48 protein-coding genes and 3 pseudogenes are annotated in these 57,671 nt (G+C 44.9%); 22 read left to right on the top strand and 29 right to left on the bottom strand.

Going from position 1 to position 57,671, the window contains the following annotated elements:
* Positions 1-477 precede the first annotated feature (477 nt).
* The gene (locus DFO57_RS22810; protein ID WP_233255842.1) at positions 478-759 is read left to right on the top strand and encodes a hypothetical protein; all 282 of its coding nucleotides are present in this window, start codon (positions 478-480) and stop codon (positions 757-759) included.
* A gap of 55 nt (positions 760-814) precedes the next feature.
* Here DFO57_RS22810 and DFO57_RS00230 read toward each other — a convergent pair whose 3' ends face one another.
* Positions 815-2,047 (bottom strand): glycoside hydrolase family 28 protein, encoded by a 1,233-nt coding sequence (locus DFO57_RS00230; protein ID WP_199226567.1) that lies wholly within the window; start codon positions 2,045-2,047, stop codon positions 815-817.
* 275 nt (positions 2,048-2,322) lie between these two features.
* Between DFO57_RS00230 and DFO57_RS00225 the strand changes: the two genes are divergently transcribed.
* The gene (locus tag DFO57_RS00225; protein ID WP_014606333.1) at positions 2,323-3,021 is read left to right on the top strand and encodes a bifunctional 2-polyprenyl-6-hydroxyphenol methylase/3-demethylubiquinol 3-O-methyltransferase UbiG; all 699 of its coding nucleotides are present in this window, start codon (positions 2,323-2,325) and stop codon (positions 3,019-3,021) included.
* Between the two features lie 146 nt (positions 3,022-3,167).
* Here DFO57_RS00225 and DFO57_RS00220 read toward each other — a convergent pair whose 3' ends face one another.
* The 12 genes from DFO57_RS00220 to DFO57_RS00165 form a co-directional block, all read right to left on the bottom strand.
* On the bottom strand, positions 3,168-3,503 hold the full coding sequence (locus DFO57_RS00220) for a DUF6694 family lipoprotein (RefSeq protein ID WP_014606334.1): 336 nt from the start codon (positions 3,501-3,503) through the stop codon (positions 3,168-3,170).
* Positions 3,504-3,710: 207 nt separating this feature from the next.
* The gene (locus tag DFO57_RS00215; RefSeq protein WP_110014972.1) at positions 3,711-4,367 is read right to left on the bottom strand and encodes an EAL domain-containing protein; all 657 of its coding nucleotides are present in this window, start codon (positions 4,365-4,367) and stop codon (positions 3,711-3,713) included.
* A gap of 1,274 nt (positions 4,368-5,641) precedes the next feature.
* The gene (locus DFO57_RS00210; protein ID WP_014593145.1) at positions 5,642-6,631 is read right to left on the bottom strand and encodes a hypothetical protein; all 990 of its coding nucleotides are present in this window, start codon (positions 6,629-6,631) and stop codon (positions 5,642-5,644) included.
* Complete coding sequence (locus DFO57_RS00205; protein ID WP_110014971.1) at positions 6,624-7,202, bottom strand: hypothetical protein; 579 nt, start codon at positions 7,200-7,202, stop codon at positions 6,624-6,626. The genes DFO57_RS00210 and DFO57_RS00205 overlap by 8 nt, the downstream gene beginning before the upstream one ends.
* A 9-nt stretch (positions 7,203-7,211) precedes the next feature.
* Positions 7,212-7,838, bottom strand: coding sequence for a hypothetical protein (locus tag DFO57_RS00200; protein WP_110014970.1), 627 nt, complete (start codon positions 7,836-7,838; stop codon positions 7,212-7,214).
* Positions 7,838-8,398 carry a fimbrial protein gene (locus tag DFO57_RS00195; RefSeq protein WP_110014969.1) on the bottom strand — a complete coding sequence of 187 codons (561 nt, stop codon included), beginning with the start codon at positions 8,396-8,398 and terminating at the stop codon, positions 7,838-7,840. Before DFO57_RS00195 ends, DFO57_RS00200 begins: the two co-directional genes overlap by 1 nt.
* Positions 8,391-9,011 carry a fimbrial protein gene (locus DFO57_RS00190; RefSeq protein WP_227008656.1) on the bottom strand — a complete coding sequence of 207 codons (621 nt, stop codon included), beginning with the start codon at positions 9,009-9,011 and terminating at the stop codon, positions 8,391-8,393. Before DFO57_RS00190 ends, DFO57_RS00195 begins: the two co-directional genes overlap by 8 nt.
* Before the next feature lie 5 nt (positions 9,012-9,016).
* Positions 9,017-9,757 (bottom strand): fimbria/pilus periplasmic chaperone, encoded by a 741-nt coding sequence (locus DFO57_RS00185; RefSeq protein ID WP_110014968.1) that lies wholly within the window; start codon positions 9,755-9,757, stop codon positions 9,017-9,019.
* A 106-nt stretch (positions 9,758-9,863) separates the two neighbouring features.
* Complete coding sequence (locus DFO57_RS00180; RefSeq protein ID WP_110014967.1) at positions 9,864-12,389, bottom strand: outer membrane usher protein; 2,526 nt, start codon at positions 12,387-12,389, stop codon at positions 9,864-9,866.
* Positions 12,390-12,400: 11 nt separating this feature from the next.
* Entirely contained in the window at positions 12,401-12,946 is a 546-nt protein-coding gene (locus tag DFO57_RS00175; protein ID WP_155644226.1) for a fimbrial protein, read from the bottom strand.
* Positions 12,947-13,037: 91 nt separating this feature from the next.
* Positions 13,038-13,580: a fimbrial protein gene (locus tag DFO57_RS00170; protein ID WP_014593138.1), complete on the bottom strand. Its 543-nt coding sequence runs from the start codon at positions 13,578-13,580 to the stop codon at positions 13,038-13,040.
* Positions 13,581-14,302: 722 nt separating this feature from the next.
* Complete coding sequence (locus tag DFO57_RS00165; protein WP_110014966.1) at positions 14,303-15,721, bottom strand: sugar porter family MFS transporter; 1,419 nt, start codon at positions 15,719-15,721, stop codon at positions 14,303-14,305.
* A gap of 655 nt (positions 15,722-16,376) precedes the next feature.
* Here DFO57_RS00165 and DFO57_RS22980 point away from each other — a divergent pair.
* Positions 16,377-16,502, top strand: a complete 126-nt coding sequence (locus DFO57_RS22980; protein WP_022623712.1) for a hypothetical protein — start codon at positions 16,377-16,379, stop codon at positions 16,500-16,502.
* Between the two features lie 68 nt (positions 16,503-16,570).
* On the opposite strand, the gene DFO57_RS00160 is transcribed toward DFO57_RS22980, so the two are convergent.
* Positions 16,571-17,263 carry a hypothetical protein gene (locus DFO57_RS00160; protein WP_233255840.1) on the bottom strand — a complete coding sequence of 231 codons (693 nt, stop codon included), beginning with the start codon at positions 17,261-17,263 and terminating at the stop codon, positions 16,571-16,573.
* 449 nt (positions 17,264-17,712) lie between these two features.
* Between DFO57_RS00160 and DFO57_RS22710 the strand changes: the two genes are divergently transcribed.
* From DFO57_RS22710 to DFO57_RS00150, 3 genes are all read left to right on the top strand, one after another.
* The gene (locus tag DFO57_RS22710; RefSeq protein WP_015700785.1) at positions 17,713-17,883 is read left to right on the top strand and encodes a hypothetical protein; all 171 of its coding nucleotides are present in this window, start codon (positions 17,713-17,715) and stop codon (positions 17,881-17,883) included.
* Between the two features lie 993 nt (positions 17,884-18,876).
* A complete protein-coding gene (locus DFO57_RS00155) occupies positions 18,877-21,834 on the top strand; it encodes an autotransporter outer membrane beta-barrel domain-containing protein (protein ID WP_110014964.1) in 2,958 nt (985 codons plus the stop codon).
* Positions 21,835-22,134: 300 nt separating this feature from the next.
* Positions 22,135-23,745, top strand: a complete 1,611-nt coding sequence (locus tag DFO57_RS00150) for an FAD-NAD(P)-binding protein (RefSeq protein ID WP_110014963.1) — start codon at positions 22,135-22,137, stop codon at positions 23,743-23,745.
* A gap of 99 nt (positions 23,746-23,844) precedes the next feature.
* On the opposite strand, the gene DFO57_RS00145 is transcribed toward DFO57_RS00150, so the two are convergent.
* Genes DFO57_RS00145 through DFO57_RS00135 form a run of 3 tightly spaced genes read right to left on the bottom strand, consistent with a single transcriptional unit; the run spans position 23,845 to position 27,617 of the window.
* Entirely contained in the window at positions 23,845-24,864 is a 1,020-nt protein-coding gene (locus tag DFO57_RS00145) for a NagC family transcriptional regulator (protein WP_110014962.1), read from the bottom strand.
* Positions 24,865-24,920: 56 nt separating this feature from the next.
* Positions 24,921-26,252 (bottom strand): DUF4038 domain-containing protein, encoded by a 1,332-nt coding sequence (locus DFO57_RS00140; RefSeq protein ID WP_110014961.1) that lies wholly within the window; start codon positions 26,250-26,252, stop codon positions 24,921-24,923.
* A gap of 15 nt (positions 26,253-26,267) precedes the next feature.
* Positions 26,268-27,617, bottom strand: a complete 1,350-nt coding sequence (locus tag DFO57_RS00135; RefSeq protein ID WP_014606342.1) for an MFS transporter — start codon at positions 27,615-27,617, stop codon at positions 26,268-26,270.
* A 479-nt stretch (positions 27,618-28,096) separates the two neighbouring features.
* On the opposite strand from DFO57_RS00135, the gene DFO57_RS00130 reads away from it, so the two are divergent.
* A complete protein-coding gene (locus DFO57_RS00130; RefSeq protein ID WP_064373372.1) occupies positions 28,097-29,518 on the top strand; it encodes an L-fucose/L-arabinose isomerase family protein in 1,422 nt (473 codons plus the stop codon).
* Between the two features lie 275 nt (positions 29,519-29,793).
* On the opposite strand, the gene DFO57_RS22805 is transcribed toward DFO57_RS00130, so the two are convergent.
* From DFO57_RS22805 to DFO57_RS00110, 5 genes and pseudogenes are all read right to left on the bottom strand, one after another.
* Positions 29,794-30,132 carry a hypothetical protein gene (locus tag DFO57_RS22805; protein ID WP_233255852.1) on the bottom strand — a complete coding sequence of 113 codons (339 nt, stop codon included), beginning with the start codon at positions 30,130-30,132 and terminating at the stop codon, positions 29,794-29,796.
* Between the two features lie 33 nt (positions 30,133-30,165).
* Positions 30,166-30,491: pseudogene (locus DFO57_RS22800) on the bottom strand (DUF1868 domain-containing protein); the annotation flags it as partial.
* 348 nt (positions 30,492-30,839) lie between these two features.
* Entirely contained in the window at positions 30,840-31,109 is a 270-nt protein-coding gene (locus DFO57_RS00120) for a hypothetical protein (protein ID WP_019105965.1), read from the bottom strand.
* A 102-nt stretch (positions 31,110-31,211) separates the two neighbouring features.
* The gene (locus DFO57_RS00115) at positions 31,212-32,243 is read right to left on the bottom strand and encodes a hypothetical protein (RefSeq protein WP_088900391.1); all 1,032 of its coding nucleotides are present in this window, start codon (positions 32,241-32,243) and stop codon (positions 31,212-31,214) included.
* Positions 32,244-32,605: 362 nt separating this feature from the next.
* Positions 32,606-34,234, bottom strand: coding sequence for an ABC transporter substrate-binding protein (locus DFO57_RS00110; RefSeq protein ID WP_024471175.1), 1,629 nt, complete (start codon positions 34,232-34,234; stop codon positions 32,606-32,608).
* Between the two features lie 457 nt (positions 34,235-34,691).
* Here DFO57_RS00110 and DFO57_RS22705 point away from each other — a divergent pair, with 457 nt between their 5' ends.
* The 8 genes and pseudogenes from DFO57_RS22705 to DFO57_RS00070 all read left to right on the top strand — a co-directional run bounded on the left by DFO57_RS22705 (position 34,692) and on the right by DFO57_RS00070 (position 42,629).
* Positions 34,692-34,841 (top strand): hypothetical protein, encoded by a 150-nt coding sequence (locus DFO57_RS22705; RefSeq protein ID WP_019105962.1) that lies wholly within the window; start codon positions 34,692-34,694, stop codon positions 34,839-34,841.
* Positions 34,842-34,995: 154 nt separating this feature from the next.
* A complete protein-coding gene (locus tag DFO57_RS00100) occupies positions 34,996-35,433 on the top strand; it encodes a DcrB-related protein (protein ID WP_013024967.1) in 438 nt (145 codons plus the stop codon).
* Positions 35,434-35,450: 17 nt separating this feature from the next.
* Positions 35,451-39,611, top strand: a complete 4,161-nt coding sequence (locus DFO57_RS00095; protein WP_110014960.1) for an RHS repeat-associated core domain-containing protein — start codon at positions 35,451-35,453, stop codon at positions 39,609-39,611.
* A complete protein-coding gene (locus tag DFO57_RS00090; protein ID WP_014606347.1) occupies positions 39,602-40,048 on the top strand; it encodes a hypothetical protein in 447 nt (148 codons plus the stop codon). Before DFO57_RS00095 ends, DFO57_RS00090 begins: the two co-directional genes overlap by 10 nt.
* A gap of 356 nt (positions 40,049-40,404) precedes the next feature.
* A complete protein-coding gene (locus DFO57_RS00085) occupies positions 40,405-40,596 on the top strand; it encodes an HNH endonuclease (protein ID WP_078828531.1) in 192 nt (63 codons plus the stop codon).
* Positions 40,593-40,898, top strand: coding sequence for a hypothetical protein (locus DFO57_RS00080; RefSeq protein ID WP_013024961.1), 306 nt, complete (start codon positions 40,593-40,595; stop codon positions 40,896-40,898). Before DFO57_RS00085 ends, DFO57_RS00080 begins: the two co-directional genes overlap by 4 nt.
* A 165-nt stretch (positions 40,899-41,063) precedes the next feature.
* Positions 41,064-41,415 (top strand): annotated as a pseudogene (locus DFO57_RS23025) (RHS repeat-associated core domain-containing protein); the annotation flags it as partial.
* Between the two features lie 770 nt (positions 41,416-42,185).
* Positions 42,186-42,629 carry a hypothetical protein gene (locus DFO57_RS00070; RefSeq protein ID WP_013024960.1) on the top strand — a complete coding sequence of 148 codons (444 nt, stop codon included), beginning with the start codon at positions 42,186-42,188 and terminating at the stop codon, positions 42,627-42,629.
* Positions 42,630-42,717: 88 nt separating this feature from the next.
* On the opposite strand, the gene DFO57_RS00065 is transcribed toward DFO57_RS00070, so the two are convergent.
* The gene (locus DFO57_RS00065) at positions 42,718-44,457 is read right to left on the bottom strand and encodes a glycosyltransferase family 39 protein (RefSeq protein WP_014606348.1); all 1,740 of its coding nucleotides are present in this window, start codon (positions 44,455-44,457) and stop codon (positions 42,718-42,720) included.
* Between the two features lie 576 nt (positions 44,458-45,033).
* Here DFO57_RS00065 and DFO57_RS00060 point away from each other — a divergent pair.
* Positions 45,034-45,582 carry a hypothetical protein gene (locus tag DFO57_RS00060; protein WP_110014959.1) on the top strand — a complete coding sequence of 183 codons (549 nt, stop codon included), beginning with the start codon at positions 45,034-45,036 and terminating at the stop codon, positions 45,580-45,582.
* A 1,193-nt stretch (positions 45,583-46,775) separates the two neighbouring features.
* Entirely contained in the window at positions 46,776-47,222 is a 447-nt protein-coding gene (locus tag DFO57_RS00055) for a DUF943 family protein (RefSeq protein ID WP_110014958.1), read from the top strand.
* Positions 47,223-47,300: 78 nt separating this feature from the next.
* On the opposite strand, the gene DFO57_RS00050 is transcribed toward DFO57_RS00055, so the two are convergent.
* The gene (locus DFO57_RS00050; RefSeq protein ID WP_110014957.1) at positions 47,301-47,684 is read right to left on the bottom strand and encodes a hypothetical protein; all 384 of its coding nucleotides are present in this window, start codon (positions 47,682-47,684) and stop codon (positions 47,301-47,303) included.
* 99 nt (positions 47,685-47,783) lie between these two features.
* On the opposite strand from DFO57_RS00050, the pseudogene DFO57_RS00045 reads away from it, so the two are divergent.
* Positions 47,784-48,146, top strand: a pseudogene (locus DFO57_RS00045) (integrase); the annotation flags it as partial.
* A gap of 67 nt (positions 48,147-48,213) precedes the next feature.
* Positions 48,214-48,438 carry a hypothetical protein gene (locus DFO57_RS22545; protein WP_146206682.1) on the top strand — a complete coding sequence of 75 codons (225 nt, stop codon included), beginning with the start codon at positions 48,214-48,216 and terminating at the stop codon, positions 48,436-48,438.
* On the opposite strand, the gene DFO57_RS00040 is transcribed toward DFO57_RS22545, so the two are convergent.
* From DFO57_RS00040 to DFO57_RS00020, 5 genes are all read right to left on the bottom strand, one after another.
* Positions 48,415-48,858 (bottom strand): hypothetical protein, encoded by a 444-nt coding sequence (locus tag DFO57_RS00040; RefSeq protein ID WP_110014956.1) that lies wholly within the window; start codon positions 48,856-48,858, stop codon positions 48,415-48,417. The genes DFO57_RS22545 and DFO57_RS00040 overlap by 24 nt on opposite strands.
* A gap of 226 nt (positions 48,859-49,084) precedes the next feature.
* Complete coding sequence (locus tag DFO57_RS00035) at positions 49,085-50,836, bottom strand: UvrD-helicase domain-containing protein (RefSeq protein WP_110014955.1); 1,752 nt, start codon at positions 50,834-50,836, stop codon at positions 49,085-49,087.
* A gap of 2 nt (positions 50,837-50,838) precedes the next feature.
* Positions 50,839-52,956, bottom strand: coding sequence for an ATP-dependent endonuclease (locus DFO57_RS00030; protein ID WP_110014954.1), 2,118 nt, complete (start codon positions 52,954-52,956; stop codon positions 50,839-50,841).
* Between the two features lie 70 nt (positions 52,957-53,026).
* Entirely contained in the window at positions 53,027-54,424 is a 1,398-nt protein-coding gene (locus DFO57_RS00025; protein WP_110014953.1) for an adenylate/guanylate cyclase domain-containing protein, read from the bottom strand.
* A complete protein-coding gene (locus DFO57_RS00020) occupies positions 54,421-55,074 on the bottom strand; it encodes a hypothetical protein (RefSeq protein WP_110014952.1) in 654 nt (217 codons plus the stop codon). The genes DFO57_RS00025 and DFO57_RS00020 overlap by 4 nt, the downstream gene beginning before the upstream one ends.
* A 473-nt stretch (positions 55,075-55,547) precedes the next feature.
* Here DFO57_RS00020 and DFO57_RS00015 point away from each other — a divergent pair, with 473 nt between their 5' ends.
* The 3 genes from DFO57_RS00015 to DFO57_RS00005 all read left to right on the top strand — a co-directional run bounded on the left by DFO57_RS00015 (position 55,548) and on the right by DFO57_RS00005 (position 57,598).
* Positions 55,548-55,940: a hypothetical protein gene (locus DFO57_RS00015; RefSeq protein ID WP_110014951.1), complete on the top strand. Its 393-nt coding sequence runs from the start codon at positions 55,548-55,550 to the stop codon at positions 55,938-55,940.
* Positions 55,941-55,958: 18 nt separating this feature from the next.
* On the top strand, positions 55,959-57,050 hold the full coding sequence (locus tag DFO57_RS00010) for a relaxase/mobilization nuclease domain-containing protein (protein ID WP_110014950.1): 1,092 nt from the start codon (positions 55,959-55,961) through the stop codon (positions 57,048-57,050).
* A 296-nt stretch (positions 57,051-57,346) separates the two neighbouring features.
* On the top strand, positions 57,347-57,598 hold the full coding sequence (locus DFO57_RS00005) for a hypothetical protein (protein WP_233255838.1): 252 nt from the start codon (positions 57,347-57,349) through the stop codon (positions 57,596-57,598).
* Positions 57,599-57,671 lie beyond the last annotated feature (73 nt).

Below are 57,671 nucleotides of genomic sequence, written 5' to 3'. Positions count from 1 at the left end.
GGTTGTTCGCCAGGGTTTACATCGCTCTGGAACAGTAAATTAAGCGCATGATGTCACTCTTTTATCATCTGGTTTTCCCGGCGGCGTGTTACTGAGGTTGTCTGTCCGGCATATTATATCGCGCCTACTCACCCTGGTGCGATAAAACACATCGCGTAACCGGTCAATGCCGCAGATGACAATCTGTTGCGCTTTTCATGTAACAGATCAAGATGGCGAAGCGTTAAAACATGCAGGCTCTGCAATCTGATGATTTTTTATTTGATACAGGGCCTTATGAAACGCGCGACGACTGTTTTTTTTCTTTTTATATCGACAGTTTTAATCTCAAACAGCGCCCTTGCGGAGCGCGCACCGCTGCTGGGTAATCTGCCTGCCAGCGGACAGCAGCTTTGCGGCAAAACCATAAAGCTTCAACTGGTGAAAACGTCCGATAACATCATGCTTTTAGGCTTGAAAAACCGGGAAAGTAGTGAGATGGATCTGTTTATGTCCAGCGTGGCGTTTACTGCAGACAATACCTATTCCCGCTTCGTGCCCGTGAAGTTTGATCAGTTATCGAAGCACTTCATTGAAACGCACAATCCAGCGCTGGAAGTGGTCTGGGGCGCGGCCATAGACGATAAGAACGTGCTGAGCTATAAACTGGCGTTAGGCAGTTATACCTATTCCTGCGGTGACATTGAATCCTGGCCAAACGACACGGCAAACCAGCTGTATGGTGAATCAGAAAATGGCGCTGAAGCAGAGATAAAATAGCGCGATGAAGATCAAACAGACTGCCAGAGTAAGTCGCGGGCAGCCCACCATGCGGTTAACGGCACGCTGTTTGAGGTGCCCGCGTAAAGCGCCCATGAACGATAGCAAAGCGTTCCTCTATCGTTGCCTGCTCACCGACAGTGACATTCTTTAAGGTCATCTCAAGCGGATAAACTTCGCTGTAACCATCCAGCGTAAGTTTCCCCTTGCCTGTTTTGACGTTATCGAAGGTGATATCGCGGTAATCTGGGATCATTGTGCCGCTTGCGTGCGTATCATAGTGCGTATCCATGACCACGGGATTGTCCACGTTCTGCATACAGACATTTTGATAGCGAATCGCCCGCACCTGCCCGCCCCGCGAGCGATCGCTTTTGATACGCAGGCCATTTGTCGTGCCGGTTAACGTCAGCCCGTCAACCAGTACATCACTAACGCCACGGTTGATTTCACTGCCAATTGACATACCGTGCCCAAAGCCAAACTGGTTGTTCAGGATGGAGATATGGGAGGCGGGCGCATTGCCCGCTTTAATCGCCACATTGTCATCGCCGGTGCTGATTCGACTGTTGATTAGCGTGACATCGGAAGAACCCATTGGATCGACCCCATCGGTGTTTCGCGCGGTGGCGGGCGTGTCGATGGTGATGCCCCACAGCGTAATGCCCTGACTGTCATTGATGACTACATGAAAGTTTGGCGCGTTCTTGAGGGTGATCTGGTACAGCGTAATATCACTGGCATGATCAATCTGGATCAGTCGCGGGGCGTTTTGCTTCGCCTCATCATTTTTGGCGCTGGCTGCCAGTTGCCACCAGGTTTGCCCCTCACCTGCCATGCTGGCAGCGCCCTGCCCGTCGATCACGCCTTGCCCGTAAATCCCGCTGCCGTGGACGTGAGTAAGCGTAATAAACGCCCGACAACCATTGCCCTGGTTATCCAGCTTTCCGCAGCTCCCCCGGCCGTTATCATATAAGCGTGGATCCGGGATGGCGCTCAGCACCGCACCCTTATCAACCCCCAGGCTGACGCCGGAGGGCAAAGACAGGGGGCCGCTCGTCAACGTCTTTACAGTGGGCGATGGCACTAACAGTACCATCCTGCCAGGTGGGCAGTTGTTCAGCGCCTGTTGAATGTGCGGGCCGATATTGGATTGATTGCTTGCATAAATCCGCTGGCAAACGGGCGGCGAGACAGGCTGTGTCACCCTTCTTCGATCGCCAGCCTGAGCCGTAAAACTCATCAATACGCTCAAAACTGCGAACAGAATAGAGGCGCTGCGGCACATCGTCACATTCAGATTCGTCATAGTGAAAAGGCGATAAGGAAACAGAGCCTCACAATACGCAAGTCCTTCTTTGCAGGTAAAGCAGAATCACGGTAGCAGCGCCAGGAGTGGTCAAAATGTTAAATTCTGACTGCTTGCCGTTCTTCAGGTCATCATCTTTTTATTGCGCTGATGCCTGATACGCCCGGTTTGTTACCTGCTGATGCCCTGTGGTAAAAGCCGCTAAAAATCACATAATCTGTCATGACGCTCTTTGAATAAAAGGTGAGCCTGACGTGGAAAGCTATGACGCTATTTATCGTCGCCTTCAGAGGGAAGGCCATGAAGCCTGGACCGGCAGCGGTTATCAACGGGCGCATCAGCAACTTAACGCCACCATTGGCTGGCTGGGTGCTGCGCAGTTCATTCCAACTGGCGGAACGTTCCTTGAGTTGGGCTGCGGCAACGGTGCCATGGCCTCACATTGTTTTGCCGAAAAAGGCTTTCGGGTTTTTGGCGTGGATATTTCAGCGGTCGCCGTGGACTGGGCCAGATCGCGATTCGCGGCGTCAGGCTTAAGCGGCTGTTTTGATCAGGGCGATGTCTGTGACCTGGCACATTATCCGGATGCAACGTTTGATGTCGTCTTTGACGGCAGTTGCTTTCACTGCCTGATCGGTCCCCAGCGCGCGGCGTGCCTCAAGGCTCTGCATCGGGTTTTGGCTGCCAATGGCACATTGATCATCAGCAGTATGTGTGGTGCGCCTAAACAGCGAACCGACCTTGACCGCTATGATGCCCGCCGCGGGGTTTTAATGGTTAACGGTCATCCCTGGCGCACCCTGAAGCCGCTGGATGCACTTATCGCCGAGATCGCGGACGCGGGATTTATGCTGGTTGGGCAGGCGGTAAATGTTAATCCTTGGTGGGATCACGCGACGCTGGTTTATCACAAAGCGCCTTCTCCGTCCGTAAAAGCCCAGGCGTGCTTTTAAGCGTAATGGCGCTGAAAACAGGCGTTTGTCGCTCTGTTACAGCCTTAACGCGGTGCATAAAAAAAGCCCATAAAATGGGCTTCATCAAACAGGCAACCATTACATGCAACATCCTGACCTGGCTGGGTCAGGATTCAGAAGTCATGTTACTGGTTAGCCGCGCGCTCTTGCTTGATCTTGTGCGCGTAATCAATGACTTCTTCACCGGTCTTGCCAGCCAGCGCGCCTTTGATCTTTTTATCGATCAGTGCGCGTCCGCCTTCGTCACCGCTGCCCGCCTGCATCAACTCTTTCATACTGACCTGGCTGAACGCAATGACTTGAATAGCATCGTTAAAGGCCGCGCGTTTATCTTCGGCAAGAGAATCACGGACTTTTTGCATAGAGGTTTGAAAGGCCTGTTCGGATGAACCATCGATCTTTGGCTCGCCACAACCTGTTAACGCGAAAGCTAATAAAATGACTGCCACTGCTTTTTTCATATCGTCTTTATCCTAAAAAAGTTCTTCGCAATGGTAAGTTTTTGTGATGTTTTTTGGAAGAACTATTTATTGCAAGGCATCAGCCTGTATGCTTTGTCAACAGCACCGTTGAAAGCTCAGGACATACTCACGCCGTAAACGAAAATCGTCCTGCACAGTAAAAATGGTAAGACTTCGCCTGAAATAATTGGTGAAAATATTTAATGATTATCTAAATCGGGGTGGGACAGCCATATGCACTTTTTTTTCTGGCCATAAAAAACCCTGGCCATAAGTAGCCTTAGTCAGCATCATTTGTTGTTTATCGCCTACGGTTTCTATCCCTTCAACCAACACATGCGGTGAGATAGAAAAAGCCCGTGATATGAGGGTATTGATTGTTTTGGGATACCTGATTTCCTGACGATCAATTTTAATGCCGTCAACATTTAATGACATTTTTCCTACCAGACTAATAAGTGATGAAGTAATATCATCCAGCCAAATTATCCACTCTGCCTGCCTGAGTAGATAAATCCCTTTTTCAAAAGCGTAGATATCATTACGCGAATAATTTAGCAACATTTTCGGATCCTGAATTTCCAGCACTAAACGATTTTCATGCTTAATTTTTAAAATTTCATTAACTTTATTGACGTCGCAGAAAATATTGACGGGTAGATTAAGCCAGTAGATACCAGAAAGGGTTAATGCATATTCAGCTTGCCATAGGAATAGTGAAAAAACCGTTTCTTTAGATAATGAAGAAAACCACTGCTCGGGATCTTTATTAATTACACTTGATAAAATTTCATGTGCAATAATCTTACCACTATGAAGTTCAACAAGTGGTTGTAGTCTGAACTCCTTAATTTCTCTAAGCATATTAATATCACTACCATTAATTTTATAAATTTTAATAGAGCATTCGCAGTAAATTCAATGACCCGAGACTTTCACCTTGTAACCTCTAACTTTAACTGCCTCTATTTATTCATTTCGTACTGGGATTTACAAATGAATCGCTCGTCCTTAGGTCAACGTCCATGGGCTTCCTCGCAAAGGTAGCGATATTGTGCGTTCTGTTGAAATTGAGTGATTTTCATCTGCCATTATAAACATCAGTATTATCATGGTTTTCACAAAAACCATCCCAACCGTTAAAAATCAGATAATAGGGCCGGATTCAGTGTGTTATTAAAAATCAACAACATGGCAATTAAAATTAATGCGCATTCGTTGACCTTAATCATTTGGTGAAGCCCCATGAAAATCATTACAGCATTGGATTAAAAGTCACTAAACAACAATTAAAAATTAACACATCAAAAATATAAAATATCATCCTGGTTTAGTAACACCCGGACTTTACCTCTCAGAAATTTAAAAATGGATTGCGAAAAAAATTCATTATTACATGGGTGGCGCTCAAATTTATGAGCGTTTTTTAGAGAAATATATATACCTGAACTGCTGTCAAAATATAAAATATTTTCATGCTCTCCCTGTCAAAGGCATCCTCGCAAGGTGTCAGGGTTATCATTTTCTTATAAATCACATCAGATGTCCCAGGGCATTTAATACGCTTAATGTAACCAATATATTTGAAGGCCTTAATTCTGTAAATAGAATAGTTAGAGCCTCGCCCAAGCAATTGAATTTCAGCACATAATAAAAAAGCCGATCAGAGCCATATAAAAATTCACATCTAAAATTTCAGCGCTAACAAAAATGACAACCATCAAACTTGAAAGTAATATAAAATTTATGAAATAAACCTTACTAATTAACACTCAACCCACCAAATTCGAGTTTTTTAAATTATATTTTCATCTCAATGATATTCTACAAAACCTATACTAATGAAACCAAAATTGGTATGTGCGCTATAATACTGAAATTATAATTGATATCGTTTCATTCTTAAGGAATTCATCTAAAAAAATAGCTGAAATGTCCTCTCTACTCTTTTTTTAAAAGAGTCAGTGTGCACGTGTCATCTGTTAAGTGTTTGTAAAAAAGCACAAAAAATGATTAGTATATTAGAGACGTTCGCCGATACAAAAAAATGATGATATTTTTGATTACCTTCATTTATCACAATAGCGCTACAATAAATCCATAAACTGGTCTCGTTAATACTCAAAAAAATTAATAAATCAGTCCTCCGTCAAAACCAAAACCGAACTGGCAGTAAACGCACCGAGAGGGACGTTTTTGACTTTAACATCAGGGTCTCTAAAAATATAGAACTTTACATTTTTCTCATGAATACCGTATTCGTATACTACGCTTTTACCTTGTTTATCATCGTTAGCCTGAACAAAGTGATCATCATAATATGGGACTATATGCACGCCATTGGATGTTGTTGCAATGGTGTACTGAGAACCAACAATAGCCGTATGAAGAATAGCCATCTTCATCGATATGCCCGCGTCTCGTGTGCAGGTTATCGGAATGTTAATCTCCTTATAAATCGCTTGAGGAGACTTTGGGCTTTCGGTTAAATCTGTCCGTTTTATATCACCAAAATGTACATGAATATCATTTCCACGATTAATATAACAGGTCGCAGGTTCAACGGGTAACGGGCTGCCATCCATGCATGAGTAAGGCTCATTAGGATCGACATAGTAACCTGAATCAGTTCCACTGGTATTCTGAAGTGCCACACAAAAAGAGGCGGCAGGCTGTTTCTCTAATGCGCTGGATGCGCCACCAAAATTGGGCTTTGATTTAGATATTGTTTTAGTGGTGTTAAGCTCGTTTACCTTACGCGTGGGCATCTGAAAATTTGCCGTGGAAATTTTACATTTAACTGCCGTAGTGCTTTGGCAAAAAAAAAGCACCGCGCTGTAATTTCCACTATATTGCGGATAAACTTTATAGCCATCTAATTCAGTGACGTGGTTAGAGCCTGTTGGCATAGTCCATCCTTCGCCAATCAAAAAACCTGATTCAAGGCCTTCGCTTGTAGGATGACAGTCACCAAATCCCATTATGCCATCCGTCATATTGATCGAACCTTTAGGGCAGCTTTTGGGTAAAGGAATGCCTTTAACACTGGCTTGAGAAGTCGTAAACAATGCGCCTGACAAATACAGTAATATTGTCAGCACAATTTTTGCATTAAAATACTTAATCATATACCACCGTCATATTGGCCGTTCCAGAAAATTTGTCGCCTTCAAGGGTTTTATTTTCCAGCTTAACTAAAAGAACTTCTAATTTAGGCGGAGAAGCCATGTTGATTGCCTTACTCTGACGGAGAGGCATTGGTATACCGTCCATGAGAATTTGCATACCCAATCCATCAACTGTTGTCGTAATCGTCTTATTATCATTAAACCCATTTGCACTCACCCCATCTAGATTAAAGAAAACATTATAACCTACCGAGCTGTCTGAACATACGAAATCATAATTAAGCTCTTTAACGTAATGCATAGAGGAGATTTTATTAGGATCGACTGAATCGAAAACCGCATTCAAGGAATCATTATTATTGAGTATACACCATGGCCCCACTTCGAGTTTGGTTCTTAATACAATGACAGAGAAAAAACCACACGAACCAGAGATATCGCCATCACCGTCTTCATTATATTTACAACCATCACTGACGCTATCTTCATACGTCGAGGTAGCAAAAGAAGTTGAGTTAAACTGTAAAAATATAATAAGAAAAAATATTTTAATGAGTGACTTTTTTTTCATCTTTAACCGCTAATTAGGTTCTACAATGACACTAACAATTGTAAACAAAGTTGCATCGTCCGTAAGGTCTTCACCTGATGAATCTAACTGAATTAGCTGAAATGCCATCCCTGTATTCTGATTGACCCGGAGCCAGTGTCCACGCTGTGCCGTTACAGGATTACCATTGACCAGCAACTGTAACCCCAATGATTTTATTGATTTCAAATTTGGGTATGAACGAAGCTGCATTACACTCTTATTCTGCCCAGATACCGTACCAAATGTCGGTACAATGTGAACTAACAAATGGCTTTCAAGTGCAAGCTCACCTGTACACATAAATTCTACGTTAAAAGTTTTTCGATATTTTTTATCTAATAAATATCTTCCGTTATAAGAACGAAATATAACTTCGCCAAAATTGTAATTATAAATGGCCGTGTCATCCTCAACAATACCTGCCAACCCATCGCCAGCGCCTGGACTTAAACCTTCGACATCAAATGAGCAAGCACCTGGATCTTCAACAATATTACCGTCAAAGTAAACATTTGCACGAAAAGATTCATTGGCGATGCTGTGAAAACTAATGAACAAACCACAGATCATCATGATGGTTAGAATTATAAATAAATTTCCAAATGTTTTTTTCATTAGTCATAACTCAATGTGAAATTCGCCGTGGCTGTGAAATCACCTGCGACAATATTCTTTTCTTTTATTGCGTCAGGTTCACCCTGAATATAAGCCCCATTCTTAAACAAGACTTGATTATCATTAATTTCACCTAAATATTTAGCATGATTATTTATTTTAACAGGGACTCCATTAACACTTAATCCAATAGCTATACCTTTCGCCTCACCATTAACTTTTATAAAACCAGGAAGATTGTCATTCTCTTCACCCGTAAACGTAATGCGTAAATTGCTTCCCGGCTCACAGTTCTTAGCGATTATAGTAAATTCTTTTGTTAAATTCTGTTTGTTCGCATAAATATCATTAACGTTGATGTCAGAAAAATCGACGATGTAATTTCCATCACCGGTTAAGACATCGCAGGTGGAGATAACGAGAAGCCCTTCAACGTTGATATTATCAATCTCGTCAAACTTGACCATCTCGGCTCTGGCCAGCGTGGATGAAAAAAAAACCATACTGCACTGGATTATCCCCAAAAACACGACGACAGTAAGCGCATTTTTTTTATTCATAGTTTACTCTAAAATTAGTCACTGCCCAGAATTCACCGTACTGTACAGAAGCAGAAGTTCTTACCGCAGAAACAAAGTAATTAAATTCCTCATTTTTCCGGGAGATAAAATATTTTCTACCGGCCTGGTTTAAACCAACAGTTTGTCTGTCTTTATCACTGATTCTTAACGCAATGCCACTCACACCATTTACATTTAGTAATGACGGAAAATCATGGTCTGCCACCCCTGAGAATGACAGGGTCACTAAAGGTTCAATATAGGAAAACAGTTCATTACTGCCCGGCATAATGGATTGTTCTTTATAAGAACGATAACAGTCTGTTAGCCTGAGGCTAAACGATACAGGTGCGGTTTCATTCCCCGGTTGGCTAAGTTCAGTTTTACTGAGTGTTCCCAGATCGATTTGCTGTAAAGCTGAACCAAGCTCTAAATGACAAGCACCCTCGCTCAGTAATCCTACCACCATAATCTGGCCATGTTCTCCGTCCGCCTGCCAATTATCGTGCATTGACTGTGAGGCATTGACCACAACTGAAATACCGGTCAAACAAACAGCATAGTAAAGCCGTATCGTTTTACTGGTGAAGTGTTTCAGGAGAACGTTATGCAAAATATTTACCCTACTTGTTTATCAGTAACCTTACATGTATTACCCGAGCAGCTAAAAATTAATTTAGGACGCCCCCCCCAGTCATTGATATACGTCAGTACCGGTTTTGTCCCTAGTTTCGCAGCGCTAGCTTCAGCAATCTCGCTGCTTTTTGGCGCAACCATCACTGACTTAAATTCATTATTGCTGGCCTGAGTGGTCGACCCCATACCAACCACGGTGACATAATAACCGGTTGGGTTATTAATACGATAACGGTCACCTTCACGTGTTAATGTAATCGCTTCCTGGGGGACATCTCCACTAGCTAACTTAAGGCTTGCCGGGCGATAAAATATTTTTATACGTGTCTGTAATGCGATTTGCAGGGTGTTAGGTTTTTTACTTTTGGGCGGAATTTCGCGCACGTTAAAATAATACAACGACTCCCTATCCTGGGCATTAGCGCTTTCCCCCATTGCCTGTACTTTTATCTGACCTTTCGATTTAGGTTCAATACGTTGCAAAGGCGGTAATGCAATAAATTCGTTTTCAAGTTTCTTACCTGATTCATCTTCAACCCATGCCTGAGCAAGATAAGGTGCTTCTTTATTGTGATTGGTAACTGTTACTGTCTCTGACTTTTGATCACCATTAATTATCAGACGAGTGCGATCAAGTCCCACTGCCGCATTCGCCACAGGAATAGCCGTTGTTACCATCAGAGTTATCAAACTCAAGAAAGACGTTTTGCATATTTTAGACATTTCAACCTCAATTAATTCCTTAAGCTAATAAAAATAGTGGTAACACCAAGACAAAAGTATAAAAACTCTATTAAAGTTTAACGATACTAGTTACCACTGCTTTTAATTACTTCTCAATACATGGGAGTAATAAATTCCCGGTATGTTCAACAAGTCTTTCTGGCAAGGTAAAGGTACACTTCTCCCTGCCGTTCCAACTGACATCCATTTTCCCACCGGTTTTCATTCCAGATAGCCAGACTTTTCCATCATCGGCGATAATACCCGTCTGGATTTTGTCTTCATTTCTGACCATGGCACCAAAAGGCGGTACTGATCCATCCTTAAGTTTTACGACCGCCATTCCTTTTTGCCCGGCTAAAATTCCAAACTTTCGGTAGCCAATTGCGCCTTTGGTTAACGTATCTTCGACTACAGAACGCGTCGCTTCAACATCATCTGGAATTTCATCAAGGTCAATATTGATGTTGCTGCGATAATAACTGGTTACATCAGTAACAACAGCTTTACCAAAATAGTTTGTTTTCACATTTTCACCTCCACCGGATATGGCAACCCCCGCTATTCCAGCGGTATCGACCATCAGACGGGTTCCGTCTGCTCCAGATGAGCGGTGCAGCGCTGCACCCTGTGCTGTTGCCGTCATCCCCCCTTCAAGCGACAGACCCAAGGAACGATATCCGTTATTTTCTAATCCGGCTGAAGCCGTAATCTCTGCCAGGCTACCGGTATAATCGTAATAACCACTAATTGAATGTTCGCCATCCGTTGATGTACCAACATCAATATCGTAACTGCCTCTCTCACCGAGATTGTCACGCCACCCTATGCTTTGGCTTTGTGTCCCACGAGAGGTTTGACCACTGTAAGACAATGTCCCTTCGCCAAACGGCAGTGACAAGCTCAGATAAACACCATCGTCTTGCGTTTTATCGTATTGCGTCCTGTATCCGGTAAGGCTCACACTGACATTTTTAAACCGACCAATATCGAAGCTGCTAGAGAGTGAAAGATTCCACGTATCACTTGCCGACCGCTCCCAGTATGTCTGGTGGTTATAACTCAGGTATATCCCTGCATTAAGCTTTCTCAGCTGTTTTGCCAGCGTGATGGTATATAGCTCTTTACCGTTACCGGGATTACTGTAACTCGCCGTTTTAGCACTTAAAAACTGTGACATCGTCATATAATTGCGATCAGAAAAGCGATAACCCGCAAAGGTAATTTGGCTATCGTAATCATCAAAACGTTTGGAATAACTTAAACGATAAGAATTACCTTTACGGGTAATGCTTTCATTTAATTTCGCCTTTGCAGTGGTGACGTCCAGCGAGATTGCCCCGAAAGCCAGCAAATCTCGTCCCATACCGATAGCCATACTCAGGTAGTCGCTGGCAAAAAGCCCACCGCCATAAACAGACCAACCGTTTGAGATTCCCCAAGAAACTTCACCGGTGGCAAAATTGATATTTTGCGTATTGTGCTCGTAATCTGACGGCTTACCTAATGCCAGCTTATAGCGCAGGCTGCCAGGGCGTGTCAGATAGGGTATCGTTGCCGTATCAACCTGAAACGTACGTTTAGTGCCGTCCTGCTCCTGGATGGTGACATCCAGTTTTCCCATCACCGCGTTGTTCAGATCCTGAATGCGGAAAGGCCCAGACGCTACCGTGGTTTCATAAATTACGCTTCCCTGCTGGCTCACAGTTACCTTGGCATTAGTCTTTGCCACGCCGACCACTTCAGGTGCATAACCACGTAAGTTTGGAGCCAGTTGCGCATCATCAGACGTTAGGCTGGCACCAGTAAAACGAAACGAATCAAACAGCGTCGATGGCAAATAAGCCTCACCCAGCATCAGTTCGGATTTAAGCGATTTTATTGCGCGAAAAATATAGAACCTATCCCACTTAATGTTTTTTTTTGTGCTGCCGTTTGCTCCAGACTCACGATCGTAATCACCTTGCCAGGTTGCGCGCATGCGCCATGGACCCATATTGAGCCCCGCAACCCCATTACCACTTAACGTCTGCGAATCTGCATTGGTTCTTGACTGGGAATGCCTGGCATTTAGGTAGTAATCAAGAATAAAACCCGGTATGCCGTCATCCCAGCGAGAAGGCGGATCCCAATTTTCAGACGTGTACTCCATCAAAGCCTGAGGGATATTTATTTGTAATACACCAGAACCGAGATCGGGTCTGACTGTCATTCCTGGAAAAGAATTCACATCAAGACATTGACCGTTATTCCACCAACCCGCTTTTTTAAATTCATATTCTTTAAAACCAAATCGGCTAACCAGCTCGGGAGATAAACATGCTAAAGAGTCATCCGGATTGTCTTGAGGAGAAATATAGTTAATTTTTTCATCTGGATATTCAGACTTATTTACAACTACATTAAAAACATAGTTTCCCGGCATCAAATAACCCACGCGTGAAAAACGATCAATATCAACTTCACCGCGCTCCTTCACATCCAGGACGTCTATGTTAAATTCAATATCATCATCAGCTGCGATTACATAACCGGGCAAAAAAAATGCGGATAAGACGGCCAGTGCGATCGGACAAATTGATAATTTTAACGAGCGATTTTTATAATTCTGTTTTTTCATAATATTAAGCATCAAGAAAAAGCTCAGTAATAGTCAACTTTAAAACGCACTACGGCACGAAATTTCCCAGAATGCATATGATGCATATCACTGACAATTCTCATTTGGTAATTGAGAGTTTGCCTACCTTTCGCTAACTGTCCTGCTGGCATGGGCTGACCGGGAACAGCAATATTGCCCACCTTGTCCTGGATTTCAATTCCAATGCCGGTCGCACCATTTACTCCGAATAATTTCCCGTCAGGTATTCCGTCGAAGGTAACGACAAAATGAGTTTTGTCCCCGCCTGGCGTGTTAGTATTAGAAAGTGAACAGTTAATAAGATGAATAGAAAAATTCCTGGTAAAACCAGCACCATCATGAATAATTTCTCCTGTCGTTAATGCTGGAATATCGATAAGTTGATCTCTGTCATTAACTTCAATTGCACAAGGTGCATCCAGGATGCTGCCTTGCATACCGACAACGCCATGCCCGTGATCCAGTGAATAACAAAACCCATATTCAGATGCACAAAATGTCAGTATGAAAGGCAGCATCCAGAAAAAAGTCTGCGGCTTTATTTTCATTAAGAGAAATCCTTTCAAGGAACGGCATGAGCAGATAACTCTGCTCATGCATGCGAAGGTTAATGTAAATCATCAACCCTTGCTTATTCCCTTATTTATAAGCCAGAGTAAAGTTCGCAACAGAGGTGAAATCACCCGGGACGATAGTTACTGGAGAATTTTCATCCTGCGCAACGTCACCCTGGAGGTAAGCAGAGAATGCAAGTGAGTTAGTACCATCCTGGATGCTTTGAGCCGGTGATTCTTCGCCCAGTTTGATGATCTGACCTGCACCGTTAGTGATAGCAATAGATGCTCCACTCGCGGTACCGGTAATGCCCAGCAGGTCCTTGTTGCCAGCAGAAGCTGCACCGGTAAAGGTCGCAGTTACGCTCTCAGAAGTTGCGGTATCGCACTGTTCCAGTTTTACTGTGAAAGCTTTAGGTGTAGATTTGCCGCCGTTTTTTAGCGCAGCATTGGTCACTTCACCTAAATCAACAGTCTGGTTTGCAGACTCAGCAGTGATTGAGCAAGGTGCATCAACAATTGAACCTTTGAAGTTGATTTCGCCATGGCCCTGGTCAGCTGCTGTAGCGCCAAATGCAACCATCATTGCACACAGTCCGAATGATTTAACCGCTTTATTCAATTTCATTACAACAATCCCTTAAACTTAGTTTTTATAATGCGTGATACGCATTCGTCACTCACACGCTTATTAAGAAGCGTGGTTACAGAAGAATTACGGCATGCTTCTGAACGGGAGAAATAATAACCCTTAACCCAATGTAATTGTCACCAAACTCAAGGGAACACTTAACAACGAGATATTAATTTTTTGTTTCCATTTCTCAAAAAACACAAAAAAAATAATGAACCAATAAAAATTCAAAAAACAGATTAAAATATCGTTTAACCATAAAAAATCAGACTTAAAATCACAAAAAAGATTGAACGCATAGTTAGTTAACCTAAAACAATCTTGTAACATAGGTTAACATAAAGAAAGCAAGTTCATTAACAACAGCAACATTACACGTGATTTAATGACGAGATTAAGTTCGAACAATGACGCGAGACGTACGTCATCGCTGTTTTAAAGGGAGAAAATATCTTCCATCATTCTGGATATCATTAGTTAATTTTTGCGATAAGCTCAGAATTTCGTGTATCGAATCATATCCTATATAAAAGATGGAAGGTTAAGCGTAAACGAAATGACTTATCACTTAAAGATGCGTGTTTAACAACTGTATGGAGAATATATAAATGCTCATGCCGTGCAACGCTTTGACAGGTAACAGACTAAAACTCAGCGGCCATTACCTGTCCTGAATTAATTGAGGAATGCATAGTTGGATACTGTCATGAAAGTAATTATCGCCCCAAATCCCGCAACTTCTCACCCGCCATCAAATTCCTCTCAATCCGTTCCAGCGTCACATTCTTGGTTTCCGGCACCAGGTACACAGTAATGACAACAAACACCAGGTTAAAACCGGTATAGAGCCAGAAGGTTCCGGCTGCGCCGATGCTGCCCAAGAGTGAAAGGAAGGTCGCACCGATAATCATGTTCGCCACCCAGTTCGTCGTGGTGGAACAGGTAATACCAAAGTCACGGCATTTTAGCGGCTGGATTTCAGAACACAGGATCCAGACGACGGGTGCTGCACTCATTGCGTATCCACCAATACATAACATGGTCATGCCGACTGAAACCCAGGACAGGCCGCTGCTGATATTTCCCTGCCCTGCTTTCATCAGGCAGTAACCTAATACCAGAGTGGCAAAGGCCATCACCGAGAAGCCAATTTTCAGGATGGGTTTTCTGCCCGCTTTGTCTACGGTAAAAACGGCAATAAAGGTGGCAAACATAAAAGTCAGGCCAACGATAACGGTGGCGATCATCTGCTCCTGAGTGCTTTTAAAGCCCGCCATTTTAAAAATCTGCGGCGCGTAATACATGATGATATTCATCCCGGTAAACTGCTGCATGCCCTGCAATAACATGCCCATAAAGACCGCACGCCTGACATTTTTATTGCTTTTGAAAAGCGAAAAACCGCCCTGCTTCATGCGCAGACTTTCCCGAATCTCATTGAGTTCCTGGCGGGCTTTTTCCGACGTATCGCGCAGCATGCGCAGCACTTCCTCCGCCTCAATATGCATCCCCTTAGCCGCCAGCCAGCGTGGACTGTTCGGTAGGAAAATGACCATAATAAAAAGTACAACGGCGGGAATGGCCAGAACCCCCAGCATGGCCCGCCAGTTACCGCTGTAGCTAAAAGCAGTATCCGATATAAAAGCCATTACGATGCCCAGGGTAATCATCAGCTGATACAGGCTTATCATTTTGCCACGCACGTTTTCAGTGGCCATTTCAGATAAATAAAGCGGCGCGGTATAGGATGCCACGCCAACGGCCAGGCCCAGCAGCAGACGAAAGATCAACAGCATTTCAACGCTGGTTGCGCCTGCGGAACCGAGCGATCCGATAGCAAACAACACGGCGCCCGCCATCAGGCTGTATTTTCGGCCAAGCCGATGCGATACCCAGCCATTACATAGCGCCCCTAGCGCGGCACCCAGCATCATGATGCTGACAACCCACTCCTGCTCATGGCTGCTCAGGCTAAAATGATGAGTCAGAAAAGGTAGCGCACCGGAAATCACGCCAATATCCAGTCCAAACAGCAGCCCGGCTAGCGCGGCTGAAACTGAGATGAACAGGTTCATACGACGAACTTTTTGCTTATGTTCGCTTTGAATAGTGAAAGTATTTACATGAGACATCATTAAGCTCCGCTCATACAACATGTCGTGTCCATGCAGCATATAAAGTAGCGATAGCGGGCGATGAGGGCAAATGAGGTCAGGATATGGACGATTTTACTGATCCCACTCTAAGTGTGATGCAGATCTCACTGAATGAGGGAGGGCGCATTTATCGTTTTATGACCTGATATTTCAACACGCTTTTTTTGGCGATAATGTGTAAAAAGCCCGATGGTGACCGCTGACCTGTGGAACCATCCAAACCCGGCGGGTAATTAACCTAAGCCATCATCGCGGCAGTGTTGCATGAAGCGTCGCCAGAAGACCTGGCCGTCACGGTGCCGCGCTGGCGATATGATGCATCGTATAAGAATAAATAGCCGCTATGTACCCGTCTTCTTGTTAACCACGCTCACCGCACACGCGATGAAATATCGTAATTTACTTTTCTGGTTATCGATGCTTCTTGCTGCTCATTTAGGCAATACAATACTGCACAGCAAAGCGCATCAGTTTATTACCTGAGGGTGACAACGACGAAATACCGTTTTTTACACGTTCCTGTTCGACCCAATGCGCGCCCTTTCCTTTTACATCATTTTTTAACAGTCACTTTCCCTGTCTGCCGTGTTTGGAGCGTTCATCCTCAAGGAAAAGTGACGACAGGAAACAGGCAATGACCAGCATCATTTTATTATTACTGTTCTTTATTAATTTGATTCTTATCCTGGGTTTGATGGCTATCCAGGAAATGCTTGATGACCGTTATTCGCCCCATTACGAGAACGGTGACTACGATTAATAACGGCCACATTTCCGCGCCGCCTGGCGATACTTTAGAATCCCTGTTCATCATGGGATCTTTCCGGATTAAACTGTTATCGTTTCTCGATCAGACCAGTTATAAACCGCAAATACCAGCCTGATGTCGCCCGAAATGGCCCCATATCTTCGGTGCATATTGTCGGTAAAATACGATTTGAGCGTGTCGGGCAGGCTTGTTGAACGATAACGTAGCAACGTGGTGTGCCAGTATTCCGGTGGCGTTGTTTTTCCACCATGTCTTTGCAGAAGCAAATCCCGCCACTCTTCCAGTGACAGCAGTGCATTCCAGCATGCTGCTCTTTGCGCTACGGCGTGGCCTTCAGGAATACCTGCCAGTAGCAGTTGATCGGGAAGCGCCACCAGCCGTAATGCGTCAACCCTGAGTGACGAGTCGGTCACGTTCTGGCGAAAGGCATCCCTCAGGCCCGCTAAAGCCGGGAGCTGCTGCGGGCTTTGATAGCGCGCTGGCGTGACGGGCAGGAAGGTAACGTGAAAATGTTCGGCCCGCATGACATCTGCCAGCGGATCCCCCTGAGTTAAGCCACGAAGATCGGCAAGGAGTGACTGAATTTGCGGATTCAGGACGGGCTGAATGCCACTGGTCAGGGCGTGAAGCCCGGCAGGATAGAAAAACTTGTCTGCTTGCTGATGTGCACTCGCTGTTTCTTGCCGCCAGCATTGCTGGGTTTCCCTGTTACGCTGCGCGTAGAGAGCGTCAAAATAAGCGGCCGCCGTCATCTTCTCTCCTGAGATATCGTTAAACATCATGTCGGTAGCATAGCCAGATGAACATATGAATGCAGCACTTTCACGAAACAAGCAATGAAAGTCCATTTCATACTTCGCGTAATGCGGCTGTTTATCAGCCCATTCAGGTACGTGGGTTTCATCAATTGTTGCGTCGTTGGTATCGCCCTGGTTCTTTTCTCGGGTTGCACATCCGGATGATCGCTCTTTACAGATCTGTCTGTCATCGTGGCTTCGGATTACAAGGCTGGATATGTTCTCTGCCGTCTTAGCCAAAGATCAGCACAACAGTTTCCCGGCATTACATTGCACAGTCTGGATTCACTACCGCCAACCTGATGATATGGCTAACTTTTTCCCACCAACATTGACTTAGCAGAAATACCGACCAGGCTTATCAGGCGAGCTGTTTTATAGTGTATTCATCACGAGGGAAAGACATGAAAAGCATTTTGAGCGGTTTATTGATTGTTTCCAGCCTTTTAATGATGTCGGGTTGCCAGCAGGACAGCGGTGCTGTGGGTAATGATGGTCGTCCACATGCGCCAAGCGGGCAATCTGTTCCAGGCGGCCCGTTAGGTAAAGGCCCTGTGGGCCAGCCACAGGCTTAAATAAAAATCCGGCTCTGAGCCGGTTTTTTCACTTTGTGTTTGCGTAAATCTGATTTAACTTTCTACCAGACGCGCAAAATGGCTGTACAGCGCCGGCAAATGACAGCCGCTAAGCACGGTTATTATCCTCTGGATGACGCCGTTATTTATCCCCCCTGGCAGCAAAAGTGCCGCCCGGTGGTGTTTCATTACCGTTCTTAATTTGGTTATTATATTAACATTTCACTCTCAACCATAAGGGAGCAGATTTAAGATTTTTCCTGTCCAGACTGGGACATATTTCATCGACCACCACAAATGACACGTCTGTCATTCCAGATATTCGTGATCCATCTCTCATTAATGAAGTCTTCCTTCACGTTCTTATCAAACATTACCCCGACGAAAATATTATTATTGCATTTACTGTGAATCTAAATAATTAAGCAGCCGATTAAAACCTGCCAAACGCCACGCACCTAATTTCTTCATTTTCATCGACATCAACAGAAGATACCTGTTGTCTCTTCTCTATCGCCTTGTATTCAAACGTGAGCTTCTCTTACAAATAAACAGGACGTATCGATCAATTAATTATATACAATAGCCTCGACCTATCAGGAACACCGTACCGATCGATATTAACTATTTTTAAATGGTCAGCATCTCTGCAAAATAACCTTCACGCACCGCTCAGGATTAAGGAATATTTCTATACATTTAATTAACCTAATTTCGAGCAGATTAAAACATTCAGTCAGCCACACCACCAGGGTATAAAAATGACGTCACATTAATTTAATAATAATTATCATTAAGAATAAAGCGTTAATCCTTAATGTTAATTCATAAGTTAACGGATGCGTTATTTAAAATATTCACATTAAAAATAATTATTTTAACAGAATGCTTAAAAAGAATGTTCCTGCCTGATGAAAAGCGATCTTCTGAACATTTAACAACCCCATTACGCTAAGAAAAACATCGATGAAATAAATGGATGAATAAATAACAATGAGCAGAACAACGCGTAAGTTTGTTATCGCTACGGTGATGAGTACGTTTGGATTAATGAATGCCCCTGCAGAGGCGGTCTGTAGCCAAGAAGGGAACAAATACACCTGTAGTGGCGCCGATCATGACACACAAAACCTGACAGGCGATGTCCTCGACGTCGTGCTGGACGGGACGTCTTACATTAATACCGATAGCGGATATGGCTTATCCGTCACGGGTTCATCCCTGACCATTACGCAGCAGGAAGGCGGCATTATCGTAGCCGATGGTTCAGGGATAAATATTGAAAATACCGGTACGGGCGACACCACGCTTAACATTTCCGGCACTGTGGTGGCGAAAAGAGCCGATGGTATTGAAATCATTACGTCCTACGAGGCAGGCGCAATCACCCTTATTCAGGAAGCAGGCACAATATCAGGGGAACAGAATGGCATCCAAACGCAGTATATGGGAACGGCCGATACGTTTATCACGGTATCCGGCGAGGTGAAGGGAGAATCGAATAACGGTATTAATGCCCTGAATGGCAGCACGGCAAAAAACCTCTCCATCATGCAGTCTGGCGGAAAAATAACCGGCAGATTTAACGGTATTCAAGCATCTAACCAAGGTACCGGAAACACGTCCATCATCACAACCAGTGATGTCTCAGGTGAATACGCGGGCGTTTTTGTCGATAATCATGCTTCGGCACAAGACATCCTGGTGATGCAGTCAGATGGCAGCATCACTGGGGGCCATTACGGTATCTATGCCTTCAACCACGGAATCGGTGATACCACCATCCTGACAGCAGGTAACGTCACAGGCACTAACGGTTCAGGCATTTACGTCGACAATGCTGAGAGCGCAAACAATCTGTCTATTGTGCAATCTGGCGGCAAAATAACCGGCGGTGAGCATGGTATCTACGCGAACAATCACAGTCGCGGCGATACTTCCGTTACCACCCGCGGTGAAATCGTGGGTGAAAATGGCTCCGGTGTCAGCGTCTCGACCATGGACGGCGGCGATATCGCCTTCACTCAGATTCAGGGAAAAATTTCAGGTACTCAGTCAGGCATAGATATCTTAAACCGCGAAACGGGCGCCACGACTGTGAATATATCGGGTGAGGTTATTGGCGGTAGCGTCGCCGGTATCAATACAGATTTTAGAGGTAATGACGGAAAAACTACCATCAACCTGAACCAGGGTGCGGATATTTCAGCCGCCTCAGGTATTGCAATCAGGTCTACTAATTCTGATGCAACGGTAAACCTGAATAACGGCGCCAAAGTTTCCGGACAGATTCTGTTGGGAAATGGGAATAACACCCTGAATCTCAATCAGGGTTCAGATGTAAGCGGCCTGACAGTGATAAATGGAAACGATGACGATGATCCTGAGGACAGTATCACTACCCTCAATATCAATCAGTCACTGACGGGTTCTTCTTTTACTGAGGGGGCAGCAGGCGATGTCGCCATTCTAAACTGGAATATCATTAATGTTGGCAACGCAGCGCAGACCCGCAATGCGACGTTAACCCTTTCCGGCGATCTCAATGCAGATCAGATCACTATCGCATCAGGGGGAAGGGTTAACGTTTCTTCTGCGGTCCGGGATGTCACTCTTGCGGGTAAGGTAAATAATGCAGGCTCCCTCGATCTGGGCATTGAGCGAAACAGTGACAACAGGTTAACCATTGAGGGTGATTATTCAGGGGATAACGGCAACCTGGTCCTGAATAGCGTTCTCGAAGGTGACAATGGCACTGCTGACCGACTGATCGTCAATGGCGATACGGCCGGCCATACCTGGGTCAGTATCAATAATCTGGGCGGACAGGGAGCACTGACCGATAAGGGCATTGAAATTGTCACGGTTAAAGGTGATTCCGCCGGTACCTTTGCAAAATCAGGCCGAATCGTCGCAGGGGCCTATGATTACGATGTAGTTAAAAAAGACAGCAACTGGTTTCTTGCCAGCGAAAAAGCGTACCGTCCCGAATTTGGCAGCTATCTGGCAAATGCCCGTGCGGCCAACACGCTGTTCCATACCCGCCTCCACGACCGCCTGGGTGAAACACAATACACCGACAGGTTAACGGGCGAACAAAAAGTCACGAGCCTGTGGATGCGCCATATCGGTGGGCATAACCGCTTCAGAGATGCTTCCGGCAAACTCCATACCCAAAGTAATCGTTACGTGATGCAGCTCGGCGGCGATATCGCACAGTGGAGCCGCAATGGACTGGATCGCTGGCACCTTGGCCTGATGACCGGCTACGCCAATAACCAGAGCCGCACGCATTCTAAAGCGAATGGCTATACCTCACGTGGAGACATTAACGGTTACAGCGTAGGCCTGTACGGCACCTGGTACGCTAACCAGAAAGAGAAAACCGGGGCCTATGTCGATGCATGGATGCTGTACAACTGGTTCGATAATCAGGTTACCGGGCAAAATCTGGCGACGGAAAAATATCATGCTGATGGGATCACCGCTGCCCTTGAAACGGGCTACACCTTTCAGACAGGAGAGAGCCGCGATGGCCGCACGCGTTACTGGCTACAGCCAAAGATACAGCTTACCTGGATGGACGTGCAGGCTGACGATCACATCGAAAATAACGGCACACATGTTGTCAACAACACCAACGGAAATCTGCAGACCCGTTTGGGCATGAAGTTTTATCAGCAGGGAAATCACATCAGTGATGAGGGCAAAGATCGCACTTTCCAGCCGTTTATTGAGGCCAACTGGATCCATAACACCCATAACGACAGTGTCATGATGAATGGTATCAGCAATGCGATCACAGGCGCGCGCGATGTGGGTGAACTGAAACTTGGCGTCGAAGGTCAGATCAACGCTCGCCTGCAACTGTGGGGCAACGTTGCTCAACAACTCGGCGATAATGGCTTTAGCGATACACAGGGCACGCTGGGGATAAAATACCAGTTCTGAATGTTCGCATAATATTCCACGTCAGCCCATTACCTCAGATGTCCGGTTTTTACGTTTGGGTACCATGACAGAAACCGGCCTGAATGAACCTGTTCAGGCCGACCGCACTACCAGGACAATCTGCATTTGTCGTGATGGCGTTCCACTCAGCTCCCCTTCCGCGCAGTTCTGCAATACTCGAGTAAACTTGATCATACTGGCTGAAAGGAAAAACCTGTATTGAGGCTTTGCCTGTCCTGCGGCGAGATCAAAACACGCCTTACAACCGCCCCCCATAACAATAATAAGGTGCGAACAGTGATGAAAAAGATCGCGATCGTCGGCGCTGGGCCAACCGGTATCTACACGTTTTATGCGCTTCTGGGTCATCATGTACCGATGTCCGTTTCCGTTTACGAACAGGGTGATGAGGCCGGTGTTGGCATGCCCTATAACGATGAAGAGAATTCCCGGATGATGCTGGCAAACATTGCCAGTATTGAAATCCCGCCTGTATTTATGACCTATATTGACTGGCTACGCGCCCAGAGCGACAGTCATCTCAGGCGATATCATGTCGATCCTGCCTCTCTGCATATCCGTCAGTTTCTGCCGCGTATCCTGCTTGGCGAGTATTTCCGCGATCGGTTTTTAGCGCTGGTGTCCCGCGCAACGGCACAGGGTTTCGAGGTAAAAATACATGAGCGCTGTCAGGTCACCGATCTTGAGGCCACCGATGCTGGCGTAAAACTCTGGACGCAGGGCGATACTGCCCCAGCAATATTTGATCAGGTCGTTATCGCCACAGGCCATGTCTGGCCAGACGACAGCGCCGCCACCCGCACCTACTTCCCCAGCCCCTGGTCCGGTCTGATGGAAGCGAAAATAGCGGCATGTCACGTGGGTATTATGGGCACCTCCCTGAGTGGCATTGATGCCGCAATGGCCGTGGCGATCCAGCATGGTGACTTTCATGAAAGCGACGACGACGCGATCGCCTTCACATTGGACAAAGGCCACGAAGCCCTGAAGATCGTATTAATGTCACGATCGGGCATTCTGCCAGAAGCCGATTTCTACTGCCCGATTCCCTATGAGCCACTGAGCGTCGTTACCCAAAATGCCATCGATAACGCGATTGAGGCAGGCGCTGACGGATTACTCGATCGCGTATTTGCACTGATGGTTGAGGAGTTGGAGGAGGCTGCGCCCGCGTGGAGCAAAACGATTGATCTGAAAGCACTCACTGCCGACAGCCTTGCAGAAGCCTGGTTTGCCAACCGACATAAACAGGATCCTTTCCACTGGGCCAGCGCTAACTTGAATGAAGTCGAACGCAACAAACGCGACAGGCACACCGTGCCCTGGCGCTATACCCTTTTGCGGCTGCACGAGGTGGTTGAGAAAATCGTTCCCTTCCTTAACGAAAGCGACAGTAAACGCTTTTCAGGTGGCCTCGCTAAAGTGTTTATTGATAACTACGCGGCGATTCCTTCTCAATCCATCCGTCGACTGCTGGCCTTACGAGAGGCCGGAATCATCAGCATCCTTGCCCTTGGCGAAGAGTATGAACTGCGAAGGCAACAGCAGAAAACGCTGATCACGACTGAGGGGCAACAGCGAACGTTTGACGTGTTTATTGATGCGCGAGGGCAAAAGGCTCTTAAGACCCGCGATCTGCCCTTTGCAACACTGAAACAGCAGATCCAGCGCTGCGGCGATGAGATTCCGGATGTGGGTGACGATTATACTTTGCTGTCTCCTGAATCTGCCCGTGGACGCATTGCCCTGGCCGCCCTGCCCTATTTAATGCATGACCAGCCGTTTGTGCAGGGACTTACGGTGTGTGCCGAGATCGGTGCCGCCATCGCCAGTACGCTTGTGGAATCACCTTCACGTCCCCGAAAGCGCCTGGCGTATTTTGAACCCTAGGGCAACGCGATGCCGCTATCTTGTTAACGCTGAAACGACTGGGCGACAGCGCATCTCGTCGTCCGGCTCTGGCATCAGCTACCTGATTCCGGCACGTGATTAAGGCAGAATATGCTCTGTGATGGCGTCAGAACTCAGTTGCACCAACCCTTTGACGCCATAGTGATAACCAGCTTTATCATGTTTAATGCGGATGCCGCTGATATGCGTGTCTGCATTCGCTGCGAGTATCGCCTGCGCCAGTGGCAGCACCTCGTCGCCATAGTCTTCAAACAGCTCACCGGTGACAATCACGTGTCTGATATTGTGAATCGGTGCGGTGCAGCAGATAGCAAAACAGAGCGCTCTGGCGGTGGCCAGTACTGTTGCGGGCTGGTTATCCGGATCGACAGCAAACGCCTGCTCAATACCGCCCTCATAAGGTAAATGCACTATCTCCGGATAAAATCCGTTCTCACCCAGTACCGGCTCGCCGTGAATACATTGCCCATAGCCCAGGCTGCCAAACCCAGGCATAAACGCCACCCACGATGAGTAAGGTAAACGCTGAGCCAACTGAAAGGTGGTGCAGAACGCAATATTAAAAATCTGTGTGCTGATACACATCGCGTCTTCAATCCGTTTTTTAAGCGCCACGTTCGTCTCACTGAACAACGGGCAATAACGAACGACGCCGGTGAAATGCTCGATGCCGCCCTGCAACGCCACGCTTATTACGTTGACCTGCTGCTGACGGACATTGCCTGACAGGCATAACGCCGCCACGCTGGTGGCGATAAAGTCAACCAGGCGTTGTGGCGTTAGTAGGACAGGCAACGAGATCCTGTGGTGCGCCAGCGCGGGCACTTGCGTATTGAAGTCGTTTAGCATCGCCTGGAGCTGGCCTTTGCGAAGCGTAATATTGACGCTGAAAAACTGGCCCGGCGTTGCCGCCAGCAACTGTTGAGGTCGGCCAAACGCACTGTCCTTTACGTCCCGCTCCTCAATAACCCGCTCTTCCAGCAGCTGCGACGTCAATTTTGTCACGTAGGCCTTCGTCACACCCAGGCGGCGCGTCATCTCTGCCCGTGACTCGCATTCGCTGTGCAGAATATTCAATATCTGCTTCTTGTAATCCATTCACGACCCTCTGCCCGCTCTGCGCTTCTGAGCGGACAGTAACACAGTTCGCCTTATCAGGAATTTGCTCTCAACACGAGTATCCAGTCATTTCCGCTGGCGGGTGGGTCGATGTTAAGGAAGAAGGTCTCCGACATATCATTGCTCAGCCAGTTCATGATGCCATAGCGGGGATCAAACCATCCTGTTTCGAATCCCGTTGCGGCAAAGGCGCTGATATCCAGGGTGATATTTTGCTGTTGTGGAATATATACCACTATCCAGCGCTGCTGGTGATCGCGCATCACACCACAGTGGCGTTGATCGCTGGGATTAGGGTTGATAAGCAAAGACCGATCGGGAACCCGTAGATGCCAGTCAGGCAGGGATTCAATAAACCGTCGCAGGATGCCAATGGCAAAGGCGCCGGGATAGTCAAGCGCATCAAACCAGTATGGAATGGTATCGCCCTGATAAGTACTCGCTGCGCTTTCAGGTATCGCCACGGCGTCATCTTCCGGTCGGCGCATCTGCCAGAGACTGTAGCAACCATAGGTAATGCCCGCGCCCCCCGCAAAGACTGACCAGTAGCTGCTGCGGCGCACCTCACGATCGGTAAAGCGGCTGGCCTCCTGTGCACGACGGAACTGATGCTGACACATGATCGGATGGGCTTCATAGCAGGGTTCAGCATCGAGAACAGGCTTGCTCTGACGCTGGTAATCCATTTCAATGACGCGCCACGACGGATAAGCCTCACCCATGTGTCCCGATTGCCAGACGATAAAATCATGCCAGGGCCGATCGCCCAGCATGTCCAGCGTGCTTCGCCCGCCCTGCGAGTGCACGGTCAACAGCGCATCGCCACTGCCGCCCTGTCGCAACCCTTGGGCCATATTTTCCATCAGCTGGCGTTGTTCCGGGGTTTGCACTGCACGATCACCGCCGATCATCCATATGATGCCCGTGCCTTGCAGCTTGTCACTGAGATACCGACAGAATGCCTGAACGTTTTCTGCGTTAAATAAGGGCGTTTTGGCCGCTCCCCAACTGTTGTTCACACTCCAGTGTGATCCCCACATCGGCACCAGGGCGATATAGAGATCTCGCGAGTTGGCGATGTCGGTGACTCGCCTCAGATGATCGAAATAGGCTTCATTGGGGATCAGAGACGTTAAATCCCTAAAGGGCAGATGTCCGCCTTCGTAAGTCGGCGTCTGTAAACCGTCAAGCTCACACAGGGCAACGGCCTGAATTACATTAAAGCCTTTTTTTGCCCGATTTGTTAAATACGCTTCTGCCTCTGTCAGCGTCAGTTTGTGAAACAGCTCCCAGGCAGTACAGGCCGTATAGAAAAAGGGGCGATCCTCCTGATAAAAACTTCTGTCACGAACCGTTAATTTTTTCATCTACCACTCCTGATATCAGAACGCTTTTTCATTGATAAATGACTGGCAGGTTTTTTCATCCAGTTTGTAACGTGAAAATATTCCGGCGGTGATAAACATGCAGGATGCGGGGAGCCAGACATAAAGGAGGTTAAACGCAGAAAGTTGATTTTCTGAAGCCGTGGTCATGAAATCGGGGTTATATCCGTACCATGCTAAGACATAACCAATAATTGCCCCACCGATCGCCATTCCGGCTTTTGTGGCAAACAACATGCCGCCGCCAATCATGCCGTTTATTCGGACGCCATATTTATAAAAGCCGTAGTCAGCCACATCCGCGACGGTTGCCCAAATAATTACGGCGATAAGTTCAACAACCAGTGTCGCCGTGACAAACAGCCCCGCATGTACCCAGACGGCTTCGGCAGAGGTAAAACCAATGATTAACGTAATAAGTCCCCCCGCGATCTGACTCCAGATCAGTAATGGAATCCGTTTTACCCGTCCGGTTTTAAGGACATATCCGGTAATCAAGGGGGCAATAATTCCGGCAATTGAACCCGCGGTAAGCAAAATACTCAGAAATGAAACAGGCAAGTTAAGCACATATTTTACAAAATACGCCGCCGCACCAAACTTAAGCGTATTCATAATCATCACCACCAGCTGTGCAGCAAAAATGATTAAAGCCTGATCGTTTTTCAACATCAGCCGTATCTGGTTGCCGACGCTGAGCGTCTGTACATCCCCTGCTGAAACGCGTTCCTGAGTATTGTAATAGCAAATTAAAACCAATAGCGTTGAGAGCAGGCCAATACCGCACATCACAACCCGATAACCCATCACCTCATTATCAAAAAGCGCAATCAACATGGGGACCAGTAAAGAACAAATTAAGTAAGAGACCTTGGCTAACGGAAAGCGAATCGTGTTTATCTGTATCCTCTCGTCACTGTCTGCTGAAATGGCTCCCAGCAGAGAGACATAGGGCACCGCCACCAGGCTGAACGCCATAACCAGCATGATATAGGTGGTGTAGGCATAAATGATCCGGCCGGTTTCACCCAACTCGGGTGAAAGAAAAACGGCTGCGCAGCTAAGCCCATAAGGCACAGCGAACCATAATAGCCAGGGGCGGTAACGGCCATGTCGAGAACGCGTGCGATCGGCCACCACGCCGATTAATGGATCGCTTATCGCATCAATTAAGCGCGTAATCAGAAATAAGGTTCCCATTACTGCAGGGCTGAGCTTGAATACATCGGTGTAATATATCGACAAAAACATCATGGTCATGCCCATGAAGATATTCGCTGAGGTATCCCCAAGCCCGTAACAAAATTTTTCGCGAAAACTCACTTTTAATGGTTTATGTAATTCCATTCCAGCATCCTCCCGCATTAATAAAGGACGCCAACCATATAAAAACAGGGAGCAGAAACAAACTGCATTAAGTTTCTTTTGTGAACTTAGTTCAATAAAAAACAAATCACACCTTCAAAAATACATCAAAATTTAAGTTAATTAATTAACGCACCTCGATAAAACATCTCTTCACACCTCTAACCACCAACAACCAAAAGCGCTATTAAAGAGATAATAGTAACTGCCAAAAAACACGCCTTATTTGCGGCATAGAATCTATTTAAAAAACAAAAATAGACAAAAACAGGCATCACGAACAATGTGAGAATGAATTAATAAAATCAAACTCACCCGATAAGAAAAGCGTCCACTTGAATGGTTTGCACAGATCACACCATCTGTAAAAGCCAGAACAAAATAAACAACATCATTAACAATGATGAAATTTTAAAACATCAAAACACCCATAATAAACCTATGCATACCGGAGAAAAATCATGTCAAGAATACCACATCAATTAACCATGGCCGTTATTATCGCTAACCGGGGGTTCTTCCCCGGATACGTCGTCAATGAGGCGCGCGAGCAGATTATTGAGGTGTTTATTCAGCACGATATCAATCCGGTAATGCTCGATGAAACCCAGACCCGCTACGGTGGCGTTGAAACACGTGCAGAAGCCAAAATATGTGCAGCATGGTTACGCGCTCGTCGTGACGATATTCATGGCGTGGTGGTATTGCTTCCCAATTTTGGCGATGAAAAAGCCGTTTCAGAAGCATTACGTCTTTCCGGACTTAATGTTCCCGTGTTAATTCAGGCCCAGCCAGACCGCCTGGACAAGATGCATCTCGCCAGTCGGCGAGACAGTTTTTGCGGCAAAATCTCCCTGTGTAATAACCTGCGTCAATATGACATTCCCTTCACCTTAACCACTCAGCACGTGAGTGACTTAGCGGGTGAATCTTTTGCCCGGGATATAAGCCGGTTTAAGCAGGTTTGCCGAGTGGTCAGCAGCATGCGCGGCGCGCGAGTGGGCGCAATTGGTGCGCGTCCTGCTGGTTTTAATACCGTTCGCTACAGTGAAAAATTACTTGAAAGGCTGGGCATCGCCGTGGAAACCCTGGATTTATCGGAGGTGTTCAGCAGAATGAAACGGTTAGGCGACAGCGATATTCGTGTCGATGAGAAGCGCCGCCTGCTGCTGGATAATGCGCATGTCAGCACGATGGCTTCAGATAAAATAACCCTCATGGCAAAGTTGTTCGTGGTCATCGCTGAATGGGTTATAGCTGAAGACATTGATGCCACCGCCATCCAGTGCTGGACCTCATTGCAGGAAACGCTCGGTATTAACGCGTGCTCTGTGATGAGCGTGATGTCCGGTCAGTTACTGCCCAGCGCCTGTGAAGTCGATGTGATGGGCGCATTATCCATGTATGCCCTTGCCAGTTGCAGCCTGAGTCCGGCCTCCATTGCCGACTGGAATAATAACTACGGCGACGATCCAGATAAATGTGTGCTGTTCCACTGTGGCAACTTTGCCACAGCCTCTCTGGAGGACGCCACAATGGGCACCGCCAATATTATTGGTCATCGCGTCGGCAACGAAAATACCTGTGGTGCCGTTCATGGCAGAAGTAAAACTGGCAACATCACTTTCTTCCGACTGAGCTCAGACGATCTGAGGGGGGAAATTAAAGCCTATGTGGGTGAAGGCGTCGCCGTGAACGATCCGCTAGATACCGTTGGCTGTCGTGCGGTCATTGAAGTGCCGCAGCTGGAACGCTTGCTGGCGTGGATTTGCCGTAATGGCTTCGAGCATCACGTAGCCTTTAACCACGCATCTTGCGCAGAGGCTTTGCATGAAGCCTTTACCCGCTATTTGAAGGTTGGGACGCATTTTCATTGCCAATAAGGTTGATGTTAAATCAAGGCGGTTTGGTACATTCACCGATGAGCCCCTTCATTTCTGGTAAGAATCTGATGGGGCCGGTTTAAAATATATTCACGATGAAAAGACCAAAATTATGGCTATCGCTTTCTCCTCTCCTACCTGTCTGCCCGGGCCAGGTAAGTCACTATTATGAAGACAATATTTTAACCAAGAGGCTCTACGCTATTGAAGTTAACAGCTCAAAAGCGACAAAAGTAAAAGCAGAACAGTAGAAATAATGAATCCAGTTTGTCGGGCTATTCCAGCCTTAACAACGGCGTATACCGAGACATATCCCTGAAGGTACAAAACTCAGGCGCACCCAGCGTCATCACCGGCGCAACCCGCATCAGCTTTTCCAGATATCCGGCTCTTAAAATTTGCAGCAGGCGCAACTCCTCATCGTTCGGTTTATTGATGAGATAAGAGACACTGACATGAAATTCGTAGACATCATGATTATTTCGTTTGCAGTTAAGCGTGCGGCTGAGCGCATCTCTGAGCGACCGTATTTTGCGCTCTTCGGCCTTGTCCAACGGCGCCAGCGACAGCGAGACGCCACGTTTTAAGGCAATAGCCCCAATGCGCATCTGCAAAGGTAACGAGGGCATGAGCCTCAAATTTGCCAGCTTCGCCGCGAACAGCCGGTCGCACTCTTCCATCGACGCATCAAGATTCAGGTCTTGTGGCCAGGCCGGATAGTGCCGTGCCGGTCATTGGCACCGTTAAACACCGTCATATGGTAGCTCGACTGCGGCAGAAATGCGTAACAACGCCCCAGCCCTGCGGCTTTCATTGCATCAACCATTTCGCCAGTCACACGGACGATTTCACTGTCCTGTTCGAGATGACAAATCAGCGTATTGCCTCTGAATGGCAGTACCTCACCTTTGGCGTTAAATTTTTCACCGATGGCATTTTCTATCCATCCTTCCTGCTCCAGCACTTCTGACATGATTCAGGCTCCCGTGCGCTCGAGATGGCTTTCCTGAGACGATTACTCTCTAAGCTGGCATAACCAGGCGATATGATGACGTGCTTCAGGAACGCTCTTTGTGACTGCCGAACCACAGCATAAAGCATGATTGTGACCGTTATCAGGCAGCAGGAGCGATGGAAAATCAGGACAGCGGGCTGGCTTTAATACAGAACAGGCAAAAAAGACATCCGAATGCGTTTTATGAAGCCATCATGGGCACAAAGCAGATAATTAACAGGTTGGTTTCTTACCGCTGTCGGGTTTGAGCCTGGCCTTTTTTAACCAGGCGTTGTGCCCCGTCGCCTGCGGATATCCGCAAGCGGGCTATTTTTTCCGTAACAGAAAAACAGCAATGGCGGTAAGCACGCCCATCAGTGGCATAGCGATCGCGCCCGAGAAGAAGTCGTGATGATCTTTTTGATTGCTTCGACGAATATCAGCAAACCGGTTAAGTGCCCGATGCTTGTCAGTTGCACTCACCTCTTCGAATTGCTTTTTATAGCCCTTATCTTCTAACTGAGAACCACCGTCCGCATCATGTCTTTCCAGCACGACGGTGTGCTGACCTTTTTGATAGAAACAGTAATCTGGCATTTTGCGCTTCGCCTGAAAGAAGAGGAGAAATGACTCTATCCTGCTGCGGTTGATGTTGTAAATACCTCTCCCGCCTCACGCTTCAGCCACCAGCCTGATGGGTTACACATTATGCGCTGATACCGAATGATGCCCACTGTTGAAGGAATTAGCAGACTGGGCATTTATGGTCTGAAAATGCGCTCCGCCAGGGTTGTCTCTGTGCATGCCGGCTACTGGCTTATCGGATATCAATCTGGTGGTCGCGGTTTGCTGACTGTTGGCTTCACCAGCCTGACTCGATTGCTCCCCTGTCATCCTGTTGTCAGCCTTCGCGATAACAGATTTCACTGAACCGTCAGAAGGCATATAGAGCGCCTGCTGCAGGATAGTTTCATTTTGTGACAGGTTCTCATCCACCTGCGCCAGCTGACGACGCAGGACGTTAAGCTTTACGGATGTGGCTAGCGGTATTTGAAGCTGTTGGTCGTTCAAAACGTTTAACTGCTGGCGGGCACCATACTGTTGCTGTAACAGCGCACGGTACTGGCTTTCATAGCCCCATACCGTCGATTGCTCCTGCTCAAACTGAAGCGTGGAGATGTATCCCTTTGCTAACAGCGGTCGCCAGGTGTTGACCAGCTTCTGAGCCATACCCATTTGCGCCGATTCAATTTTAATCTGGTCCGCCAGTTGCTCAAGTTGACCATTCAGCATGGCCTGCTGGAAGCGGCTGTCGCTGACCTGTTGCAGAGCAAGCTGCTGGGTGTGCTCGATATCCTGCAGCAGACTGCTCTGCTCAAGCTTCAACTGTGCACTGACGAGCCGAATTTTTTCCGCGGCTAACCGCGCCTGGGCTGAGGCAAGTTCAAGTGAAGAGGCGGTCAGCGCAGGCTGGCCCTGGCTGTTCTGCCCCTGCTTAACCGTGCCGCCTGCAGGCGCATTGAAGGCCACAGGTTGTGGCTGCGCGGCCTGCCTGGCGGCTGACGGGCGCACGTGAAGCGGATGGCTTTGAACGAAATAAATGACGGTTATTGTCCCAACAACGAGTGAAACCAGGTTCCGGCGAAGCAACTGTGCCAACGGGGACAGGGTTTCACCGCACTCAGCGCCGGATGATTCAACGATCTGTTTCTTAAAAAATGGGTTTTCCATTTTTATACCTTCAATAATGACGTAGGGATATTACCGGGCAAGGCGCCATGTAACAGATGTTTTGTGAGTGCGGTTAATTCAAGGCTAATCGGGTAACGGATTCCCCTCTGCGCTTAACATCCCATTTCCTTGTGCCGTTTTAAAACAGAAGAACATTTCCAGTCGTTACCTTTTGCAAGCGAGTTTCAATCTTTCGGGTTTGCTGTGTCAGAGAACGGCTTTGACTGCATATGAAGGGACGTTTTACGGCGCTGACAGAAAAGGCGGGGGATGTCACCAGGCGAGCTAGGGCCAAAAGCTGGCCCCAGCGAGCAAACAGCACTCAGCAGTTCGGTTACGTCAGAAACGTACCGCCGCGCGTTTTATTTAACAAGATAAAGGTCCTTGGTGTAATAGAAACCCAGATGCGATGGGGCATAGCCGCCGACCTTTGGACTGACCATCTTGTTGAGCGCACCATAGAAAACCGGAATAACCGGCGCATCTTTTGCAATAATGTCGCTGGCTTTCTGGTAATCCAGGGTTACGGCGTTTGGATCGGTATCCATTCCCGCGGCTTTTACTGCCGCATCAAACGCTGTGCTGGCATAACCTGAGCTATTCTGACTGTCGCCACTGCGGAAGGTATTTAAAAAAGTAGAGGGCTCACTGTAGTCACCAATCCAGGTGTAGCGCACCAGATCATATTGCCTCTGATGCATGGTATCCAGCATGGTTTTCCATTCCTGATTTTGCAGCGTGACCTTCGCACCTAACGCTTTACCCCACATGGAAGCAGCGGCAATTGCGATACGTTGGTTATCCTGATTGGTGTTGTAGAGCAGGGTAAAACTCAGAGGATGGCTGGCTGAAAAACCGGCTCCGCTGAGTAACGCCTGAGCTTTTTTGATGCGCTGCGCCTGGGTCCAGCCCGCCCAGTCAGGCGGAGACAGTTTGACGTCCCCCATTGATAATGGCACAACGGTATAAGCCGGTTTCTGCCCCATACCAATGACCTTATCGGCGATGATGCCTTTATCCAGCGCCAGATCCAGCGCCTGACGCACGCGGACATCGGTAAAGGGTGCCTTGTGCGTATTTATCTGGAAATAGAACACGCTATAAACAGAGGTGCTGTGTACTTCTTTGGGCCGCTCTTTTTTCATTCGAGGGAAATCAATGGCGGGAATGTTGTCCGTAATGGTAATGCCGCCGGCAAGGTAGCGGTTAAGCTCGGCAGAAACATCATTAATCGGTAAAAACGTTACGCGATTAATTACGGTATGCGCGTTATCCCAGTAGCGATCATTACGGTTCAGCGTGATTTTTTCATTAACTACCCACTGATCCAGTTTATAGGCACCGCTGCTGACCATGTTGCCCGGCTGGGTCCAGGCCTCACCAAACTTTTTAACGTTATTTTCGCTGACCGGAAACAGGGAAGGATGGGCAACAAACTGCAAAAAATAGGACACCGGCTGATCCAGAGTAACCTGCACGGTGTGCGCGTCTAAGGCTTTTACGCCCAGGCTGTCAGGCGGGCTTTTACCGCCCGTCACCGCATCAGCATTAAGGATATGCGCATAGTTAGCAAAGGATGCATAAGGCGATGCCGTTTTGGGATCGGTCAGACGACGCCAGCTGAAGACAACATCTTCAGCTGTCAGCGGCGATCCGTCTGACCATGTCAGGTCAGGACGAAGATGAAAGGTCCAGACTTTGTTGTCGGCCGTTTCCCACGAAGCAGCCAGTCCCGGTATGACTTTGCCCTCTGGATCAGTCCGCACCAGCCCTTCAAACAGGTCGTTAATAACTGAAAAGGCATCGTTGGTTTCAGCTTTATCAACATCCAGGGTAGCAGGCTCGGCTCCATTGCCCCGCACGATCTCCTGCACGGGAGCCAATGTCACACCATTGGGTACGTTTGCCCCAAAGGCCGCCGTCGAGCACGATAACCCCGTGATAATTACAGACAACCCCATACGGGCAACATATAAACGGCTTACCGACATTCGTCCAACTCCTTTCGCATTGTTTTAAGATGACTTCACCCCATCAGCACTGCAATTTACAGGCCAGAGATAAGGGTAAGCGCCACGCCAGCCTGCACCCGATCTGAGACTAAAACCGCGTTGTATTGCACAGTTCTGATGCAAGGAGCCGGCGTATCCGCTCAAAAACAGCGCCGCTGTAATCTGCATATGTTCATTTTCAGCTATCAGACATAACGATGTTGCCTGCGTGAATAACTGTCGTGGTTCGTTTATCAGGGATAACGGGAATATTCGGAAAGGTGTTCTCAGGATTAAACGCGCGCGACAAGGCCAGAACATGGGGCTGCGACCGGTTTTCGCTGCTGAACGCCCCGATTAACGGAACTTTTACGCTATCCTGCCGGGTCTTTTTCATCCGCCACACACTTGTACAAGCAGGGCTTGATATAGTCATTCCTGTTAATCAGGAGCCTGTATGAAAAAAGTGATTCTGTTCGTTATCGCGTTAGCAAGTGTTTCTGCCCTTTCGGGTTGTGTCTGGCCATTCTGGGGCCCTGGAGGCGATGGCCCGGGACATATGGGCCCTGGCGGCGGCGGTGGGCCTGGCGGCGGTCCACACAGGTAACACATGATGGCCTCACCAGGAGGCCATTGTTTGCATCGCGATCAGGATTATTCTGACATTACATTTACGCCCTCTCTCTGCGCATGCCTTTGCTGGAGATTCGCCGCTTTTCATGACAAACTTGAGCACATCTTAAGGATAGGGAATCTGCACGATGTCAGGCTCAAACATCGCTTGTCTGTTTACTGAAGGCCAAATCACACTGCCTGATGATTATCAGGACCGCACGGTTAACGCTTTCACCGCCTCTGATGCCACTGCTCCCGCTTTTAATATTTCACGCGATACGCTTAACGAGGGTGAAACGCTGCCTGCGTACATCGACCGTCAGCTCACGCTAATGCAAAAACACATAAAGGGATGGAAACAAACCGAACGTAGCGCTGCGGTATTGGGTGACGCGCTGCTACAGGGTGAATGCGTACACGCCAGTTTTCTGCGTGACGGCAAACGTATCTGGCAACAGCAGTCGGTCTTCACGCCCGATGGTCACAAAGTACTGGTCTTTACCATGACCTCTACGTCCGCCATTGGTGACGCGGACAGCGAACAGTTTCAGGCACTGCTTAAAAGTTTTCGTTTTAACGCTTAACGACAAGGGCAATTATCATGTTTGAAGCTGCACGCCTCGGCGATGATATCGGTCACTCTCATGCCCTGGCGGGCATGATTGCAGGCACTATCGTCGGTGGACTGATCGCTGCGGCGGGCGGTATTGCTGCGGGTGCATTGATGATTGCCGGGATAGGCGCCTCCTGCCTTGGCGTGGGCGTATTGCTGGTTGGACTCAGTATCGGCGTGGGTTACCTTACTGGCGAACTGGCCACCGCCGCGCGAGACGGAATAGCGGATGCTGGGGCGGCCAGCATGACCCCAAAGGGCAAGATTACCACCGGTTCGCCCAACGTCTTTATTAACAGTAAACCCGCCGCCATGGCCACCAACAGCATAGTGGCCTGCAAGGACGATGGTCCGCAGCAGATGGCGGAAGGCTCCTCCCGGGTGTATATCAACGGCCTGCCTGCATCACGCATCGACGATCGCACCACCTGCGATGCCAAAGTGATGACGGGCTCTGACAACGTCTATATCGGCGGCGAGCCTGAACAAACGCTGCCTGTCCAACCTGAAGTGCCCGAATGGGTTTATAAAGCCTCCGATCTTACCCTGCTGTTTGCCGGGCTGGCCGGTGGCGTGGGCGGTGCGGCTGGCAAGGTCGGCGCGCTGGGTAAATTACTGAGCAAGATTCCCGGTATCAATAAAATCGCCCGGGTGGCCTGCCGTGCTGGTGCCTTGATGACCGGTGTGGCGGCCGCAGGTATTCTTGCCCGTCCCGTTGATATCGTAAGCGGCCAGAAGTTTCTTAGCGGCGATGATGAACTGGATTTTGTGCTGCCCTCCCGGCTGCCGCTACGCTGGCAGCGCTACTGGCGCAGCGGTAATCCCGGCGACAGCGTATTAGGCCGTGGCTGGAACCTGTTCTGGGAAACACGGCTGGAACGCTACCAGGATGGGCTGGTCTGGCGTGCGTCCTCCGGCGATTACGTCTCTTTTCCTCTGGTGCCAAAAGGCCAGCGTACCTACTGCGAAGCGGAGAAACGCTGGCTGGAACATCATCGGGACGACAGTTGGTCATTGTATGACATCAGCGGTGAGCGCTGGCATTTTATGCCCCTGCGCGATGATGCCCCTGCTCTTCCCCTCTGCCTGACCGAGCCCTGCGGCAATGAGATTCAGTTCGACTGGAACCCCGATCACACATTGGCTGCGCTGACAGACAGTGCCGGTCAGCGCGTAACCTGCCGCTATGCGAATAACCGGCTCGCAGGTGCCTGGCTGGATGACGATATTTGTCTGGTCAGTTACGCTTATGATGATATCGGCCAACTCGTTACGGTAACGGGCCGGGGCGGTAGCGTGCGCCGACGCTTCCAGTGGCGCGATGGCCTGATGGTCGCCCATGAAGATATGAATGGCCTGCTAAGTGAGTATCGCTGGCAGGAGATCGATGGCCTCCCGCGAGTGTTGGCCTTCCGTCACAGCGGCGGCGAACAGCTGGATTTTGAGTACGATTTTGACAACGGTATCCGACGCGCGCGACGTGATGACGGCGTTGAAGCTCACTGGCTCATTGACGATGACGATCATGTCGCCCGCTTCACCGACTTCGACGGCCGCCAGACCATGCTGGTTTACCGCGCAGGCGAGTTGTGCGATGTGATTATGCCCGGCGGTGCCATGCGCTGCAGCAACTGGGACCGCTATGGTCGCATGAAGCAGGAGATCGATCCGGTCGGACGTCGAACCACTTATCACTGGTTCCGCATGACCGACCGCGTGATCCGTACGGACTATCCCGATCTGAGCGCGACTCAGGCGGCTTACGATCTTAATGTTCGCCTGCTGACTGAAACCGATGCGCTCAATAACGTCACCACCTATCACTACCCTGATGACACAGAACTGCTGCCAGACAGCATCACCGATGCAACGGGCGGCGTGGTGAAGCTGGAATGGAACCGACAAGGGCTGCTGACGCAGCGCACCGACTGCTCTGGCAGCGTAACGACGTTTAGCTACGACCGATTTGGCCAGCTTGTTCGCAGCGTGGATGCTGAAGGTCATGTCACCCAGCGCGAGTGGAATGACAAGGGACAACTCTGCGCCATCATCCATCCAGACGGTAGCCGGGAAACCCTGCACTGGAACACCCAGGGGCAGCTCAGTGCGTGGCGCGATCCGCTGGAAACCGAAGTCCGCTGGACCTATAACGCACTCGGATTACCGGTAAGCCTGACGGACCGCATTGGTCGCACGCGTCGCTGGCATTACGATGCCCGCGGTAATCTGCTGCGGCTGGAAAACGGCAACGGCGGTGACTATCGCTTTACCTGCGATCCGCTCGGCCGTCCATTGAGTGAGATCCGGCCCGATAAGACCTCACGCAATATGGAATGGAATGCTCGTGGCTTTCTCATTGGTTTACAGGAAAATGGCCAGCCCGCTAATGACGGTGGCATAGCTCGACGCTGGCAGCGCTTTAGCTACGACGACAGCGGCTTGATTACCCAGCGCACAACGCAGCATGCTGAATACCACTACCGGCGTCATCGTAGCGGTCAACTTGCCAGCCTGGTTCGCACGCCGACCAGCGACGGAATGGCGCTTGGTATCGAAGAAGATGAAATCGCCTTTACCTATGACGTCGCAGGTCAGCTGTTAACAGAAGCCGGTATAAACGGGAAACTGGATTACGAATGGGATGCGCTGGGCAACCTCACCCATCTGACCCTGCCGGGTGAACAGCAACTTGCCTGGTTGCACTATGGCTCTGGCCATGTCAGCGCGATTCGCTTTAATCAGCAACTGGTCAGTGAATTTACCCGCGACCGCCTGCATCGGGAAATTTTCCGCAGTCAGGGCGCGCGTGAGCAGGCGCGTCAGTACGACAGCCTTGGCAGGCGCACGATGCAGCGCAGTGAATTGCATAGCGAGGTGGTGCTACCGGAAAAAGCCATTCTGGAACGCGCTTTCCGCTATTCGGCACGCAGTGAACTGGAGTCTGTCAGTGATACGCTGCGCGGCGACATTATCTATGGTTACGATGATGAAGGCCGCCTGCTGAAGCACTATGAAGCCAGACAGGGCCACAGCACCTCGCATTTTGCTTATGATAATGCGGACAACCTGGCGGCAAACGACGATGCACTGCACGCGTTGCCAGTTACCGACAACCGTCTGCATCACTGGCAGAACCTGTTTATGAAGTACGATGACTGGGGCAACCTGGTCAGTCGACGCAGCGGCCTGCATGAGCAGCATTTTACCTATGACGCCGAAAACCGGCTCATCAGCGCCAAAGGCAATGGCCCGGACGGCGGGTTTACCGCGCATTATCATTATGATGCGCTGGGCAGGCGCACCCGCAAAGTGGTCAGCACCCAGCACGATCGTAAAGAAGTCCGTTTTCTGTGGCAGGGCTATCGTCTGTTACAGGAGCTGCAGGAAAACGGCCAGTGCCAGACCTATGTGTATGATCCCAACGAGGCTTGGAGCCCACTGGCGCGCATCGACCATATGGCAGCAGGCGGCCGGGGCGATGTGTTGTGGTTTAACACCGATATTAACGGTGCGCCGCTGGAGGTAACCGATGAACGGGGCGATATCCGCTGGAGCGGTCAGTACGGCAGCTTTGGCGAGGTACGCCGACAGACGGAGGGCTTTACCCGGCTGGCAAAACAGTCTGCCCTGCCCCATCAGCCGCTGCGCTATGCGGGCCAGTATGCGGACAGCGAAACCGGTCTACACTACAATCTGTTTCGCTATTACGATCCGCAGGTGGGACGGTTTACGGTTCAGGACCCGATAGGGCTGGAAGGCGGCTGGAACCTTTATCAGTATGCGCCGAACCCGCTGAGCTGGGTGGATCCGCTGGGGTTGAGTAATCTGTCCACAACTTTCAAAGCTATGTTTAGGGAAGCTAAAAGGAAATTAGGTATACCTAAAAATACAAATACACCACAAGCTGTAAAAGTTTTCGATTCTAAATATGAAAACAGAACAGTCTGGGAATTTAATCATAACGGTGATAAAAAATATATCATCATGCATGAGGATGATAAATTTGGCAGGGGCCCTCATTTACACACTGCCGATGATTTGCATGGAAACCCATTAGATAAAAATGTCCGTTACAATCAACATCCAGGACATATCCCCGAAAATAAGATTGGAATTACAGATATGCGAGGAAAAAAAAGATGTCCTTGACATTAAAAGAGAAATTAAAAGAAGCCCAAAAAAAAGGTCAGTTAAAAAAACTGATAGAATTGATAATCGCTGAAACAGGTGTTCGAGAAGATAGCATTGAGGTTTGTAGCATCTCTTATCAATCAATAATTGATCATGTTTATGATCTATTAGTACTAGAAAATGAAGTATACGACATTAATACGCAGAAAAGTAATTTTGAAAATTTTATAGATTCAATCTCAGGCTTTGAATATCTTATAACATATTTCATGACAGAAAATAACATCTTTTTTCTGAAATTACCCTCTCAGACCATTAAAGAAAGTCAAGAGTTATTCTGGGATGGTAAAGAAATCATGGGTAATAGTAGAGACAGGATATTTATCAAAGAAGATTTCAGTAGAGGTTTTGTTGTTCTTAGTAGCGAGTATGGTATTGAAAAAGCGGAGTGGTAGTTTATAAAAAACAATCACAGTAGAAAACATTAAATATAAAGCTAAACCAATCGGGAAAACATCCAAATAATTGTGGGTAAAAAATGCAAAGCATCATATATTACGCCAGATCTATTTGTATGAGGCATAGCTCCTGTCGACTAACCCCGCAGAGTATGCGCGAGCATGTGTGGCTGTATTGAGGACCTTAGCGTCACAAGCTTTAACTGTAAAAGGTCAGCGCCTGGCTGAAAGACCTTCCGGGGGCGCTGACAGATGCCGGAGATCAAATAGTATTAGGCGGGCTGATAAAAAGTTCCCGAATTTAAGCGTGAACTACAAAAAAATATCCTGGTCTTGTTGAACATGTTCAACGTATGAAGAATAATAAATTTAGAGGTTCTTCGCCAAAAAACATGGCTTGGCATCACGGCGATTCACCCGGCTCTTTACAACTTGCTGATTTTAATGATCATAAAAGCTACCATAAAATTTATCACCCCGATGGAACAGGTGGGCGAAATAAATGGGGTGGTGGAACTAGTTGCCGAAAAAAAGGTGTTAAATGATTGTAATTAATGGTTTCGATGAGTTATTGACAAAGCGTGATGAAATTCCTGACGTAGGCTGGCTTTATGTTGAGGAGTCATTTGATCTTGAATCTAAAAAAGATATTAATGAGGGAAAATACTTTATCGCTCAAGATGAAGATGAGGAGATTGATCTTGAAGAACATTACGGAACATTCTTAGAGGCACCTATTTTCAAAGCTATAGTTGAAAATAAGCTTGAGCATCATCCCGATTCTGATAGAGACGACTTTTTAAATGCGGTCGTCCATTATCTTGAAAATGATGATTTTCTGGATTAATTATTCAAAGCTAAAAAAATAAATACTATTTTTCCAGTTTTTTTTATCAAAACACGACATTCAAAATTCTTTCTCCTGCTCTAAGCGCATCAAATTTGTTATATAAAAATAATAGATATTTCGTAAAATCATACATGAAAAAAATTTATTAAATAACGCCCACTTAAGAACTATGTGTACGATCCCAACGAGGCCTGAGGCCCGCTGGCGCGCGTTGATCATATGTCAGAGGGCAGCCGGGCCGATATGCTGTGGTTAAACACCAATATTTACGGTGCGCCGACAGACGGAGGGCTTTACCCGGCTGGCAAAACAGTCTGCCCTGCCCCATCAGCCCCTGCGCTATGCGGGCCAGTATGCGGACAGCGAAACCAGTCTGCATTACAATCTGTTCCGCTATTACGATCCCCAGGTGGGACGGTTTACGGTTCAGGATCCGATAGGGCTGGAAGGCAGCTGGAACCTGTATCAGTATGCACCTAACCCTCTGAGCTGGGTGGATCCGCTGGGGTTGAGTGTTGATAAAATCAATATATACAAAGATGCTGCTTATCATGGCGCCTCAGATAACATCGTAAAAAGTAGAGCACCCATCAACGGCCAGTCAGCTTTGGACAATTCTATTCAGGTAACCAACGTCTCTAAGAAGCGTCAGGACTGATGTAAAAGACAATAAGATTTTTTTAATAGATTAAAAGCAGTTTTTATCTGATTTAGGCGATAAATATCTGGCCACATAGATGAGTGGGATGCTTTAGATAACAAAAAACAACCCACGTTTAAAATCCGGTAAAATGACGAGAATAGCCATTTAATGAATGTCACAGCAGTATTTTCTATGTCTTTATTAACAGTATGTACTTTTTTACCCGCCAGCCCTATGATTTGGCTGTGTCACCTGGACACGGTGGAGGTCGATATGAGAAATTTCGGTTTCGTCGTTCTTGGTCTGGTGGGTTTCTCTGCATTCAGCGTTGCGTTTTGCACACTTTGTTTAACCACTGCCGGTGTGTTGCATTAATCGCGTCTGAATTCCTCGACATGGCCCTTTGTGGCCATTTTTTTTCACTGCATCAAACGTAACTTCTGCTATTTTCTTTCTCCGCTTCATAAAAACGTCATACTGCACAGCCCGACTTTGCAGGGCACTACGCAGCGGCAGTGAAGCAGTAAAGCCAATACTGTTTTTTTCCGGCCGAAAGCGCCTGATTATACTCGCAACCTTTGCCGCACGAGTTCCTTCTGCTAACGTTGTTATGATAACGACACTTTCGGACAAGGTAAGCTATGAATCAGTATGACAATCTCTGGAATGCTATTGAGACGCGCGTCAAGCAGAACAACGATGCCACGACGCTGGATATGGGCAATTCCGAAAATGTTTTTGTGAATCAAATCAGGCAACGGACAGCACAGATTTTCATTCTTGAAATCATTCTGGACAAGCATCGCAAACAATTTGGTACGCGCTATTTTCCCTTGTCGGGAGATGAAGCGCTTTATCATCTGATCTTCACGCGTACAAACTGGTTACCTGCGCAAATCAGAACGCTTTCGCTTTCCGATGCCCTGTTTGTTATTGCTGAGCTGTTTCGTGACGGTAATCTTCAGGAGGGCGTAAAAAACTTTCTTGGCACCCAGGGGCTGCGCAATGTCTCCTATTCTGTAGATGAGTTCTCTGACAGAGACTGGGCGCCAAAAGAAAATGAAGTTCATCTGTCGCTTCCCTGAGTGCAGATTTTACTGAAATAGCCGATGTAACGAATCGTCACTCGCCTGCAAAATGATCTCAGGCGAGTTAAGCATGAAAAATACTGGCTTATCTGTTCAGTCGATAAAGTTGGTAATTCTCTTCGTTATCCGCAGGCCGCTCCCCTTGCCAGACCAACGTCCCGTCGACAAACTCCTCAGGATGCCTTTTATCATGTTGCAGGAATAGCCAGTTACAGCGGTAGGCACCTCTGTGCTTCCCTTCTCGCAGCGTTACCAGCCCATCGTAATATTCCAGTAAAGCCCGTTGTGGTTCACCAAGATGCCGGCTCGCGACACATTCATCCCTTGGCAACCATGCCCGCAGCGGGAGAAAAACATCAGAATAACGCTTGGTGTAATCCAGATACGGCATGCCCAGCGTCATGGCCAACACCCAGCACAGCGTGATGCAACTGGTAAAAATTGATAAGGGACTTTCCCGGCAGGTGCGATTCAAAAACACCAGCCCACTCAGCAATAAAGTAGCCAGTAATGCTGCTGCAAACATCACTGATGAAATCTGAGGCGTAAATCCGGGCGCACCCTGTGCCACCCATTTATTCCACAGTGGCGCAGGCCAGCCGGTCATCAGGATGATGCCCGCTCCCCACATCACCGTTGGAAGCAGGCAGAATAAGCCGAGTGCCCATGGCCGCAACTTTATCGTCCAGAGGGTTTTCTGCTGACAGGTACCTGCTGCCAGTATGGCCAACGGCAGAAGCAGCGGCATGGCGTAAAGCTCCCGCGCGTCAGATGCACTCGACAGAGTGACAAAACCGGCTAAAAAAAACGTTACCAGTACCATTGCGGATGCGCTGATGCCGGTTTTCCAACTGCGCCAGAGCCACCACGCAGCCATCGGCAATGCAGGAAAGGCATACCAGGGAAGCAGTTTAAAGTAAAAGAAGTGTTTCGCTTTAGGCCCGAGCTTAGCGGTACCGTCAAAACGGCCAAAATTATTGACCAGTAGCCAGGTTGAAAACAGCTTTTCAGAACGCATCCAGAGCGCATACAGCCACGGCACTACCAGCGGGCAAAAGACCAGAAACGCGATAGCACAAAACACGATATAGCGTCTGCTACGAAACGCTGTATTCATCAAGGGTAACGTCAGCGCTGTCAGTCCCAATATGCCCGGGCCGAGAAGCCCTTTAGAGAGAAACATCACCGCTGCGCCAATACCCAGTATCGCGCCACCCAGCACATGGCGGCGAATCCCCAAAATGAAACCATAAATGCCAGTGGCACCGCCTGCCAGCAAGGCGATATCGGTAATCATTTGGTGTGCCCGGACAGGAAAGCCCAAACAGGCAAACAGGATAAGTACGGCCCAGCGGCCTGCGCCCTTGCCGAACAACTCTCTGGCCGAAAGCGCAATGGCATAGCATGCAAGCACGATAAAAAACCCGGTTGCCATACGCGCGGCATCGGGCTCGCCTAACAACGGACTGAAGAGGCGGAGAAAAAAAGAGGCCACAATAAAATACAGTGGCGGCTTCTCCATAAAGGGTTCGCCTGCCAGGGTAGGTACGACCCAGTCGCCAGTCTGGGCAATATGACGGATTAGCCCGAACGTATAGGCTTCATCCGGTTTCCACGGTTCATGTCCAAACAGCCCCGGTAGTAACCAGCAGATAAAGACAAGCACGCACAATACGAGTGAGATTTGCTGGGGAGCAGGTAAAAAGGGCATGGTCGCGTAAGCGTGAGTGTTGCTTTTACTGGCGAACTTTCGAAGTAAAAAGCGTTCCGGACCTGTTGCCCGCGTAACTGGAAAGACGCTTTGGCAATTTTTTGTATTCACCATTTACTGGCCTGCCCTGCCTGTTTTTTACGTTAATGGGTTGGTTTAAACTTAACCTTGTCGATGCTGACTCAGTCGTCATGTCCATGCGAAAGCTATCTTTTAAATACCCGCTAACCCGATTCATTTCAGATATAACGTATACAGTTAATGCAATGACCTTTTCAATTTTGCTTATACATGGGTGAACTCACCACGAAAAGGGAAGCATTAGCGCTTACTGATATTGCATAAGATAAAGAATTCGAAGTAAACGAGGAATAAACATTCTGTGCTTTAGGCAGAGGTTTAAGATAAGAATGATGTGGGGCTGTTTGTTGAGAAAAAAATTTATGTTGAGCAAAAAACCTGCATCTGTAACACCTCCGCCAAATGAATTTGTTCAAAAAACATCAAAAAGAGGGGGCTTACTCCTCTGTTTCAGTCTCAATACCCTGGCATCCACAAACACCAGTCACATTTTACGAACGTTCTAACGCATTAATAAAGCAAAATAAAGTGTGCTTTTTTGAGGTTAGCGCTTGTCATCTTGATGTAAAATAATCAGATAAGTAATATTAATAAAAAGGACTTAGTCTCATGGTTCCAAAACAGTATGGCGTTGCATTACTCGTATCGTCTTTTATTCTGGGTGGTGCTGTATTTTGTGCCGCGATGGTTAATAAAGGACTCATTTTTGAAGAAAAACATATCATTACGACCGCAGCCGGCAGCGTAAATCTCGGCGAAGTTTATAGCGAAAGACGTGGGATGGATATTACCTTAGCACCTGCATCTGATAATGCCCCGAAAGAAATCAACCTCAGTAACCTGGATCCAAAAAATTTCTCAGACGATATTCATAATGCTTTAACTAACATCGCAAATAGAGTTAACGAGCAGCAAGGTCTTTCCGGAGATAAGGCAATGAAAGCGGGTACGCTGTCCTCTAACTTACCCTTTAAGTTGCATGTAACGACATACATTCAGTACAGATCTGAGCATATACCCAATTACACACTGGTCATCGATGAAAAAGATTTTCTTATCGACAAAGAAATATTTGAAAGACGAATCAACACTGAAGCAGAAAAAATGGTAAAAGAAAGCGCTTCCGCTTTTTCTGCTAACAGTTTTATTAAAAAATAAAACTTATATTTCCCGTAAAATCCTCAAACCAAAGAGTAAAAACTGGAGTATTAACAAACCAGTTTCTACTCTTTTTTTACATCTTATTAGTATCATCATTGGCTTTTTTTTCAGTTTGATCTTTATATGTTTTTTAATTTACACAAAAAGTAGCACAATTTTTGTCATAATCTCTTAGGCGCAGCGCCTTAAGACAGCTCCAATAAGAAAAACTCTGGCATAATTCTCCCCGTCACAGGATTCAGTTTAAAACTGACCACAAACGTTGCTTAGTGAAACCCTTCAGCCTTAATCCAATAAGCTTATCAGCAGGTCATTCCGAAGATGTGGATAACGAATGCGTTTTTAATACCGTTTAGCCTATTCCTTGTAAGATTTCTCGTCATGCAAGCTCCTTTTGAAATGAGTAGCGTGAGGTGTAGCCCATTGATTTAGCTATAGCGAAATTTACAGTAAAGGTTAGCGCGTGCACCAACAACAGCAGAGGTTAATACCAAACTTAAAACAAAGTCCCCGCCATATTATGTACCAGGCGATTAATAAGACCTCTTTTTTGACAAACGATGTGGAGCGTTCTGCCTGCACTGAGCTTCACACGCATGTTTGATGGCGTCGTTCATAGGCTTGTTTGGATTCTGGCTAAATTTCAGTTCATTTTCTGTGTCGTAAGGGTGCTAAACATTTTTTAAGACGAGGTCATGTCAATCTGGCACAAGATCGAACAAGCCCCAAAATTGACGCGATTTATGGCAGTCGTGTCCCAAATCCGTCCCACATTGAAAAACTTGCTTGAGGAGAAAGGAGGTAAGTCATTGAAATATATTGGCGCCCCTACAGGATTCAAACCTTCTAGCTAGTCCTCTGTTCTGTATGTAATTTTTTTCATTTCGATTTGTTACCTGCCCCCAGATATGCCCCCTTAACAAATTGCTCACCACCATGACTGTGGTTTATCAATGAGTGCTTGTGTGAGCTTGGATGATTCATTGAATAGAAAATGTTGAGAAAATTCTTAACCTAACTCACAAACGTAAAATGTATGATACTTAGTCATTTGACTGAAAGGGACTTATTTTGAATGAAAGAAATCGATAAAAATTAATCATGGTTCGTTCTACGTAGGGTTAAGTAGTTTGCTTACAAGCTACTTTCCAAAGACTTCGAAGCCATTATAACATTGACAGGAGAAAACAATGTTTAACTATAAACGGATTGGAGCATTTTTAGTTTTTTTAATAATAGCATACTGCATATGGATTGCTATAAGACCAGCAAAAATAGTCAGAGTTGATAATGATGCGGTTTTTGTAGAACATTTACCGATGACTACAGAAGGGAAATTAAACTGGTGGTTGAAAAACAAAGAATCACTTCAGAAAAAATATCAGATTATCAATACTCCAGATAACTTCACAGTTATCATAATGAATTTCGGTGATTATGAAAAATTACCAACAGGAACCAGAGATGGTTCAGTTAATGACTACACTTGCTTTGATGATACTAATGGCGAGCATAAGAAATGTGTTTATAACAGCATAGCATTAGTTATAAGAGGGAGCGCTAATGGAAAGGAATTTATAAACATAGGCGATAAAACGTTTATCCAGACTTCTGATGGTAGAGTAACACTAAAATAATAAAATATTTTTCAGTAAAGTGCATCACAGTTGAAATAGCCTGACCATGAAAGTCAGACTATTTTAAGACTTTTTGGACTAAATTCTTTTTTTAACAACCCCGTCATCTTCTTTAACAAGCACAGAATTTATTTTGCTTTTCTCTTCTTCAGTGATTTTTTCTTGAATTATTTTTATAATCTTATCAGTATCAACATCAAATGCTAAGGCTGAAAAAAACCACCAGTCAACACTATTGTATTCAACAAGTTCGGTTAATTCAAAACCTTCAACTATGCTCACGATTTTCAAGCAATCCTGAGAGGTGTAATACTCTCTAAACATAATATAAACAATATGTTCGGCAGGATACATTCTATAGCTTTCGGTAATGTTATTTTTCGCTAATAAAGCTACTAAATCATTATGCACTTTATTAAGAAACTCTTTTGCCTCAGAAAATGATATTTTCTCATCTTTCATTTTATCTTTACTTATAAAACCCTACATTTTTATTTATAATTTCTTTAACGCAGATTGATTTTTTGTAAATATAATTCACATACAATCTAATAGAGATTTTTGGAAGAACTCATTGTCAGAGTAAATTATGTCTTTACTAATCACCGTGTGAGCAAGTCCCAGCACATGAGAAAAGACACTCTCAACAGAGGGATAGAGAAGCTGTTAGGAATTGAACATGGCAGAAAGAAGCAACCACCAAATATTATGGGTAATATTGAATATTTTATTGTTCATGATTTGAGAAGAACCAGCCGGAATTTACTTACTTATCCCTCTGTTCCTCCTCATGTGGCGGAGAGGTGTCTGAACCACAAACTGAAAGGAGTTGAGGAGATTTATGATAGGTATGATTACTACAGTGAACGGCAGGAAGCGCTATTAAACTTCGGTAAGTTAGTAAAAAAAGGATTGACAAGTTAACTTTACACATATAAATTCCGTAAGTGTAAAAAGATTCTACAAATAATTTAAAAACATAGGATAAGCTATGAGTAAAATCAAAAATGGAGGTTTTCCTCCTCCTAATGGTAATGATGACCAATTCAATTCTAAACCTGAATATGATGTAGTGGGTTTCGATGAAAACGGAACTACAGTCTATTATTTATGCTTCAAAAATACATTTATCAAAAAAAAACCTCCGATAGCATATGCTACCTATGAAGAAGCTGAACGTGATTGCATAGCCTTAAACCTTCGTTATAATTATTAAAGGCCACGGACCATTCTTTGCAAGATGATTTTTATAATATGGTAATAATGCTTTGAATTCGATATGAGATGGTAAAACAGAGATTTTATCTATCATTGCTAGATAGCCAAAACCTAATTTATTGAATTTCTCTTTCGGAATAAAGCCCTGCTTAGGACTGACATTATTTGGCCATTTATCAACAATCTCTATTAGGAAGTTATTTGGATCGCAAACTTTAATTCTTAATAATGAATCCTCAGGAACATCCGAAAGTATAGGTGCCATTATAGTATGTTCAGTAACCATATCACCTTCTATAACAAACAACCTTTTCATCTCAGGTGTAAATAGATCATTGAGATAGTTTATGTGATTAAAACCACCCTTTTCAATTGCTTCAACCGGCCAAGAATCTATAATCTCAATTTTAAACTTCATTTTAACCTCCCATATATTTACATCATCTATATGATACAAATATATAAGATTGTCAATATCGATAGCGTAAAATTAATTATGAAAAATCTTTTTACTAAATGCCTTGGAAAAATATCATTCTAAAAAATAAAAATCAACTGAGTCAACTTACATACTCCCTACCCTGACATATCGCAGAAATATTATTTAATCAGCAAGTCAAAGGAGTGGAAAGCAGTTATGACAATTATAGTTGTGGTGTAATTGAATAAGGAAAGCCATTTCTTGTCATATGACCACTTTCTGAAATCATATACAGGTGTTTTTTTGCTCGTGAAGATATAACATACAAAAGTCGTCTTGCGGTGTAATCACTATGTTTTCGACTACAGTCAATTATGTCATCCCAATGAGGTATTTTCCCATTTAGCAAACCAGTGCAAATTACAACTTCATACTCATCGCCCTTGGTCGAGTGACATGTGGTTATTTTCACTCCACCTCTGAAATTATAAAAAGAAGATAAGTCACTTGCCCTATAATTCATATCATATTTTTTCATTCTTTTAGTAGTAGCATGAATAAGAGAAAGCATTTCATTATGATAAAAACTACCCTCATGTAAATTTAGCTTAAAAATTCCACAAAATTCAGTTATAACCGCCTCAATCCACAATTCAATACTTGTATCATAATTGGCAAGCATAGCCATGCGGTTTATCTGCGACAAAATAGTTTTTGAAGAATATGGGAAAGTATCAGGTGAATGAAGGTATATCTCAGCGAAAAATTCATTAATGATTTTTTGTCGAATGGTGAAATTTTTAGGCACTCTTTTAACAAAGAACAATTTAATAAAACCCAACCAAAAACTTTCGGAGTTTTTAGGAATTGGAGATATCGTAACCCCATCTATTTCAAATTCATTGCCTAATTTGGAAATGTCCCCTGAGAGCTTAATAACATCAAACCAACTTGGGCAAAGAACAGCGATCTCGTTAGGAGTTATTCCTTGTTGCAAGTGTGTTTCAATGATTCCGGCAACATAATGCGATAATTGTGATTTTTCTATAGAGCTTTCTTTGAGAATGACTGAAGGGAAGTCTTTAAAATTGGATAAAGAGTTAATGTTAAATTTTCCATCTTTATAATTACTATAAAAATTAATAATAGATTGACTACTACGGAAGCATCCTGTTAGATTCATATCTACCAAATCATTAATACCAAAGTATTCTGATAACTCCTCTTTACTTTTAACGATAGCCCCAAGCCCTGTATAAATAGCTTGTTCTTTATCACCTATAAGAGTTAATACATTGTTCTTTTCAGAATACATAGCTTTTAAAATCTCATATTGCAGAGAAGAAATATCTTGATATTCATCAATTAAAATGTGTTCAAACAATAGTGACAATCGTTTGCAAAGAGACCTATTTTTATTAAGCAACTTGAGGGATATATTAAGAATCAGGTCAAAATCAATTAGTCGATTAGCACTTAAATACCTGTGATAATCTCTAACTAAATTAAGCTTATCATCACCTTTAGAGTATGGATATTTAAAATCACTGGTCAATTGAGTGGCAATTCTATCATAAAGACCTATTCCATATTTTTCTTTTAATTCATTAATTATGAACTCCCTCTCGTGTTCATCAATAACACTAAAACCTTTCGCAAGCCTTGGAATTCTGTCCAAATTAGGTTTGATAATCCAGTTCAAGCAAAAACCATGAATTGTTCCAATCCATAGATTTTTGATATCTACACCGAATGAAATCAACCTTTCATAAATAGTATCGGAAGCTATATTTGTATATGTAAGGGCGATGATTCTCTTCTTACATCCCCCTGATGGTTCTTTATTTTCTAACATGTAACAAAGTTTTGATACAAGAGTTTTCGTTTTCCCAGAACCAGGACATGCGGTTAACAATAAATTTCCATTGTGCTTAACAGCATCCCATTGTTCTTCAGTAAGATTCCTGTAAGGCATAATTATAACTCCCATAATCTATAAAAACTGTCAGGACAATGGAGACCATACTCTTGAATTTTATTATTTAATCCGTGCTTAGCGGATATTTTTTCTTCCTCTTCCCATCCAGCTTCTTTCATTAAAGACAAATTATAGGAAAGCATTTTTTCATAGATCGGCATTAAATCCCTATCCATAAGCACATATTTAATAGCTTCTAGGATGTAATCAGGTATGCGATTATCAACAGTTACATGTTCGACCATACTTGTAGCTAACCAACCTTTTCCGATTTTATTTGCAAATTTCAAAGCTCTTTTATATCTTACTCTTATATCACTTGAGTTTATATCACCTATATTTTCATTAAGATCAAACTCTTTACTATAACTTTCTCTCATAACGTTGATAAAAAGTTCGCTATTTTCTACATATTTAACCAATTCAGTCTCAAATGTATTCTCGGCATAAAAAACTGATACATACTCATTATGCTTAATATCTTCATCCAATTTAGCTTTCCGTTGGGCACCATCAATATCTGCATTCACCAAAGATTCCACAAATTTAGAGCCAAAAATATCATCAGCCTTAGTAACATAAGCTGAATCTAAATCTGTTAATATAGCACACCGCCTTTTTAACCTGTCATTATGGAAAAGATTAGCTAAGTGTTTGAATACCGTCCCATCAACTTTTATGAGACTTATACCTAATTCATCTAAACTTATACCTAAAGCCTTCTTTATCATTGTAGGTATAAGAATAAGCTCCGCATCACCTTCTACCAAAATTACACTTTTGGAAAATAGCAAATCACTGCGAATTGCGTCGAGATATCTTTCAATCGAATAGATTTCTTTTTTGTTTAAACCATTCGAAGGCCTATAGATTTCGGTGTAACCTTTCTGTCGTGCTAAAACATTCATCGAAGATATATTTGATACTGAGCTGATCTGTGTAGAATGGGTAGAAACAAAAACCTGTGTGTTTTGAAAGTTAAACTTATCAAAAAGAGTTTTTTGAATATGGGTATGAATATGAGCTTCAGGCTCTTCAATTAATAGGAAATGAGTAATGTGTTCTTCGGTATCTCTGATTTCTTCATATTCATAAAGTTTTAATGCGAGATAAATAAGATTAGCACCACCTAAACTTAAATCATCTAATCTTCCTGAACCATTATAATCTAAAGAATCCTCAACTACTAAGCCGAGCGACTGTATAAGTTCAACGAAATCCTCTGGAAGCTGAGATGACACCATTATTTTAGGAGAGTATGTTGAACCAACCGTATTAGTCAAAGAGGCTGAAATCCTTTCGCTTAGCATTTTTATTTCAGGTATAGAAGATATTTTTTCATTCACTCCCTTTACATCATCAACAACATCAGGACTGCTATTAATCTGTTTACTTTTTAATGTAAGAAGTTTATATAAAGGGTTTGTTTTATAATACTTTAAATCAGCAACTACATTCCTTAATGCCTTAACATATGTGCAAGCTACCTCGCTTCCAAGAGAAAAGAAATGCGGTTTTTTACAACCTAACTTCTCAGCATCATCGTTTGGATCTGAAAAGCTTAGATTTATGAAATCTCCAACTATATCTTTATAGACTTCATCATTAGTAAAGTCTATTTTCGTTCTGACAAATGCTACAGCCTCATAAGTTTCTTTAGAGATAATATGATTGGAAATGTAGTTTGAAAATGCCTCTTCTCTTTTCTCAAAACTATCATTAGTTAAAGACAAATCATAAAGATCTTGTCTAACATTAAATTTAGGGCGGTATATAAAAGTATAATTACCTTCTGTGCCTAACTCATCGTTCCCATCATTCAAGGAATAATTTGCAATTACTTGTTCTTCTTCATACTCACTGAGATCATCAAAATATAAGGTAATAATAATCCAGTGCCCAAATGGTTCTTTCAAACCTCGATTGAAATCTTCGCTGGAAAGTATCCGAGAATTTAGTGGGAGTGAATCATCTAAGATCAGCCTCATGGCATTGAAAAGGTTTGTCTTACCAGAAGCATTTTCTCCGATAATAGTATTGACGGCCCCCTTTAAAAAATGGAAGTTTGACTTATGAAAATTCCTATAATTCTTTATTGAAATCTTTTTAATATACATAGAGAAACTCCCATTTTTAAAAACTGACTAAGCTATACAATTGCAATCGGTTAATTAATTTAAAAACATATTACTGTATAAATATACTGCACGGAAATTCACTTTCTATTATTTTTCCGTTTGAAATTACAGAAATATACATATGCTGCAACCCTTTGTAAGAAGTTTCTTCTCGATGGTAAGCATGGAATATACCATTTTCTTTTTCGTGAGCTTGCTTTATAATTTCAGTTTCATGGTTGTCATTATTGTGTTTTTTACTGGCCTCTGCTCCATTGTTCACAACGCGAAATTTGAATTTAAGTGATTCATAGTTCTCTCCATAACCTTCATGGAAAAAAGCATGGAACTTGATCCATTTGTTTTTAGGAATAACTGAACCACAGCTTATATAATTCTGCTTATTAGAAAAGCCATATTCATCATTGCTATAGGTAATATCAACTTTTATACGGCAAGGTTTAACACCGTGCGGAAGGAGTGAAAAATATTTGGTCTGATTCAGCAAATACTGACCATACCGTAATCTCTCTTTATTTTTAGATGTATAGTCAATAACATATCTATCCGGCTCGCTATTTTTTATTTTATATTCAAGATAATCATTAATAGTAAGCCCTAATTTTTTAACTAAACTCTCGCCAAGCATAATGGAATTTTTTGGAGCCTTATGCTGTAGTTTAGATGCTATATCAACAAAAAAAGATGTAGCAGTGACTTCATTTATACCTGGTATTCCATAGTTACCCCACAAGACATAATCGCTTTCACCTATATCGATACCAATTCTGATACCGATATTTTCATCAGCCACTTCCTTTATTTGTGGTGCTACTATTTCATTCATTACTTCAATAAAATATGCTGCACAATTAATAGCATCGATAGCACTATTTTCTAATGTATTGCGGTCTTCGTTTTCTTTACTTCGGAAGAAAGCCATAACAGCATCTCCCATTATTCTATGTACATGCCCGTCAAAGGCATTAATTGTTTCAATAACTCCAGTGATGATGTTATTTTTAAAGAGAAACACGTCTGAAGGACTGTATGAAAGGCCAAGTTTAGTAGAGCCTATTATGTCTATAAACATTGTGACTACATAACCAAACTTAGTTGTATTATCTAATTCTAAACCTCTAAACTCAGGATGGGTTCCTATCGTAGGCACTTCCTCCCTCTCAGGCTTACCAAAAGCTTCCCGTAAGCCTCGAACAGCTTCGTAATCACTGAGTGGTGTTAAACCATCTCTTATTATAACGCTCTGTGAATTGACACTTTCAAATAATGATTTGCTAAACCTTTCCAGTTCCACATCTTTCGCATCTTCCGATACAGGTTCTAAACTCTCCATCCCCGCAGAGTCAAAAGCTCTTTTGCTAAAGAAATCATAACTTTCTGACTTACTTCTTTTAGATATTTTTTCAATGTCTGAGTTTAAATTTTTATACAGATCTTTGATGCTCATTTTTTATTTCTTCCCATCAGTAATAGGTATAATATGAAGGCAACCAAAATAACGATAATTAATAGAAGCAAAAGAACAAGAAGACTTAAAATTATCACTCCGCTCTCTTCATTATTAAATAAACCCAAAGCATACTCTACCCAAGGAAATGATATCGTCATTAAAAAAGACAAAAGTGACAGCTTCAAATATAAAACCGCTTCTTTTTGCCCTTTATACTTTTTTATTAACCCTTCTGATAGCGTATAATTCAACACTGACAACTGCCTTCCTAAATCTAAATAATTCTCATTAGCTATTTTATTAAAGTAGTCATCCCCACTTTTGTAGTAATGAGTAATATCAACGAAAGAAAAAATGTTCTCTCTGCTACTTTTCTTAATAAAGGGAGCCATTGAACCTAGTGACTTAATAATGGAAAAGATGTTAAGCAACACTCCTAAAATAAGGAACAGTATAAATAAAACCCATGAGAAATTACTATATCCTTCAATTCCACACGGAAGCACTTTTGACAGGTTAACACCAACTATAGTCAAGATAGCTGATGATAATGTTAATAATATGGTTGACTTAGTATTTGCATAGTTTAGATAACTATCGGTCCTTGTCAGTGATTTGATAATCAACTCAATTTTATCTTTATCCATCAATTTTGACCAATCATAGAAAATTCCCTTAAGTCTTTATAGAGATAATTTCATAAAAATAAGAACATTCCTAATAAATTACAGTTCTAACAAATGTATGTCAATAAGTTTCAGTAAACTCATCATGAAATTTTATCTATAATTTTCAAGTATTTAACTAAAAATTACCTCTTACCACTTAAACCAAAATGTAGAAAGTGAATATTAATCGATGTTCTAATATCTTTTAGATATATTAAATGATCAGTTACATTTGTTTTTTCCATTACTAAATCGTTAAATTTCTTTCTGCTACTTTGAGCAAGGGCTAACTTAGCGATGCTCAGTTGCCTTGCTTTTTCTGCCCTTCGGTTGAAAAAGAAAGATCAAAGCAAAAACTTCAATCTCAACCCATTGACGCAATTGACCTTTATGGTAATTATTATAGTTAGCATATGGATATGCTATTAATAAAAATATCAAAAGGAGTTGATATGAAAGAACACAATACTATTTTTGACGATGAGTTCCCTTCTACATTTACCAATGACCCTGCCGTTAAAAAATTACCCCCTAATCGTCTTCGCAAACACTCAGTGACTGTCAGATTAAATGAGGTTGAGCTGAGCAAAGTAAACCAGTTCAGAGGACAGCTAAGCAGAAGCTGTTGGCTGAGATCCTCAGCTCTCAAGCAACTTCCCCCTTCTGTTCCCGAAATCAACAAAGAAGCCTGGCAGGAGCTTACTGGTTCCCTACAGAAACTGAATGATCTTACTTCGTTCCTGCTTCGCAGAGGCGAATATGCTCAGCCACTATCGCAGGAAGTAAGCGCTTTAAAATTGAAACTGTCGCATGTAAGAGATGCTCTGCTGACACTTGAAAAGTGATCATCCAAGATGAAGGGTATGAATAAAATAAAAAGGGGTAAAAACTTCCGAGGAGTCATCTCGTATGCGCTTGCCCCTGCTCCTCATCACATGACTACACCAATGGTGATTGGTGGCAATCTTGTGGGCATTACTGTAGACGAGCTGACCGCCGAGTTCGTAAAGACTCAGAAGCTAAGAGAGGATGTTACGAAACCAGTTTGGCATAACTCCCTTCGTCTCCCAGTAGGTGAATCACTCACTAAAGAGCAATGGAGGAACATTGCTGACGATTACATGAAGCGAATGGGATTCTGTGACACTCACCTCCGTTGCTATGTTCTGCATGACGACGAGGCAGGACAGCACATTCACATCATTGCTTCGCGGATAAACGTTTTAGCAGATGACCAGCTTTACTTGGGCAGGAACGAGAACCTTAAGAGCACTCGTATCATTCAGGAGCTTGAAGAAGATCATCAGCTCACCAGAACGACAGGTCCTTCTCGTGCTACACCACCACAGAAACAGAGGAAGCTTACTCGTAACGAAACAATGATGCAGAACAGGACTGGAGAGAAAGCTTCTAAGAAAGTGATACAGGAAGCGATAGATGCGGTTTTAGTCTTCTTCAATGAAATCACTATCGAGGAATTCACCGATGAACTGCAAAAGCAAAACATATTAGCGACAGCAAACATCGCATCTACTGGCAAGATGAACGGTTTCTCGTTTAAGCATCAGGGAGTCGCTTTTAAGGCATCACAGCTCGGTAAAGCATACAGTTGGTCAAACATGAGTAAGCGAATCACCGTGACTCAACCAATACAGGCTGTTGTTCCTGAATCGATTGCCGACAATGAAAACGTTTCGAATCCCATTGAAGTTCATCCCGCAGCTACACCCCTCATGGCAAATTCCAGAGAACATATCCAGTCTCGCTGGTTGCAGTGGATACCTTACCTTGAGGAGCTTGTTGCTAGTTTGAAAGCTGTTGGTTCAACGATTCTTAATCCTCTCAAAAGAAATGTTATCTATACCGCAATACGAACCGGCAACTCCGAAACACCAAAGATTTCTGAAATAAATTTTCAAAGTTCCGCGATAAAAAACGCTTTCAAACGACTTTAAAGAGCTAGTTTTCAGTGAGTTAAAACTACTCATTAAGTCAAACACTATAAATATTCCCATTCTATTTCAAATTGATAGACAAAAACGATCGATCGTTATTACTGATCAATATTAATATTATGATAGTCATTGACTATCAAAAGAAAGCGATCGATCGGTATAAATGATTTGCTAGACCCCATTTCTAAGCCGTAATGTAACTTCAAACGGAAACACATAGCACACTGATTTATCGGCAGAATAAGCTGATGCATACGTGCGCCTTCGATTCAGTAAAACTAACCTTGGAAGAATCTATGACAGCAATTACTGAAGTAAAACAGCCAAACTTCCTTATGATGAAACGGGTGTGGATTGCTATTGCACTTCCGATTGTCATTTTCTATTTCTCAGGTGTTCAGGGTTTGGTCCAGCTTGCAATCGTATGGATTTTCGCAAGCATCATGCTCTTGATGTTTGCCTATAAAAAATTCCGCATCAAAAAGTGGAATGCCAGCACCAGAGATGTATTCGGAGAGTCTGACGTTGACCTGCTCCCCGTTGATTAATACACCGTGATGTTAGTAATGTCTTCATAAGCCACATGAGGACATCCCCATGAAGAAGCGATTTTCCGACGAA

Origin of the sequence: Pantoea sp. AG702, assembly GCF_003182295.1 — a bacterium.
GTDB lineage: Bacteria > Pseudomonadota > Gammaproteobacteria > Enterobacterales > Enterobacteriaceae > Pantoea > Pantoea ananatis.
The sequence above is the reverse complement of the archived record's forward strand: the minus strand, read 5'-3'. Positions and strand labels throughout refer to the sequence as shown.

What these genes read in the sequence shown, in the direction of transcription:
- DFO57_RS22810 (WP_233255842.1), top strand. Translation starts at nt 478, where the DNA reads ATGGATCTGTTTATGTCCAGCGTGGCGTTTACTGCAGACAATACCTAT.
- DFO57_RS00230 (WP_199226567.1), bottom strand. Translation starts at nt 2,047, where the DNA reads ATGTGCCGCAGCGCCTCTATTCTGTTCGCAGTTTTGAGCGTATTGATG.
- DFO57_RS00220 (WP_014606334.1), bottom strand. Translation starts at nt 3,503, where the DNA reads ATGAAAAAAGCAGTGGCAGTCATTTTATTAGCTTTCGCGTTAACAGGT.
- DFO57_RS00215 (WP_110014972.1), bottom strand. Translation starts at nt 4,367, where the DNA reads ATGCTTAGAGAAATTAAGGAGTTCAGACTACAACCACTTGTTGAACTT.
- DFO57_RS00210 (WP_014593145.1), bottom strand. Translation starts at nt 6,631, where the DNA reads ATGATTAAGTATTTTAATGCAAAAATTGTGCTGACAATATTACTGTAT.
- DFO57_RS00205 (WP_110014971.1), bottom strand. Translation starts at nt 7,202, where the DNA reads ATGAAAAAAAAGTCACTCATTAAAATATTTTTTCTTATTATATTTTTA.
- DFO57_RS00200 (WP_110014970.1), bottom strand. Translation starts at nt 7,838, where the DNA reads ATGAAAAAAACATTTGGAAATTTATTTATAATTCTAACCATCATGATG.
- DFO57_RS00195 (WP_110014969.1), bottom strand. Translation starts at nt 8,398, where the DNA reads ATGAATAAAAAAAATGCGCTTACTGTCGTCGTGTTTTTGGGGATAATC.
- DFO57_RS00185 (WP_110014968.1), bottom strand. Translation starts at nt 9,757, where the DNA reads ATGTCTAAAATATGCAAAACGTCTTTCTTGAGTTTGATAACTCTGATG.
- DFO57_RS00180 (WP_110014967.1), bottom strand. Translation starts at nt 12,389, where the DNA reads ATGCTTAATATTATGAAAAAACAGAATTATAAAAATCGCTCGTTAAAA.
- DFO57_RS00175 (WP_155644226.1), bottom strand. Translation starts at nt 12,946, where the DNA reads ATGAAAATAAAGCCGCAGACTTTTTTCTGGATGCTGCCTTTCATACTG.
- DFO57_RS00170 (WP_014593138.1), bottom strand. Translation starts at nt 13,580, where the DNA reads ATGAAATTGAATAAAGCGGTTAAATCATTCGGACTGTGTGCAATGATG.
- DFO57_RS00165 (WP_110014966.1), bottom strand. Translation starts at nt 15,721, where the DNA reads ATGATGTCTCATGTAAATACTTTCACTATTCAAAGCGAACATAAGCAA.
- DFO57_RS22980 (WP_022623712.1), top strand. Translation starts at nt 16,377, where the DNA reads ATGACCAGCATCATTTTATTATTACTGTTCTTTATTAATTTGATTCTT.
- DFO57_RS00160 (WP_233255840.1), bottom strand. Translation starts at nt 17,263, where the DNA reads ATGACGGCGGCCGCTTATTTTGACGCTCTCTACGCGCAGCGTAACAGG.
- DFO57_RS22710 (WP_015700785.1), top strand. Translation starts at nt 17,713, where the DNA reads ATGAAAAGCATTTTGAGCGGTTTATTGATTGTTTCCAGCCTTTTAATG.
- DFO57_RS00155 (WP_110014964.1), top strand. Translation starts at nt 18,877, where the DNA reads ATGAGCAGAACAACGCGTAAGTTTGTTATCGCTACGGTGATGAGTACG.
- DFO57_RS00150 (WP_110014963.1), top strand. Translation starts at nt 22,135, where the DNA reads ATGAAAAAGATCGCGATCGTCGGCGCTGGGCCAACCGGTATCTACACG.
- DFO57_RS00145 (WP_110014962.1), bottom strand. Translation starts at nt 24,864, where the DNA reads ATGGATTACAAGAAGCAGATATTGAATATTCTGCACAGCGAATGCGAG.
- DFO57_RS00140 (WP_110014961.1), bottom strand. Translation starts at nt 26,252, where the DNA reads ATGAAAAAATTAACGGTTCGTGACAGAAGTTTTTATCAGGAGGATCGC.
- DFO57_RS00135 (WP_014606342.1), bottom strand. Translation starts at nt 27,617, where the DNA reads ATGGAATTACATAAACCATTAAAAGTGAGTTTTCGCGAAAAATTTTGT.
- DFO57_RS00130 (WP_064373372.1), top strand. Translation starts at nt 28,097, where the DNA reads ATGTCAAGAATACCACATCAATTAACCATGGCCGTTATTATCGCTAAC.
- DFO57_RS00120 (WP_019105965.1), bottom strand. Translation starts at nt 31,109, where the DNA reads ATGCCAGATTACTGTTTCTATCAAAAAGGTCAGCACACCGTCGTGCTG.
- DFO57_RS00115 (WP_088900391.1), bottom strand. Translation starts at nt 32,243, where the DNA reads ATGGAAAACCCATTTTTTAAGAAACAGATCGTTGAATCATCCGGCGCT.
- DFO57_RS00110 (WP_024471175.1), bottom strand. Translation starts at nt 34,234, where the DNA reads ATGTCGGTAAGCCGTTTATATGTTGCCCGTATGGGGTTGTCTGTAATT.
- DFO57_RS22705 (WP_019105962.1), top strand. Translation starts at nt 34,692, where the DNA reads ATGAAAAAAGTGATTCTGTTCGTTATCGCGTTAGCAAGTGTTTCTGCC.
- DFO57_RS00100 (WP_013024967.1), top strand. Translation starts at nt 34,996, where the DNA reads ATGTCAGGCTCAAACATCGCTTGTCTGTTTACTGAAGGCCAAATCACA.
- DFO57_RS00095 (WP_110014960.1), top strand. Translation starts at nt 35,451, where the DNA reads ATGTTTGAAGCTGCACGCCTCGGCGATGATATCGGTCACTCTCATGCC.
- DFO57_RS00090 (WP_014606347.1), top strand. Translation starts at nt 39,602, where the DNA reads ATGTCCTTGACATTAAAAGAGAAATTAAAAGAAGCCCAAAAAAAAGGT.
- DFO57_RS00085 (WP_078828531.1), top strand. Translation starts at nt 40,405, where the DNA reads ATGAAGAATAATAAATTTAGAGGTTCTTCGCCAAAAAACATGGCTTGG.
- DFO57_RS00080 (WP_013024961.1), top strand. Translation starts at nt 40,593, where the DNA reads ATGATTGTAATTAATGGTTTCGATGAGTTATTGACAAAGCGTGATGAA.
- DFO57_RS00070 (WP_013024960.1), top strand. Translation starts at nt 42,186, where the DNA reads ATGAATCAGTATGACAATCTCTGGAATGCTATTGAGACGCGCGTCAAG.
- DFO57_RS00065 (WP_014606348.1), bottom strand. Translation starts at nt 44,457, where the DNA reads ATGGTGAATACAAAAAATTGCCAAAGCGTCTTTCCAGTTACGCGGGCA.
- DFO57_RS00060 (WP_110014959.1), top strand. Translation starts at nt 45,034, where the DNA reads ATGGTTCCAAAACAGTATGGCGTTGCATTACTCGTATCGTCTTTTATT.
- DFO57_RS00055 (WP_110014958.1), top strand. Translation starts at nt 46,776, where the DNA reads ATGTTTAACTATAAACGGATTGGAGCATTTTTAGTTTTTTTAATAATA.
- DFO57_RS00050 (WP_110014957.1), bottom strand. Translation starts at nt 47,684, where the DNA reads ATGAAAGATGAGAAAATATCATTTTCTGAGGCAAAAGAGTTTCTTAAT.
- DFO57_RS22545 (WP_146206682.1), top strand. Translation starts at nt 48,214, where the DNA reads ATGAGTAAAATCAAAAATGGAGGTTTTCCTCCTCCTAATGGTAATGAT.
- DFO57_RS00040 (WP_110014956.1), bottom strand. Translation starts at nt 48,858, where the DNA reads ATGAAGTTTAAAATTGAGATTATAGATTCTTGGCCGGTTGAAGCAATT.
- DFO57_RS00035 (WP_110014955.1), bottom strand. Translation starts at nt 50,836, where the DNA reads ATGCCTTACAGGAATCTTACTGAAGAACAATGGGATGCTGTTAAGCAC.
- DFO57_RS00030 (WP_110014954.1), bottom strand. Translation starts at nt 52,956, where the DNA reads ATGTATATTAAAAAGATTTCAATAAAGAATTATAGGAATTTTCATAAG.
- DFO57_RS00025 (WP_110014953.1), bottom strand. Translation starts at nt 54,424, where the DNA reads ATGAGCATCAAAGATCTGTATAAAAATTTAAACTCAGACATTGAAAAA.
- DFO57_RS00020 (WP_110014952.1), bottom strand. Translation starts at nt 55,074, where the DNA reads ATGGATAAAGATAAAATTGAGTTGATTATCAAATCACTGACAAGGACC.
- DFO57_RS00015 (WP_110014951.1), top strand. Translation starts at nt 55,548, where the DNA reads ATGAAAGAACACAATACTATTTTTGACGATGAGTTCCCTTCTACATTT.
- DFO57_RS00010 (WP_110014950.1), top strand. Translation starts at nt 55,959, where the DNA reads ATGAATAAAATAAAAAGGGGTAAAAACTTCCGAGGAGTCATCTCGTAT.
- DFO57_RS00005 (WP_233255838.1), top strand. Translation starts at nt 57,347, where the DNA reads ATGACAGCAATTACTGAAGTAAAACAGCCAAACTTCCTTATGATGAAA.